Below are 57671 nucleotides of genomic sequence, written 5' to 3'. Positions count from 1 at the left end.
GCCCGGCTGGGAGGGCGCCGGAGTCAGCGGCGCCCACGTCGTCCTCGGGGTCTGCCTCATCGTGCTGATCCTGGCCCTCGGCTCGGTCATCTCCCGGCGCAACAGGAACAAGAAGATCGACACCGAGGGCTGGGGCCAAGGCTGACCCCATACAGCACTCGAGCGGGGGTTCGGGGAGTGCCGCCAGGGGTAGGCGCGGGCGTCCGAGTGAGGAACGAGCGAGGCGGGCGGGGGGACGGCACTCCCCGAACCCCCGCGACAAGCCGCGCTCGGTCAGAAGACCTCGACCGTCACCGGGGCGCGGTGCCAGCCGAACGCCGTCGCGACCCGAGCCACGGCCCCGGGAGTCCGCTCGGTGACCAGGCCGCCGGCCGCCAGCGTGGCCGCCGACACGCCACCCAGGTAGAGCGAGCCGAGCGCCCGGACGTCCAGCGCCAGGTCGGCCTCGGCGTCGGTGCGCGCGACGTCGGCCGACGAGGGGGAAACGGTCAGCCGCCAGCGGCCCGCGTTGCCGGCGAAGGAGCCGTCGGTGACCTCGAGCACGACGTCGACGGGGGCGGCGTAACGGCGGGCGGTCAGCGCGCCTGGGACGTCGAGGATGCGGACCCACAGCGCGCTGTCGGCCGACCCGATCAGGCCGTCGGGGTTGGTGACCAGGTGCGGCAGCGGGTCGTCGACCGGGCCGTGGTTGTACCTGACCGTGCGGACGAGGTCGATGGTCGTGAGGAACCGCCAGAGCGCGGCGTGCGCCTCGGGGGTCTCGGCCAGCAGCTCGGTGATGCGGATCTCGCCGTCGGGCCCGGTGTCGCCCCAGCCGGCCTTGGCGCGGTAGCGGGCGTAGCCGCGGACGCCGCCGTCGTCCTCGAACAGCACGGTGCGCTCCGCGGTCATGCCGCGGCGCCAGCCCTTGGGGTCGGCCGTGAGGTACTCCCACCACTTGCCGGGCCGGCTGGACAGACCCGGTCGCACGGCGCGGACGCGGTCGTAGAGGGGCGCGATGACGTCGAGCACGTCGCGGGTGACGGCGCGCCGCAGCTGGGCGCCGTCGGGCAGGGCGCCGACGACCGCGGTGTCGCGAACGGAGACCTCGTACGACACCCGCGACGACGCCAGCCCGTAGCCGTACCGGCCGTAGATGGCGCCCTCGCTGGCCCACAGCACCGCGAACGGCTCGGTGCCGCGGCCGTGCGCCTCGGTGAGCATGGCGTTCATCAGCGCCGTGAGCACGCCGCGCCGCCGGTGAGTGGTCGCCACCCCGACGCCGGTGACGTGCGCGGCCGGGACGACCGCCCCCGGGACGCTCATGTCGCGCGTGATGACCAGCCCGGAGCCGATGATGCTGCCCCCGTCGGTCATCAGCTGGGTCCGGTCGGGCTCGAACACCAGCCGGTTCAGGTCGGCGGTGTCCTCGTCGACGTCGTCGAGGAAGGCGCCGTGGATGTGCGCCTCGAGCTCGGTGTAGTCGTCGTCGGTGGCGGTCCGCAGGACCAGCTCGTCGTTCGTCACCGTCCTTGTCTAGCGCATGGTCCTGGGCCGGGCCAGAGGATTTCCGTGGCCATCGGGAATCGTGCGCTCAGCCGGCGGTGAGCCGCTCGCGCTGTCGCCGCTGCTCGCGCGACTCCTCCTCCGCCCGTGCATGGGCCCGCCGTTTCGCCGTCAGCTCGCCGTCGACCTTCGTGCAGGCGTCGGTGAGGGTGTCGGTGATCTCTTGCCAGTGCGCCGCCAGCGTGGTGCGCGCGGTGGCGAACGCGGAGTCGATGGCGGAGTCGAGGCGGCCGCGGATGGCGGCGTCGTCGGGGAGCGCCTCGGCGATCTTCGTGGCGAGCCGGCGCCGGAGGTGGCCGAGGTCGGCCTCGGTGTCGTCGCGGCCGCGGACCGCCTGCGCGATGGCGGCCCGCAGCGCCCCGAGCGACTTCTCGAGCGCCCGGACCTCGCCCTCGAGCTCCGGGGCGGCCCCGGCCGGCGGCAGGTACACCGTTACCGCCGGGCGACGTGGACGGCCTCGCGGCCGCGGTCGCGGATGGCCTTGGCCGCGGCCGGGATGACCTGCCCGAGCCGCTTCTTGACCTGCGCGAGGTTGGTGGTGACCTGGCCGGCGCCCTTGGTGATCTGCTCGCCGCTGTCGAGGATCTGGTCGGTGCTGCGGCCGATCTGCTGAGCGCCCTCGGCGACGCCGTCGACGGCGCGCTCGAGCTGGTCGGCGCTCTGCCGCAGGCTGTCGGTGAACTGGGTGACCTGTGCCGCGATGGGGCGGATCTGCGGCTCGAAGACGGCGGCGAGGTCGGCGTCGCCGCGCTGGAGGTCGTCGCAGGCGGACTGGAGCAGGCGGGCGCCGTCCTCGGTGAGCGCCGCGGCGCGCTCGAGCTCTTCGAACTTGGCCCGCGCCTTCTCGGCCCGGGCGCGCAGCCGTGCGGTGGCGGCCTTCGCCTCCTCGGCCGGCGCCCGGAGGTCGCGCAGCGCCTCGATGGCCGCATTGGCCTTCTGCTCCAGCTCGGTGAGCCCGCGCGAGGTCTCTTCGCCGCCGCGGGAGAGCCCCGCGGAGACGTCGATGAGGATCTCGCCGGATTCCTTGATGCTCGGCATCGGACGCCGCCCTTCTGGGTCTGTGGCCCGCAACCGCCGGGATCGGGCGGGCCGTCTACTTCTGTAGGTGGTTTCGGATCGGCGAATGTGACACCTTGCAGCAATTCAGAGGGCGCCGGCCCCGATGTTGGCCGCCGCGAGGGCGAGCAGGGCCAGGCCACCGACCTGCGCGGCGTACCGGGCCAGCCCCAGGGGATGCGGCCGGCGCGCGAGCCCGGCGCCCCGGCACACCCGCGGCGACCGGCGTGCGGCCGCCACCCCGACCCCGACCGCGACGACGGCCAGCGTGCAGAGCACCAGCAGCGCGAGCGACAGGGCGGCGGACAGGCGCGAGCCGGCGACGGCCATGACGGCGGAGCCGGCCAGCCCCGCGCCGACCGCGGCGCCCAGACAGATGCGCCGGGTCTGCTGGTCGCGCGCCGCCAGCCAGCCGGTGAACTCCTCTTCGGCCAGCCGCAGCGCGTCGCGGCGGCGCCCGAGCGAGGTCAGCGCTACGCCGAGATCGGCACCGCCCGCCGCACGGCGCAACCGGTCGAGCCCGCCATCGAGGGCGGTCCCCTCGGCTTCGGCGGCCGCCGTCGGGGAGTCGTCGTCGGTGCCCCAGGAGGAGGCGCGCAGGGGGAGGCCGTGCGCGGACCGGACGGAGGCGCCGTGGTCGAGGCCGTCGTCGGCGGCGTGGGCGGCACGCTCGATGCCGCGCAGCCGGGAGGTGGACGTCAGCTCGCGCTGCTCGGTGTCCTCGCGGGTGCCGGCGTCGTCGTTGCGCAGCAGTTGCTCGGTGCTCTGCACCGACGACGTGAAGCGGGCCAGGGCGGCGCAGTAGCCGCGCATCGCGGGACCGCGCATCGGCTGCTCCGCCCGCCCGGCCGCTCGGTCCGGAGCACCAACGGCACCGGGACCGCCCGTCGCCCGATCGCCCTGGCCCGGCCGCGGTGCCGTGCCGTGGTCGTCGGACGTGCCGAACTCGAGGTCGGCGGTCACTGGAGTGCTCCGAGCCCGGGTGCGACCGGCACGACCCGCGGCTCCGGCAGCACCGACCCGGCCTGCAGGGGATCGAGGAGGACGGGGTCGGCGTCGCCGGCGAGGTCGTGGAACCAGAGCCGGCCGCGGGTGGCGGGGAACGGCGGGCGGACGCCCAGGAAGGAGGTGGTGTCGATGAGGTCGCCACCGGCGTCGGCGCGCAGCTGCAGGCGATCGGCGTGCTGGCCGAGCTTGCGGCGCCGGTCGGGGGTGTCGAGCCAGACGATCGGGAACACCGACTGCGCCGGCCCGGTGCCGCACAGCCAGCCGAACGGGTGCGGCTCGTCGGTGTACATGGGCGCTTCGGCCTCGCTGTACTGCAGCCCGAGGACGGCGACGAACACCGGCCCGGAGCGGCCGCCCGCCACCGACGGGAGGTCGTCGAGCCGGTCCTCGCCCAGGACGACGGCGCGGTCGCCGAGCCAGTCGACCACGTGGTCGAGCGGGCGCCGTCCGGGAATCCGCCCGGGCAGGAGGTCGACGACGACGAAGCCGGCGTCGTCGCAGCCCGGCTGCAGCGCAAGCCCCGCCAGCACACCGCTGACCGCCGATACCGCGTGTGCCTCGTCGCGACCGGCGAGCAGCAGGCCGCGGCCGTCGCCGGGCCGGGCCGGCACGCCCACGAGCGGCGGCGACACCCCGACGGGGGCGCCCACGTACACCGTCGGCAGCGGGGCCGACGCCAGGACGGGCGCGACGTCGGCGACCTCGACGCCGCCGGTGCCGCGGCTGACCCGGATGCGGGGGTCGGTGCCGTACCGGGCGACCACGCCGTCGCGGATGCGCCGCCGGTCGTCGGCGTCGAGCAGGCCGCCCTGGAACAGCTGGTCGGCGTCTTTGTCGCCGCGGGCCTGGTTGAGCACGCCGGACCCGCGCCGGCCGGTGTCGAGGCGGTCGCGGACGGTGCGGTCGAACAGGATGCTCAGCTCGTCGGGCTTGCACCGCAGCCCGACCCGCAGCTCGAGCTGGTCGAACACCGACGCCTTCTGCGCGGCGCGGCCGGAGCCGACGGAGTTGAGGCTCTGGGTGGCCAGCAGCACGTGGATGCCCTGGCTGCGGCCCTGCTTGACCAGGACGTCGAGGGTGTCCCAGGCGGTGTCCTCGGTGGGGCCGGCGAGCATGAGCTGGAACTCGTCGGCGACGAACAGCACGCGCGGCAGCACCCGGCCGGTGACCTCGCGGTACTGCGCGATGTTCTTGATCTCGTGGCCGGTGTCGGCGGACGCCTGCTTGAACAGCTGCTTGCGCTCGGCGTCGACGTCGGCGAGGTGGCGCAGCACCCCGAGGGCGAACGTGGCGTCGGCCTCGATGCCGACGGCGCGCACGTGCGGCAGCGCGGGCCGGCCGGGCCGGGGCGCGTACTCGGCGAACTCGACGCCGGCCTTCATGTCGAGCAGGTACAGCTCGAGCTCCTCGGGCGGGTACCGGCGGACCAGCGCGTGGATGAACGCGTGCAGCAGGGTGGTCTTGCCGGAGCCGGACGGCCCGACCACGATGCCGCCGATGGCCACGCCTTCGTCGTCGCCGACGGTGAGTTCGATGGGGGAGCCGTCGGCCGCCTGTCCGACGACGGCGCCGACGCGCGTCATCGTCGACCCCGAGCCGGCGGGCTCGGCGGGGAGCAGTTCCGAGAGCACGACCGGACGGTTGACACCGCTGCGTACCGCCGGCCCCAGGATGGTGGTGAGGAACCGGTGCTGGGCGGAGCCGGGCGGGTTGGGACAGCGGACGCGGGCGTTGTGCAGCAGCACCGGAGGCGAGGACTCCCAGGTGGCGCCGCCCTCGTGGTCGACGTGGATGTGCTCGGCGGTCTCGAGGAGGTCGGCGATGGCCACACCCGGCGGCAGCTCGCGATCGGCGTCGATGACGGCGACCACCGCCACGCCGCAGCGGTTGCCCGTCCGCGCCAGCGACCAGAGCTGCTGGGCGTCGTCGGCGGTGAGGTGCGGGCCGAGCCCGGCGGCGAGCACCAGCGCGCACGGGATGCCCTGAGCGGTGCCCTGGTGCCAGCGGGTGACCAGGGAGTCGTCGTCGCCGAGCAGCACCTGGCTGTTGAGGCGGTGGACGTGCTCGCGCAGCGCCCGCAGCTCGGCGGAGACCTCTTCGTGCGTGGCCCGGACGCCGCCCGCGACCAGGGGCTCGGGCAGCCGGCTGAGGATGCCGAGGTTCTGCCCCAGGCCACCGGGGTCGAGCAGGTGCAGCCGCAGCGAGCCGGGCAGCGCCGACGCGAGCGCGCGGGTGGCGAACGCCTGGGCGAGGTTGTGCGCGGGCGCGCGCCCGCCCGGCGCGTGGGTGATGACGACGTTGCCGCCGAGCGCGGGCAGCACGAACGGCAGCTCGACGATGTTGCTGGGGGACGCGAGGCCGAGCGTGGCCGCCCGGACCACCTGCGCGACGTCGACGGGCTGGTCGTACGGCTCGGTCCAGAGCGGGGACTCCCAGCCCTCGTGGGCGTAGCCGGGGCCGCGACCGAGCAGCTCGGTGATGTCGAGGCGGACGCGGTCGGCGGCGGCGAGCAGCGAGGCGTGCGACCTGGCCTGCCGGCGGCGCGACTCGCGGGCGATGGACTGCTGGTCCTCGGCGAGCCGGTGCCTTTCGCGCTGGGCCGCGGTGTCGGCGAGCGCGCGCAGGTGCAGGGCGGCATCCTCGGTCGCCTGGACGGCGTTCGCCAGAGCGGCGGGGCCGTCGTCGTCGGGGTCCGGGCCGCGGAGGAGACCGGGACGGAGGGCGGTGAGGCGCATGCCTGCCCTTCCTGTCGAGGTGCCTGTCCCCTACGAAAGTGCGCGGGATGGCCGGTTTGTGACCGGGAAGGGCGGAGCTTCTGTGCCGGGCGGATCAACCGCGGGCGGCGACGGCGTCAGCGTGGCGTCGGCGACGGGGGGCGCGATGCGGGGCGGGGCGGGGCATGACGCGGCCGGCCGACTCCGGGGTGTCGGCCGGCAATGGTGCTCCGGGGTCAACCGAACGGGCGAGGTTCAGAAGAAATCGTTCTCACCGTCATCGGGAACTCGGACGAATCGTTCGAGCATTTCCGCTTCGGTTTCCCATTCGGGATACTTGACCAAGATCGAACTGGTTACCATTCCGATGGCAAGGCCAACTCCGAGCACCCAGAGGTCCGCCGAGAACCATCCGAGCAGAGCAATGGCTCCCGCACCCGTCAGTGCGCCCTGGCCGACCACCGTGGCCCACCCGGCGACGTAGTCGTTGTCGCGGCGGCGGGCGATGAAGTCGACGCCGCCACAGGCGAGGCCGACGACCGCCACGGGGATGAAGGCCGCGTGCAGGTCGGCGATGCCCGCCAGGTCGGCGAGCGTCGCCAGCGCGGCCAGGATGATCGCCACGATCGAGGCGATCATCGTGCCTATGCCGAGCAGCAACAGCTTGGTCTGCCGCACCGCCATCGAGGTGTAGGCCTCGACGGCGGCGTTCTCGGCGTTCACCAAATCGTCTCTGTATTCCATGTACACCTCTCGCCTGACGTCCCAGGAGCCCCGGTCACTGACACGGTAGGTGTCCTAGCAAGGACTTCCGTGACGAGATGATCCGGGAGAACTGAGGACTCGGCAAACGGAGCGGCTCGTTTCTGCGGATACGACATTCAATGTCGGTTTCGGTCCCCGAGGCAAGAGGTCCGGAGCAAGCTAGTACGCGCTACAACGTCTTTTTACGGCGATTGTGACGGTTATGTCCGAATGATTTTTCGTCCGGACGGATGAGTAGGTCCGCCGATCGGCCGATGCCGCTCGGAACGACCCCACAGACGACGACGCCCGCCGGGCGGACGAATCGTCCGCCGGCGGGCGCCGGTTGCGGCCGTTGCGCGTGCCGTCTGATGGCCCGAGGGCGTCAGCCCACGTAGTCGGCGAGGTCGTTGAGGAGAGCGGCCTTCGGCTTCGCGCCGACGATCTGCTTCACGACCTGACCGCCCGAGTAGACGTTGAGGGCCGGGATCGAGGTGATGCGATAACTGGCGGCGATCTCGGGGTTCTCGTCGACGTTCAGCTTGACGATCTCGAGCTTGTCCTGCGAGTTCGCGATCTCCTCGAGCACCGGGGCGATCATGCGGCACGGCCCGCACCACTCGGCCCAGAAGTCGACGAGGACGGGCTTGTCGCTCTGGAGTACCTTCTGGTCGAAGTCGGCGCTGGTGACGTGCTGGATGTTGCCCATGTGGGACTCCTTGATGGTGGGCGCTTCTCTGGTGACGGAGCTCGGGTCGTCAGGAGACGACGAGCTCGGGCTTGGTGGCGCGGGCGTCGTCGAGCTCGGCGAGGTACCGCTCGGCGTCGAGCGCGGCCTGGCAGCCGGTGCCGGCCGCCGTGACGGCCTGCCGGTAGGTGTGGTCGACGACGTCGCCGGCGGCGAACACACCGGCGATCTCGGTCCGGGTGGACGGGGCGTCGACGAGGACGTAGCCCTCTTCGTCGAGGCGGACCTGACCCTTGAACAGCTCGGAGCGAGGATCGTGGCCGATGGCGATGAACAGCCCGGTGACGGGGAGCTCACGCTCGGCGCCGGTGACGGTGTCGCGCAGCCGCAGCCCGCTGACCTTCTCGTCGCCCATGACGTCGAGGACCTCGGTGTTCCACAGGAACTCGATCTTCTCGTTCGCGAGCGCCCGCTCCTGCATGACCTTGGAGGCCCGGAGGGAGTCGCGGCGGTGGATGACGTAGACCTTGCGCGCGAACCGGGTCAGGAACGTGGCCTCCTCCATGGCGGAGTCGCCACCGCCGACCACGGCGATGTCCTGTTCGCGGAAGAAGAACCCGTCACAGGTGGCACACCACGACACACCGTGCCCGGAGAGCCGCTTCTCGTTCGTCAGGCCGAGCTCGCGGTAGCCGGAGCCGGTGGCGATGATGACGGCGCGGGCGCGGTGCACGGTGCCCTCGCTGTCGGTGACGGACTTCACATCACCGGTGAGGTCGACCTCGATGGCGTCGCGGGTGAGGATCTCGGCGCCGAACCGCTCGGCCTGGGCGCGCATCTCGTCCATGAGCGCCGGGCCGATGATGCCGTCGCGGAAGCCGGGGTAGTTCTCGACCTCGGTGGTGTTCATGAGAGCGCCGCCCCAGCTGACCTCGCCCTCGAGGAGCAGCGGCTCGAGCCGCGCCCGGGCAGCGTACACAGCGGCCGTGTACCCGGCCGGCCCGGAACCGATGATGATCAGGTCACGGATGTCTGTCACGCCTGTGCCTTCCTAGCGTCTCGTTGGTTCATCTGCCCCAACGGATCCTAGGCGGTCGGCATTCCCGGCGGGGTGGTTGCCGGGTGCTACTCCGGCTTCGGCACCAGAACGTGGTCGACGATCTCCTCCGTGGAGACCGAGTTGCACGTGGGCACGAGCCAGCCCTCGTACTCGTTGCCGGCGTCGAGGACCACGACCACACCGGCGAAATCGGTGGCCGAGCCGACCAGCGGAAGGCTCTGCTCGTCGGCGAGGTTCTGGCCGCAGCCCAGGCGGGCGGCCGACTGCTGCTGGACCACGGTCGCGACGGCGGCCGTCAGCTCGGCGGTGTCGACGTCGCTGTCCTCTTCCTGGGCCGCATCCGGGAGTGTGGTCGAGAAGCTGTCGCCCGACGCGGTGTAGGGCCGCACCGACGGCCCGGCCCGCTGCGAGTCGATGCTGCTGCTGTCGCTCGGCGCCGCCCCCGCGGCGACCTCGGCGCCGCCGTCACCGGCGCTGTCGTTCCCACCGCCGGTGCCGCCGCTGACGACGACGTATCCGGCCAAGCCGACGACGGCGACACTGGCGGCCGCCGCGAGGCCCTGGGGGAGCCGGCGCCGGAACCAGGCGACGGTGCCGCCCTCGGGCCCTGGTGCTCCCACGGCCGACGCGGCCGTCGTGGTGCCGCCGCCCGCCTGCTCAGCGGCCAGCGCGTGCGAGATGCGCGCGGCGACGAACTCGGGGATGGGAAGCTCGGCCGGCAGGGCGCCCAGCGAGACGGTGACCCGGGCCAGCTCGTCGATGGAGGCCTGGCAGTCGAGGCACTGGTCGACATGGGCGCGGACCTCGCGCGCCTGCGCGTCGTCGAGGACGCCTTCGGCCAGTTCGGCCAGCACATGGGTAGGCGGATGGGCCTCGGTACCGCTCACCGATGCTCACCTCCCTTTCCACGCGACGTCCCAAATGGGACGTCGCCACCGGGTCCTTGGTTCCCGGTGGCGTTGCCCGTGGTGCTCAGCCGACCGGGGGCCAGCAGCGGGACCAGCTTGGCCCTGGCCCGCGCGCAGCGGCTCTTGACCGTGCCGACCGGGAGCCCCAGCATCTCGGCCGCCTCGGCGACGGGGTAGCCCTCGACGTCGACGAGGACCAGCGGGAGCCGCTGTTCGGCGGGGAGCGAGGCGAGCGCCTGCTCGAGGTCGACGCGCAGGGCGGTCCGCTCGGCGGGATCGGCGGACGGCTCGGTGGCCGGCGCGACGCCCGGGATCTCGGTGCCGTCGAACGCGACGGGGTCGGCCGGGCGGGCCGCGGCGTGCCGGACGCGGTCGAGGCAGGCGTTGACGACGATGCGGTGCAGCCACGTGGTGACGGCGGACTCGGACCGGAACGACCCCGCCCGGCGGAACGCGTTGATCATGGCGTCCTGCAGCGCGTCGGCGGCGTCGTGGGGGTCGCCGAGCGTGCGCAGCGCGACCGCCCACATGCGGTCCTGGTGTCGTGTGACCAGCTCGCCGAAGGCGTCGGGATCGCCGTCGACGTGCCGGCGCAGGAGCTCCTCGTCAGGCACCCGGGGACCGGGCGAGGGCTGCGTCACCCCAGTACCTCCGCTTCGGCTATGCCGCTTCGGTAGTTGCCATCGTCCAACCGAGGCAACTGAGTGAACCACACGAGGAGATAGCGCGTGCTCACGGGCTCGTCGAGCGTGCGCGTGACATTCTGCTCGGCGTCCTCGACGGTGTCGATGGCGGTCCAGTCGTCGAGATCGCCGGGTGCCTGGGTGGCGTCCTCGGGGGCGGCCCGCAGCTCGACGTTCGCGCCGGCGTTGAGCAGTGTCAGCCGGACCTCGCGCACCGAGGCGACCTGCCCGAGGTCGAGGTAGATGCCGACGCCGTCCTTCTGGTCCTCGAGCGGGTCGTAGTAGTTGACGGTCTCCCAGGTGGTCTCGGGGTCGCCGTCGAAGACGTTCTCGACGTCGCTCGGGTTCTCCTCGCCGTTGCCGAGGGGGTCGAAGTCGTCGGCGCCGGCCAGCTGGACGGGCGTCGGGTCGGCCGCCGGTGTGTCCTCGGACGGCGTGGTGGCGCCGTCGGTGGCGCTGGTCGTGGGCACGGGGTCGTCGTCGCCGGCGTCGTCGATGGCGCCGAGCAGCAGCTGCAGGCCCACCAGCGTGGCGCCGACCAGCAGCAGCATGGCCGCCATGACGCCGAGCAGCCGGGCCGTGCGGCCGGACTTGCGCCGTTCCCGCAGTGCCTCGACGCGGCTGGCCGGCGGCGGGGTGCCCGGCTCCTCGAGCAGGGCCGGCGGCGCTGCGACCACGGCTTCGTCGGCCACCACGGCGCGGTGGTGGTTGCGCGAGCCGTTCGCCAGCTCGGTGGCCACGGCCAGCGGAGTGACCAGCGGTGTCGCGTGGTGACGCCGGGCGTGCCCGATGGAGCGGTCGGCGACGGCGTCGAGGAGTCGCGGCACGCCGGGGCGGACCTGCCGCGGCGACGCGAGCCGGCCGTCGATGAGCGGCGCGGGCGCCAGCCCGCCGGGCGTGCCGATGGGCCAGCGCGCCGTCAGCGCGGCGTAGAGGACGCAGCCGATGCCGATGGCGTCGAGCTCGGCCGGGCTCGGGTGGGACGGGTCGGTGGGGGCGCACGGCGTCTGGGCCGGCCCGCGCAGCGCGAACTCCGTCTCGAGCCCGGCGATCTTCACCGAGCCGTCGGCCGTGACGAACACCAGCGTGGGGTCGAGGTGCCGGTGCGCCAGCCCCTGGGCGTGCGCCGTGGACATCGCCTCGGCCACCTCGCGCCCGACGGCGGCCGCCTGCTCCGGGTGGAACGCACCGCCGGCCAGCAGCGCCGCCAGGCTCTGCCCGGGGGTCCACTCGCGCACGACGTAGGCGACCTCGTCGGTGCCGACGTCGAGGATGCGCAGGAACCGGGGATCGGAGACGGTGGACGAGACGCGCGCCGCGGTGGCGAAGCCGGGCGCCCGCAGGTCGTCGAGCGAGATGGCCTGGACGAACACGGCCCGCCGCAGGACGTCGTCGACCGCCTGCCAGGACTGCACGCCGTCGGCGTCCTCGAGCAGCCGCTCGAACCGGTAGCGCCCGGCGACCGTGCGTCGCACGCCCGGACCGGGCCCGCGGTGCGCGACGGCGGCCTCGGGCGGCGCCCCCGGCCGGGTGCCCGGCAGCGGCTGGACCACGCGCGCGCCGTCGCGGACCGCGTCGAGCCCGAGAGCGGCCGCACCGCCGACGCCGGCGCGGTCGCGGTAGCCGCCGGCGTGGGTGTCGAAGAAGCTCGGCACGCCGGGCAGGGTCTCGTCGAGGAAGAACTCCGACGTCATGTCGGGGTCGACCGGGCGGCGGAAGATGCTGAGCGTGCCGGTCTCGATCGGGATGTGGTACTCGGCGGTGTCCTCGAGGAGGTCGCCGGGGTCGACGGCGCCGGCCGGCCGTCCGCGGCCGCGTACGCGGGCCAGCACCATGGCGACGGCGCTGCGCACCTCGGCCACACGGAACGCGTAGGCGAGGCCGACGAACGTGACGACGCCCACCGTGCCGCCGAGGAACAGCTCGATCATGCGGGCCAGCAGCGAGGGCAGCGCGTCGCTGACGCCGAGTCCGGTCCAGCCGCGCCACACCAGCCAGGCCAGCGCGGCGGCGATGGCGGAGTGGATGAGCAGCCGGATGACGTGCTGGACCAGCTGGCCGCCACCGAGCGTGCCGATGCGCTGCTGCAGCCGTACGGCGCCGACGGTGGCGCCGACGATGTAGGCGAGGCTGTAGCCGCCGGCCAGCGCCATGGTGACGTACTGGGCGCCCGGCGCGGCGACGGCGACCCCGACGGCGCCGATCATGATCACCGCCGACACCCAGATCTGGGTGTAGAACGGCGTCTTGGTGTCCTGCATCGCGTAGAAGCCGCGCAGGACTAGGTAGTGGACCGTGAACCCGACCAGGCCCGGCATCAGCAGGACCAGCGTCAGCGCGAGCCGTCCGGTCTGCCCGCCGGCCGAGCCGTAGTCGAAGATCATCGCCGTCAGCGGGAACGCCAGCGCCGCCATGAGGGCACCCAGCGGGATGATGACCGCCAGGCACATGCGCAGCGCCGCGACCAGCTTCTCGCGGACCTCGTCGAGGTGGCCGTCGGAGGCGAGGTCGGACAGCCGCGGCAGCAGCGCCGTCGCCAGTGACACCGTGATGATGGAGTGCGGCACCATCATGATCAGCATGGCGTTGGCGTACACCGAGTAGCCGGCCCCGGCGTCGCCCGCGCTGACGCTGCTGGCGCCCGACGCGACCTTCACCACGACCAGGTAGGCCAGCTGGTTGACCACCACGAACGCGACGGTCCACAGCCCCAGCCGCACGGACTCGCCCAGCCCCTGGCCGCGCCAGTCGGTGCGGAAGCGGAGTGAGAACCCGGTCTTGCGAAGCACCGGGATCAGGATGACGGCCTGGGCCACGACGCCGAGCGTGGAGCCGACCCCCAGCAGGAGCGTCTGGGTGGTGGTGAACGGCTCGAACCCCTGGGTGCCGTAGACGACGAGGAAGACGCCGAACACGGCGATGGCGACGAGGTTGTTGAGGATCGGCGACCACATCATGGGGCCGAACCGGCCCTTGGCGTTGAGCATCTGGCCGATGAGCACGTACAGCCCGTAGAAGAAGATCTGCGGCAGGCAGAACCGGGCGAACATGACCATGTTGTCGAAGTACGGCCGCATGTCCGGCTGCAGGAAGCGGTCGTCGACGATCAGCTGCATCAGCCAGGGCGCGGCCAGCACCGCCAGCAGCGTGGCCAGCCCGAGCACCGTCACCGCCAGGCTGAACAGCCGTTGCGAGAACGCCTGGCCGCCGTCGGCGTCGTTCTTGATGGCACGGACCAGCACCGGGACCAGGACGGAGTTGAGCACGCCGCCGCCGACCAGGATGTAGATCATGTTCGGCAGCACGTTCGGCACGTTGAACACGTCGGCCGTGGCCGCCGTCAGGCCGATGGCCGCCGCGATGACCGCCGCGCGCGCGAAACCGGTGAGCCGCGAGACCACGGTCCCGGCGGCCATGATGGCGCTGGAGCCCAGCAGCCCGGAGCTGCGGGGCGGCTCTTGCGTCGCGGTCACCGCGCGGCCTCCTGGGTCGGCCTCGCCTCCGCGGGCAGGTCGGGGAGCGCGGCCTCGGCGGGGAGGCCCGGCGGCTCGTCGGGCGCGACGCCGCGGCGGCGGCCCCGGGGCTGCTGCCGCCGGCTGCGCAGCATGCGCCGGGCGATGGCGGCGGCGAACAGCGCGCCCGCGGCGCCCACGATGAGCCAGCCGATGGTGCCGTACTCGGTGGCGTTGACGACGGTGGGCACGGCGGGGCCGATGGGCCGGCCGTCGTCGGTGGTCAGCTGCACCTCGATGGGCACCCGGCCGTTGGCGGCGGCCTCGGCGGTGATCTCGACCAGGACCTGCTCGCCGGCCGCCATCTCCTGCCGGGGCACCTCGGTGATGCGCAGGCGGTCGGGGTTGTCGGACTGGACCTCGACGCGCACGTTGACGGGGTCGTCGAGCTCGTTGGTGAGGGTGAGCGGGAACGAGCCGGCCCTGCTGGACAGCGTGACCGACTCGGGGACGTTGACGCTGACCTGCTGCAGCCGCCCGGCGAGCTCCCTGGCGATGCCCCGCGCGTAGGAGACGCTGGTCTCCGGGTCGGAGCGCCAGCCGGTCGACGCCGAGCGCAGGGTGGCCAGGGTGAGCGCGGGGGTCACGTCCTCGGGGTCGGCCAGCAGCGTGCTGTACTGCGTGGCGTCGTCGCGCAGCTGGGCCGTGGCGGCGACACTGGCTTCGGGCAGCATGGTCGTGCCCTCGGTGGGCGACGGCGAAACCTCCGGCGCCGCCTCGGCCTCGACGGCGCCGCTGAGGCCGACCGGCTCGACCCACGGTGTGGAGGTCCAGGTGTCGAGGACGCTCTGCAGCACGCGCTCGTCGGGGCGCCAGCGCACCGGCGGGGCGGCGACCATCAACGGGGGAGCGGTGTCGTCGCGAGCCGCGGCCAGCGCGACCATGGCGGTCTCGGCGACCCAGCGCTGCCGCAGGTCGGCGGCGCCCGCGGCGGGGTCGTCGTCAGCGGCGGCGTCGGCCACGGCGCTGCTCAGCCCGGTGCCGGCGGCCACCGTCCGCAGGCCGTCCTCGCCCGCGGAGAGGTCGCCGAGCGCACCGGCGTCGCCGGGCTCGACGGCGTCACCCGGCACCACGACGGTCCGGGCGCCGGCCTCGGCGAGCGTGGTCAGCACGTTCTCGGTGACGGAGCCGCCGTCGAGCCAGGCCACGCCCGTAGTGGCCTGCGACAGCCCCTGACCCGCGGTGTCGGCGGCTGCCAGCGACTCCTGGGCCAGCTCGGCGGCCAGGGCGGGGTCGTGCTGCTCGAACGCCGCGAAGTCGGGCAGTGCGTACGGCAGCATCCAGACGTCGTGGTCGCGGGTGGTGAGGTCGAACAGCTCCAGCCAGTCGCCGGCGGCATCGACGCCGGCCTGCGGTCCGTCGACAGGCCCGGACGACGACGCGACCTGGTAGCCGTCGGACATCTGGCCGGCGGTGCGCAGCAGGTCGGGGTCGACGGCCCAGGTGACCGGCGCGTCGGCGGCGCCCACCAGCAGGTCCGACAGCGGACCGCCGGACGCCAGCTCTTCGGCCAGCGTGTCGTCGGTGAGCGTGCCGTCGGGGGTCAGGGTGGGCCGCGGGGCGGCGAGCGGCCACAGCACGCCCACCGGCACGGAGGGGAGGTCTTCGGGGCTGACGTACGGCACGACGGTCCGGGTGGTCGCGACGGTGACCCGGGGGCCGCCGTCGGGGCCGTCGACGCGGACGTCGACCCCGACCGCGTAGACGCCGGCCTGGTCGAAGGCGAGCAGCTCGGCCGGGATGTCGAGGTCGTACGTGCGGGTCTCGCCGGGCTCGAGCACGTCGGTGACCTCGGCGAACGCCTCGACGTAGCGCCGCCCGGGACGCACCTCGGGGTCGGCGGCCACCTGACGGACGTCGGTGCGCTGCTCCAGCGGCACGCGGCTGAACCGCGGCAGCACCTGGACGTCGACGAGCGGCACCTCGCCGGTGTTGCGGATGGTGCCGCTCAGGGTGAGGGTGTCGTCGGCGGGGGTCAGCACACTGGGGCTGACCCCGGTGAACGCGTTCTCGGCGGCCATGCCCTCGCTGGGGGCGGGCTTGGCCTCGGCCGTGACCCGCGCCGGAGCGGCGACCGCGGCGCCGGGTGCCAGCAGCGCCGCGGCGGCGACGGCGACGGGTGCGGTGATCGCGGCGAGTGGTCGGAGGCCGGGCAGCCTCATGGCACGTCCTTCGGAGCGCCGCGGCCTGGCTCGAGGACGGCGGCGGGCTCGTCGCCGGACGGGGGCACGGACGGCAGCAGCTCGCGCAGCCGCCGGGCCAGCCGGCGCTCGGACGCATAGCGCATGCGGCCGGCCAGTTCGTCCAGTGGCACCCACGCCACTTCGCTCACCTCCACGTCGTCGGTGCTCAGACTCCCACCGGTGGCCTCGAGGAGAAAGTGGTGCACCGTCTTGTGGATCCTCCGATTGTCCGCCACGAACCAGTAGTCGATGTCGCCGACCGCGGTGACGACCCTCGACTGCAGACCAGTTTCCTCCGATACCTCCCGCACCGCAGCTTCCTCGGGCGTTTCACCTGCTTCGACGTGTCCCTTGGGCAACACCCACTCGAGCCGCCCGCGCCGGTCGATGCGGCCGATGAGGGCGACGCTCGACGGGTGTTCGTAGTGGTCGACCACGAGCCCGCCCGCTGAGGTCTCTCGGACGGTGCGCAGCCTCGGCCGGCTCGCCTTGCGCCGTCGCCTCGTCCCCCGACGTCGCCGATGGTGCGGACCGTCGGCTGGCGAGGACGGCGAGCCGGGCATACGTCCAGAGTAGCCGGGATGCGGCCGCTGGCTGCGCAGCTGCGTCACGGTTGGGAATGGGAGCCCTCCGACCCTTAGGCTGGTCCGTCGTGATCGGAACGAAGGAAGCGGCGACCCACGTGCTCTCGAAGGCCCAGCGGCAGGCGGTGCGGCAGCTCCTGCGCATCGCTCCCGTGGCCGACGAGCTGGGGGCCCGGTTCCAGGCCGCCGGACACGAGCTGGCGCTCGTCGGGGGCTCGGTCCGCGACGCCCTGCTCGACCGGCTGGGCCAGGACCTCGACTTCACCACGTCGGCCCGTCCCGAAGAGACGAAGCGCCTGCTGGCGGGGTGGACCGACAACCTCTGGGACGTCGGGCAGAAGTTCGGCACCATCGGCGGCACCAAGGACGGCTTCCAGATCGAGGTCACCACGTACCGCGCCGACAGCTACGACCCGACCAGCCGCAAGCCGGCGGTCGCCTACGGCACGTCCATCACCGACGACCTCGTGCGCCGCGACTTCACCGTCAACGCCATGGCGGTGCTGCTGCCCGGCCGCGAGTTCGTCGACCCCCACGGCGGGCTGGCCGACCTCGGCAAGCGGCTCATCCGCACGCCCGGCACGCCGGAGCAGTCGTTCTCCGACGACCCCCTGCGCATGATGCGCGCGGCGCGGTTCGCCTCGCAGTTGGGCTTCGAGGTGGCCCCCGAGGTGGTCGCCGCCATGACCGACATGGCCGGGCGCATCGAGATCGTGTCGGCCGAACGGGTCCGCGACGAGCTGACGAAGCTGCTGCTCTCGCCGACGCCGCGCACCGGGCTGACGCTGCTGGTCGACACCGGCATCGCCGGCCACGTGCTGCCCGAGCTGCCGGCGCTGCGCCTCGAGATCGACGAGCACCACCGGCACAAGGACGTCTACGAGCACTCGCTGACGGTGCTCGAGCAGGCCATCGAGCTGGAGCGGCGGCTGCCCGGCGGCGGTCCCGACCTCGTCGCCCGCCTGGCCGCGCTGCTGCACGACATCGGCAAGCCGCGCACGCGCAAGTTCGAGCCCGGCGGCGGCGTGAGCTTCCACCACCACGACGTGGTCGGCGCGAAGCTGGTGCGCAAGCGGCTCACGGCGCTGCGCTACCCGTCCGCCGTCATCGACAGCGTGGCCGATCTCATCCAGCTGCACCTGCGCTTCCACGGCTACGGCGGCGGCGAGTGGACCGACTCCGCGGTGCGCCGTTACGTCCGCGACGCCGGCGACGAGCTCGAGCGCCTGCACGTGCTGACCCGCGCCGACTGCACGACGCGCAACCGGCGCAAGGCCCTGGCCCTGCAGCAGTCGTACGACAGCCTCGAGGAGCGCATCACGCGGCTGGCCGAGGAAGAGGAGCTGGCCGCCATCCGGCCCGACCTCGACGGCAACCAGATCATGCAGATCCTGGGCATCGCCCCGGGTCCGCTGGTCGGGCGGGCGTACCACCACATGCTCGAGGTCCGGCTCGACCACGGGGTCCTGCCCGAGGACGAGGCGCGCGCGGAACTGTTGCGCTGGTGGGGTGAGCAGCCGGAAGGTCGGGCCTGACTCGGGTTGGGGCGGGGGCGCCGGCGGTTCGCTGTGCCGGCTCTGCGACCAACCGAGGTGTCCATCCAGCGCGGCCACTTTTACGCCGGCTCCGCGAACCGCCGGCGCACCCGCGGTGTGGTTGCGTCCGCCCCGCGCCTCTGGTGAGGGAGGGTCATTGCGGGGTTGGGTGGATCAGATTCCTGGCGTTGCCAGGAGGTCGTCTTCGGCGGTGAAGTCGTCCATCGTGTCGCCGTAGTACTGGGCGAGCAGGGGGAAGGCCTCGCGCCACGGACGGTCGGCGAGCTGCTCCCGCAGCCAGGCCGACGTGGCGGCGACCGCGTCGGCGTAGCTCGCGACCGGCGCGTAGCCGAGCTCGGCCGCTGCGGCCGTCATGTCGACCAGGAAGGGCCGCGGGACCGACCACGGCGTGCGGCCGACCCGCGACTCCGGCGCGCCGTCCAGGAGCACCAGCTCCGGGTGGTGGCCGACGGCGGCGCAGACGGCACGGACGATCTCGGCGACCGACGGCGGCTCCGGGTCGCCGGCGTTGAGGACCCGACTGCCGGGGTCGGCGGCCGCGAGCCGGATCAGCTCGGCCAGGTTGGGCGCACTGGTGGTGTGGAACCGGCTCTCGCCGCGGTGGGCCAGCGGGACGCGCGGTCGGCCGGCCAGGGCGCGCAGCAGCGGCCACAGCTCGCGCGGGCTGCTGCTGCCCGGGCCGTGGACGGCGCATGGCCGCAGCACGGTGACCGGCAGCCGGCCGTCGTCGAGCAGCGCCGTCTCGAGGAGCATCTTCCTCGTGGAGTAGCCGGCCGGGCCCGGCGCGACCGTGGCCTGGGTCTCGGGCACCGGGCCGGCGAAACGCGGGAAGTCGTCCGGGCCGGTCGCCTCGTCGAGGGTGCGGCCGTCGTCGTCGGCGTACACCGAGGCGCTGGAGACGACGACCAGCGAGCCGAGGTCGGCGGCCAGCCCGAGCAGCTGCCGCGCGTCGCCGTCGTCGTAGGCGACGGTGTCGACCAGCACGTCGGCGCCGCCGGACTCCGCGACCACCTCGGCCAGACCGGTGCGGTCGGAGCGCCGCTCGCGCACGCCCCGCTCGGCCCAGCCGGCCGGGTGCGCCGTCGAGCCGCGATGCACGGAGGTGACGGTCCACCCGTCGGCGAGAAGGGACTCGACGGCGGCACGGCCGATCTGACCGGTGCCGCCGACGACGATCGCGTGACGACTCATGGCGCCCGACGCTAGCCAGCCGGCTGGGCGCCCGTCACGGCTCCTTCGCTGTGGGCAGAGGTCACTCGACGGGCGTGAGCTCGGCCGTCACCCTGACGACCCCCGGGCCGTACTGCTCGTCCATGCTCTCCTGCACGCCGTCGTCGATGAAGACCTGGAGTCGAGGACGTTCGCCGTCGTGTCGACTCCGGCTCCGACGAAGTTCTCCGTGGCGATGGTGCCGGTGAGCTCGTCCTGGATCGCCCGCAGGTCGTCCATGGTGTTCGGGGCCTCGCTGACGCAGAGGGCGCCGCCCCAGATCTCGCGCAGCGCCGCCTCGTGTCGTTCGAGGTCGCCGGTGAAGCGGTAGTTCAGGACCACCTTCGCGAAGATGACCATGCCGTACTCGGGCGACGACGGGTCCTCGGCCGAGCGGTCGAAGGGTTCGGACCAGGCGCCGACCCAGTCGGGCTGGCTCTCCGCGTAGGCGTGCGCCGATTCGGCGTCCTCGTTGGTCGCGGTGGCCGGATCGACGACCGCCCAGCCGCCGGCCGGCGGCTCGCACGGCGAGGTGAAGTCCGGGCTGGGGCCGGGCCCGGGTTCGGCCGCCGGTTCGGGGGTCTCGGTGAGGGTCAGCGCCGAGCCGTCCCAGGTGCCGGTGACGGTGTAGGTGCCGCTGACGACGCCGGCGTCAGACGTCTCGCCCTCGGCGTCGGACCAGCCATGGACGTCGGTCCGCTGCAGGCCGGCGCATCGCCGGAGCCGGGGGACCGGCTGGCTCCGACTGCCAGGGCCGCGACGGACCGGCACAGCCGCGGGCCGTGATCGGGACCGTCCTGCACCCTGAAGACGCCGGTGTAGGTCTGGGGCTCCGGCTCGGTCTCGGGGGTGCTCGACACCGCCTGCGACGTGCCGCACGCGCCCAGCGTGGCGGCAGCGGCGACGGCGATCCAGGGGCGGAGGCGGAAGGACGACATCGGCTCAGCCGACCGGCTGGAGGCTGGCGGTCACCTGGACGACCCCGGCGCCGTACTGCTGGTCGAGCTCTTCCTGCAGGCCGTCGTCGACGAACACCTCGAGCGACACCGTGTTGGTGAGGGTGTCGACCCCGACGCCCGCGAGGTTCGGGACCGAGTCGGTCAGCTCGGCCTGGACGGCCTCGAGGTCGGCCATGGCGTTCGCGGCCTCGCTGACGCACAGCGCGCCGCCCCAGAGCTGGCGCAGCTCGGCCTCGTGCCGTTCGAGATCGCCGGTGAACTGCGCGTTGAGGACGAGGTACTCGGGGTGGTTCATCCGCTCGGGCTCGTTCTCGGGCGTGACCTCGAACGGCGACTGGTCCATCCACGAGCCGGCGAAGTCGGGTTGAGCGGCCGCGTGCGCCATGGCTGCGTCGAAGGTCGCCTGTGTGGTCGTGGCGGCGTCGACGACGGCCCAGCCGCCGGCCGGCGCCTCGCACGGCGAGGTGAAGTCGGGTGCGACGCCGTCGGGCACCATGGGTGAGGTCGCGGCGCCGGCGAGTGGCGGCTCGGTGAGGGTGAGCGTGGTGCCGTCCCAGGTGCCCGTCACCGAGTAGAAGCCCCAGGTGACCCCGTTGGCGGTCTCGGCGTCCGGCGCCTCGTCCCAGTTCCAGCCGGCGACGTCGGGCCCACCGCACTGCGGCGGGTAGGAGTCCATCACCATGCTGCACAGCTGCGGCCCGTGCTCGGCGTCCTCGAGCACCGTGAACAGCCCGGTGTAGGTCTGGTCGGGGTCGGACGCCGGAACGGCGACCGGCGGGTCCGACGGCGAGGCGCTGACGGGCGCCTCTTCGGTGCCGCAAGCGGCGAGGAACAGCAGGGCCGCGACCGGCACGGCGACGATCCACCCGTGGTGACGCATGTCACTGGGACGTGCGTCGCCGCAGGCGCGTTCCGTCAGGTCTGCTGGATCAGCGACATCGCGTGCTCGACGAGGGTGACGAGCACGACCTTGACCGACTCGCGGTCGCGGGCGTCGGTGACGACGAACGGGACCTCGGTGCCGACCTGCAGGGCGTCGCGGACGTCCTCGACGTCGTGCTCCTGGATGCCGTTGAAGGCGTTGAGGGCGACCACGAACGGGATGCCCCGCTGCTCGACGTAGTCGATGGCCCCGAAGCAGTCGGCCAGCCGGCGGGTGTCGACGAGGACCACGGCGCCGATGGCACCGCGGGTGATGTCGTCCCACATGAACCAGAAGCGGTTCTGGCCCGGCGTGCCGAACAGGTAGAGGACGAGGTCCTCGGCCAGCGTGATGCGGCCGAAGTCCATGGCGACCGTCGTGGTGCGCTTCTCCGGCAGCATGGAGAGGTCGTCGACGCTCGTCGAGGCCTCGGTCATGAGTGCCTCGGTGCGCAGCGGCTCGATCTCGCTCACCGCGCCGACGAAGGTCGTCTTGCCCACGCCGAAGCCGCCGGCCACGACGATCTTGACCGACAGTGCATCTTGGTCGGCCTGTGTGCCGCCAGACACCTCAGAGTCGACGAAGGCCATCCCTCACCCTTTCCAGCACGCTCAAGTTCCGTGCCGGCTCCGCGGAGCCGGCAAACGCCGCGTGCGGGTCAGCGACCCGCACGAGTCCCTCGGTCTCGAGATCCGCGACGAGCACCCTGGCCACGCCGAGCGGCATCGAGACGATGGCGGCCACCTCTGCCACGGACCGCGGCGAGTGACACAACCGGAGGATTCGCTCCCGCTCCGGCTCGGGGTCGACGCCGTGGGTGCGGCCGTCCTTCGTGGTCGAGACGAGAGCCTCGATGGCGATGTCCTGTACCGGACGCGTGCGCCCACGCGTGGCAAGGTACGGCCGTACCCGCCGGCCGTCAGGTGCCGCCATCGTTACCTCCAGACCATCGTGGGACCTTGGATCGCGGTCGTGCTGACCCGATCCCTACCACATCCGGCGCCCGTGCACGTCGTTGTCACCCCACCCGGGTGGCCGGGTTGAGGACGGCGCCGACGCGCTCGACGAGCAGGGCCATCTCATAGCCCACCTGACCGAGGTCGGCGGTGGACGCCGCGAGCACCGCGAGGTGCGCGCCGTCACCGACGGCCATGACGAGCAGGAAGCCGTTGGACATCTCGACCAGGGTCTGCTGGACCTCGCCGGCACCCAGGATCAGCGAGGCGCCGACCGTGAGACTGGCCAGTCCGGACACCACCGCAGCGAGCTGCTCGCCGCGCTCGCGCGGCATGCCCGTGGAGCCGGCCAGGTGCAGACCGTCGGCGGACACCACGACCGCGTGCGCGGCACCCGTGGTGCGGTCGACGAAACGGTCGAGCAGCCAGCCGAGCTCGTCGCTGGAGGCGTTGGTCACGAATCGCTCCTCTCGGGGTCGCTGGGCCGCTTCGGGACCCAGCCACCGGTTTCCTCCCGGCCGCGCCCGACACCTCTCTGCAGGCTGGCCAGCGTCGAGGCCACGTTACTCGCGTCCTTCGCCGCGGCCGCGGGGCGCCGGGTGCGTTCGGTCTCGTTGAGTTCGCCGATGGATCCCGGCACCAGCGAGGCGCCGCGCCGCCGCAGCGGCAGGCCGGACGCGCTGAGCGCGGGCTCGGCCTCGGCGACCGGCTCGGGAACCGGCGCCGGCGCCGGTGCCGGCGTCTCGGGACGGCTGGCTGCCCAGCCGGACCCGATCTGCGGCGACGTGGCGATCGGCTCGGTGTCGCGCTGGCCCGCACGGGCGCTGGCGGCCTCTTCGGCCGACCGCAGTGCCTCGGCGGCGCGCCGCCAGCCCTCGTCGGCCGGGCTCGACCAGTCGGTGGAGGGGCTGCTCGACCGGCTGAACCAGGCCGAGGCGACGGAGTCGTAGATGGGGGAGTCGCTGTCGGGCAGCACCGGCTCCGGCGCCCGCAGCGAGGCCCGTGCGGCGGCCGGTGCCGGCGCGGGGGCCGGCGGGACGGCGGGAGCGGCCGGCTGGGGTGCCGGCGGGCGGACCTCGGGGCGCGGCTCGCGGGTCGGCAGTGCCGAGCCGTTGGTGCCGGCGCCGGTCAGCGGCGCACGCCAGGACTCGTCGGACCGGGTGCCGTGGTCGGTGGAGAACCGCCGCTCACCGGTGTCGCTCAGCGGGCTCTCGCCGGTGTCGCTCAGGCGGCGCTCCGCGGTGTCGCCGAGCCGGGCCTCGCCGGTGTCGGCCTGGAACCGGGTCTCGGCCGTGATGGGCGGGACGCGGGTCTCGCCGGTGTCGGCGCGCAGCCGCGACTCCTCGGGGCTCGGCCAGGTGGGCCGGCCGGCGTCCATGGCGGGCGCGGGGTCGGCCGGGAACGGCTCGTCGAGCCGGCCGTTGGCCTCGACCGGGAAGCGGGTCGGCTCGGGGCGCTCGTCGGAGCGGCGCGGCAGGCCGGTGGTCGACGGCAGCGGGAGCGACGGCGAGGAGTCGTCGCGGCGGAACGGCGACGAGTCGTTGTCGAGGCTCCAGGCGTCGAGGCCGGAGGACTTCGGTGCCTGCGTCTCCGGCGTCACCGCGCTGAGGACGCCCTCGCTGGTGTCCAGCGGCGACAGGATGAGGTGCGCGGGGAGGTCGACCTGCGCGGCCGTGCCGCCCTCGGGGACCCCTTCGAGGCGCACCTGGATGCCGTGCTTGGCGGCCAGGCGGGCGACCACGTAGAGGCCCAGGGTCCGCGACGCAGCGACGTCGATGTCGCCGACGTTGCGGAGGCGGTCGTTGAGCTCGTCGAGCTGCCCGGCCGGGATGCCGAGGCCGGAGTCGGTGACCTGCAGGCGCAGGCCGCCACCCAGCAGTGGCTGGCTGGTGACCCGGACCGGCGTGGCCGGCGCGGAGAACTCGGTGGCGTTGTCGATCAGCTCGGCCAGCAGGTGGGCGATGTCGTCGACGGCGCCGGCGGTGATGAGGTCGGTCGGCATGACGCCGAACTTCACGCGCGGGTACTGCTCGACCTCGCCGACCGCGGTGCGGACGACGTCGAGGACGCCAGCCGCGCTGGTGTGCTTGCGCATCTCGTCGACGCCCGCGAGGACCAGGAGGCTCTCGGCGTGCCGGCGGACGCGGGTGGCCATGTGGTCGATGCGGAACAGCGTGCTCAGCTGGTCGGGGTCGCGCTCGCGCTGCTCGAGGCCCTCGATCTCGCCGAGCTGGCGGTCGATGAGCGACTGCGTGCGGCGGGAGAGGTTGACGACGATGGTGTCGAGGTTCTGCCGCAGCATGGCCTGCTCGGCGGCGACCCGGACCGCGGTGGAGTGGACGTCGTTGAACGCGGTGGCGACCTGGCCGATCTCGTCGCGGCCCTCGGCCTCGACGGCGTCGGGCAGGTTGCGGGCGACCGCCGGGCCGTCCTTGTGCACGCGGTCGACCAGAGCCGGCAGCTGCGTCTGCGCGGTCTCGAGCGCGGAGGCCCGGAGCCGGCGCAGCGGGCCGATGATGGACCGCGCGACGACGATGGCGAGGTAGACCGTCAGGGCCAGGACCGCGAGGACGGCCAGGGCGCTGAGCAGCGCCGTCACCCGGGAGCTGTCGGTGCGGTCGGCCGCCACGGTCAGCACGGTGCCGGAGGTGTCGTTCTGGACCTCGCGCAGCGCGTCGATGCGGTCGGTGGAGGCCTGGTACCACTCTTCCTTGGTGGCCCGAGGCGCCGCGCCGTTGGTGATGTCGGAGCGGGTGTCGGCGACCAGGCGGTTGCCCTCGGTGATCTGGTTGGAGAACAGGCGGGCCTGGTCGGTGAAGCCGAGGCCGCGGAGGAACCGGCCCTGGAGCAGGAGGTCCTGCTCACCCTGGAGGATGACGACCTGGTCGCGCTGGGCGCTGGTCAGGGCTTCGGGGCCGATGAAGTAGGCCACCAGGCCGCGCTCCATGGACGCGGACTCGACCGCCTGGGCGATGTCGGCCAGGGCCGAGATCTGGCGCGCCAGCACGGGGTCGTCGTTGCCCGTGCCCGACGCGGTGGCCAGCTGCTGCAGCGTCTGGGCGATGCGCTGGTAGCCGTCGGTGCCGCTCTCGAACGGCGGGTCGTTGGCGTCGCGCTGACCGCGGTAGCCGGCCAGGCGCGGCAGCTGGCGGTCGAACGCCGCGACCGCGCTCTCGAAGCCGGAGCCGAGGTCGTCGCCGCGGCGCTGGTCGATCTCGTCGGAGAGCGACGCGAGGGCCGCGTCGGTGGCGGCGCGCGCGTCGTCGACCGCGCCGTCGCCCGTGGCCGCGGGGGCGCCGCCGGGGCCGACCTCGGCGAGGCCGGTGACGTCGCGCTCGTCCTGGAGGGTCTCGAGGGCCTGCAGGGACACCATGCCCAGCTCGGCCAGGCTCTCGGTGCGCGAGGCGGAGGACGCCTCGTCGAGGGCGCTCTTGAAGAACAACGTGCCGAGCACGAGAGTGCCCAGCAGCGGGAGGAGGACCAGCGCGGCGACGCGGGAGCGCACACTGCGGTCGTGCAGGAACGTGTGCCAGAACGACTGCGACCGCTCGCCGTCGGCTCCGCCCTCCTTCGCACGGCCGGACTTCACGGATGGGCGCAGGTCGGCTGGGCGCAGGTTCGCGCGCGCCCGCTTCGTGGCGCCGTCGTTGCTACGGCGTCCTCGGGCGGTCCGCGTCATCGATGATCCTTCCTCTGTCGTCCCCCATGGTCGCTCGCCGGCGAGCGACACAAGGCTCCTCGTGGCCGCCGTCGTGCTCCGGGACGCACACGCGCCGCTAGACGACGCTTGCTGCCCGGCAGCGTTCTGTCAATAGGCGACCGGTGGGTGAAACACCTCAATGTGGCACACGATCCCACCGGAGCATGACGGAAATGGTAGACGAGCCACGTCAAAGTGCCGCACCGGCGACGGGATTCTCATACCCGACCAGCGAAAGGAGCCGGCACCCGAGGGTACCGGCTCCCGTCGTGACCGCTGGTGCGTCAGCGCTCGATCTCGCCGCGGATGAACTGCTCGACCTTCTCGCGGCAGACGTCGTCGGAGTACTGCTCCGGCGGCGACTTCATGAAGTAGGACGACGCCGACAGGATCGGCCCGCCGATGCCGCGGTCCATGGCGATCTTCGCGGCGCGCAGCGCGTCGATGACGATGCCGGCCGAGTTCGGGGAGTCCCAGACCTCGAGCTTGTACTCCAGGTTCAGCGGGACGTCGCCGAAGTTGCGCCCCTCGAGCCGGATGAACGCCCACTTGCGGTCGTCGAGCCAGGCCACGTAGTCGGACGGGCCGATGTGCACGTTGCGCGGCTCGAGGCCGTCGACCAGCTGCGAGGTGACCGACTGCGTCTTGGAGATCTTCTTGGACTCCAGGCGGTCGCGCTCCAGCATGTTCTTGAAGTCCATGTTGCCGCCGACGTTGAGCTGGTACGTCCGGTCGACGGTGACGCCGCGGTCCTCGAACAGCTTGGCCAGCACACGGTGCGTGATGGTGGCGCCGATCTGCGACTTGATGTCGTCGCCGACGATCGGGACGCCCGCGGCGGTGAACTTGTCGGCCCACTCGGGGGTGCCGGCGATGAAGACCGGGAGGCAGTTGACGAAGCCCACACCGGCGTCGATGGCGGCCTGCGCGTAGAACTTGGCGGCCTCCTCGGAGCCCACCGGCAGGTAGCAGACGAGGACGTCGACCTTGGCGGCCTTGAGCGCGGCGACGACGTCGACCGGCTCGCTCTCGTCCTCGACGATGGTCTCGCGGTAGTACTTGCCCAGGCCGTCGAGCGTGTGACCACGCTGCACGACGACACCCGTGGGCGGCACGTCGCAGATCTTGATGGTGTTGTTCTCGCTGGCGCCGATGGCGTCCGCGAGGTCCTGCCCGACCTTCTTGGCGTCGACGTCGAACGCGGCGACGAACTCGACGTCACGGACGTGGTAGTCGCCGAACTGGACGTGCATCAGGCCCGGGACCTTCGTCGCCGGGTCGGCGTCGCGGTAGTAGTGGACGCCTTGCACGAGCGAGGCGGCGCAGTTGCCCACGCCGACGATGCCAACACGTACCGAGCTCATCGGCCGTTCTCTCCTTCGTTTCCGGTGATGGGTGCCGGTGGCTCACCGGCCCCTGGGGTGGGCGTGGCGCCCGGTGACATGGCGATCGAGCGCTGCTCCGCGCTGATCAGGCCGTCGAGCCACTTGACCTCGCGCTCGACCGATTCCAGGCCGTGTCGCTGGAGCTCCAGCGTGTAGGCGTCGAGCCGCTCACGGGTGCGCGACAGCGACGAGCGGAACTGGTCGAGCTTCTCCTGCAGCCGGCTGCGCCGGCCGAGGAGGATCCGCATGCGGGTATCGGCGTCGGCCCGCCCGAAGAACGCGAAGTGCACGCCGAAGTGCTCGTCGTCCCAGGCCGACGGTCCGGTCTGGGTGAGCAGCTCGGCGAAGCGCTCCTTGCCCTCGGGGGTGAGCCGGTAGGCGATGCGGCCACGGCGGCCGCTGCGGTGGGGACCCGGCGTCACCAGGGTGTCGACCGGCTCGTCCTCCGCCAGATAGTTGTGCCGCACCATCGCCTTGAGAGTCGGATACAAGGTGCCGTACGAGAACGCTCGCCCCCACCCCAGCAGCGAGTTCACCCTCTTGCGCAGCTCGTAGCCGTGCAGCGGCGCATCGTGCAGCAGGCCCAGGATGGCCAGCTCCAGCGCCTCCGCGCGTTTGCCCACGAGGTACGCTCCCTTGCATCATTGACGAATCGATGTATCGAACCGATACATCATGTCGATATTTCAGGACGATAGAACGTCCCGGCCTCGAACTGCAAGTGACCCGTGCGCATCGACGCGACGGGTGAGAGCCGTGAGCTGTCACGGGCAGGTTTGAAACAGCCGGGTCGAGAGCAGGATTGGCGTGATCAACCGTGGAGCGTCGTAGGCTCTGCTTTGATCCGGGGCACCTCATCGCGCGCTCCGGACGGCCGATGTCCCCCAACCGACCGAGAACTCTGTGACGAACCAAGGGCGACGCCGCGCGGGTGGCCGCGCGCGCACAGCCGCGTCCAGCAACGCGGCGTCGAGGACTGCCGCGTCCGCGGGCGCGGTCCCTTCGGCGACCCCCGGGGGCGGCGGGAACGGTGGCGGTCGTCGCTACGCCGCCGGCCGCAACGGGAAGAAGGACGCCAAGGGCAAGCGCAAGGGCTGGCGCCGGTTCGTCTCCTGGAAGGCGTTCGGTCTCTACGCGCTCGGCATGATGCTCCTCGGCGTGGCCGGGGTCAGCATCGCCTACGCCATGACGGACATCCCCGAGGCCAACGCGTTCGCGCGGTCCGAGGCGACCATCGTCTACTGGGCCGACGGCAAGACCGAGCTCGGCCGGTTCAGCGCCGAGAACCGCGAGACGGTCGACATCTCCGAGATCCCGCAGGCCTGCCAGGACGCCGTCGTCGCCGCCGAGGACCGCTCGTTCTACGAGAACAACGGCTTCGACCCGGTCGGCATCATGCGCGCCGGCATCGGCTACATCCAGAACAACGGGTCGACGGCGGCCGGTGGCGGCTCGACCATCACGCAGCAGTACGTCAAGAACTACTACCTGACGCAGGACCAGTCCCTGACCCGCAAGGTGCAGGAGCTGTTCATCGCGGTCAAGATCGACCAGCAGCTCGACAAGGACGACATCCTGGCGTCCTACCTCAACACCATCTGGTTCGGCCGCGGCGGCCTCTACGGCATCCAGACCGCCTCGCGCTCCTACTTCGGCAAGCCCGTGTCCGAGCTCGACGTCACCCAGTGCGCTGCGCTGGCCGCCATTCTGCGCTCGCCGCCGCGGTACGACCCCACGTCAGGTCCCGAGAACACCGAGCGGTTCGAGCGCCGGTTCCAGTACGTCGTCGACGGCATGGTCGACATCGGCAAGCTCGACGCCGCCACGGCCGAGACCCTGGTGCCGCCCGCGGTCGTGCCGGAGCAGAACACCAACCTCTACGGCGGTCCCAACGGCTACCTGCTGCGGCAGGTTCGCGACGAGCTGATCGACAACGGCTTCACAGAGGAGCAGATCGACACCGGCGGCCTGCGCGTCGTCAGCACGTTCGACGCCAAGGCGCAGACGGCCGCCATCAGGGCCGTCGACGCCGAGCGGCCCAAGGAGCACGCCGACGGCGTCCGGGTCGGGCTCGCGGCGGTCGTCCCGGGCGACGGCGCCGTCGTGGCCATGTACGGCGGGGCCGACTACGTCACCCAGCCGTTCAACGACGCCATCGACGCCTCCATCCAGGGCGGGTCGACGGTGAAGCCGTTCACCCTGGCCGCGGCGCTGGGCCAGGGCATCTCGCTCGAGAGCCGCTACTCCGGCAACACCCTCACCGACCCCATCCTCGGCCCGCCGGTGCACAACCAGGGCGACGAGGAGTACGGCGAGGCCATCGACCTGGTCACGGCCACCGAGAACTCCATGAACACGGCGTACGTCGACCTCGCCATGGACATCGGCCCGGACACCATCGTCGACACCCAGCTGGCCAGCGGCCTGTCCTACGCGGCCGACGAGGAGTCGGAGCTGCGCGACGACCCGCGCGTCACCATCGGCATCGGCCACGTCCGGCCCATCGACATGGCCGAGTCGTACGCCACGCTCGCCGCGGGCGGCCGGCACGCCGACTGGTACACCGTCCGCTCGGTCACCGAGCCCGGCGGCAACGTCCCCTACCGGGTCGAGCCCGCGCCCGAGACCGTCCTCGACTCCGGCGTCGTGGCCGACACCACCTTCGCGCTCAACCAGGTGGTCGAGAACGGCAGCGGCCGCGAGGCGCAGAACCTCGAGCGCCCGGCCGCAGGCAAGACCGGGACGCACGAGGACCTGACCGCCTGGTTCTCCGGCTACGTGCCGCAGCTGGCGGCCAGCGTCGCGATCTTCCGCGGCGACGGCGAGACCGCCGGCACCGTGTCCCTCGACGGCGTCGACGGCATGGACACCTTCACCGGTGGCGCGTTCCCGGCCCGCATCTGGACCGCGTTCATGTCCGGCGCCCTCGAGGGCGTCGAGGTGCAGGAGTTCCCCGAGCCGGCCGAGGTCGGCGAGGCGGTCAACCCGTCGCCCACTCCGACGCCCACTCCCACCGACGACCCCGGTGACGAGGACGACAACGGCGACAACGGGAACGGCAACGACGGCGGCGACGACAACGGCAACAACGGCGGCGGCAACGGTGGCGACGACTCCGGCTCGGACGAGTCCGGCGACGGCGGCACCGACTCCGGCGACGGCGGCGACGGCGACGCGTCGGGCAACGAGTGGGCCGGCACCGAGGGCGGGACCGACGGTGGCACCGATGGCGGGGCCGACGGCGGCACGGACCCACCGACCGACGAACCCACCGACGAGCCGACGGGCGACCCCAACGGCAACAACGGAGGCGGCAACGGCGGCGCCTGGGGCGACGCCGGGGGCGCGGACCGCTGACGTCACGCGCTCCCTCTAGGCTGTCCATTCGTGTCCGTCACGCCGCAGCGCCGCGAGGGATCCGCCGCGCCGAGTCGTGAGGACCCCCTCGTCGCCGCGATGAGCGAGGTGGTCGGCGGCCCGTTCGGGCGCCGGGCCGCGGCGCCGCGCCGCTGGTGGGGTCCGCTGCGCATCGCCCTGGCGGTCGCCGTCGTCGTCCTGGCGCTGGGGCTGCTCGCCGACCAGCCGTGTCGTGCCGGCGGCTGGGCCGACCGCGCGGACCGGTCGATGTGGACGTCGCTCTGCTACAGCGACGTCGCGTTCCTCTACCGCGAGCGCGGATTCGCCGAGGGCCTGCTGGCCTACCGCGACAGCCTGCTGGAGTATCCGGTGCTGACCGGCGCCGTCATGCAGGCGACGGCGCCACTGGCGGCCCTGCTGACCGACTGGTTCGGCGCGGTCCGGGTCACGCCCGGCCTCGCGCCCGACGTCGCCGAGAGCGTGACGTTCTTCGACCTCACCGCGACGCTCATGGCGGTGTGCGCGCTGGGCGTCGTCGCGGCCACCGCGCGCACGGAGAGACGGCGGCCCTGGGACGGGCTGCTCGTGGCCGCGTCGCCGGTCCTTCTGCTCAGCGCCAACGTCAACTGGGACCTGCTGGCCGTGCTGCTGACCTCGCTGGCGCTGCTGGCGTGGAGCCGCGACCGGCCCGTGCTCACCGGCGTGCTGATCGGCCTCGGGACGGCGGCGAAGCTCTACCCGGTGCTGCTGCTGGGCGTAATGGTCCTGGTGGCGCTGCGGTCGCCGGAGCGGCGGGCCGCCCTGCGCGACACCGGCCTGGCCGTCGCGGGCGCCGTCGTCGCCTGGTGTGCGGTGAACCTGCCGGTGGCCTGGTGGGCGCCCACCGGCTGGCGCGAGTTCTTCACCTTCAACGTCGACCGCGCGGCCGACTTCGGCTCCACCTGGTACGCGCTCGGCCTGCTGGCGCCGGACCTGCTGCCCGAGCAGGTGGACGACCTCGTGGTGGTGTCCGCGGCCGTGCTGCTGGTGCTCATCGCCGCGCTCGCCCTGACGGCGCCCGTCCCACCCCGCGTCGCGCCACTGGCCTTCCTCGCCGTCGCCGCCTTCCTGCTGGTGAACAAGGTGTGGTCGCCGCAGTACTCGCTCTGGCTGCTGCCACTGGCCGTGCTGGCCCGGCCGCGGGTGCGCGACCTGGCGCTCTGGCAGGCCGCCGAGGTCGTGTACTTCGTGTGCGTCTGGCGCTACCTGGGCACCCTGTACGACCCGTCCGCGCCATTGATCAGCAACGACCAGTACGCTCTGGCGATCGTGCTGCGGATCGCGGGGCTGCTCTGGCTCGTTGTCATGGTCGTGCGCGACATCCGCCATCCCGAAGAGGACCCCGTCCGGCGGTACGTCACGCCGTCACCGTCGCCGGCCGGCCCGCCCGTCGCCGCCGCGCGGCACCGGCGCGGGGGAACGGAGCCGGCATGACGGCGCGCAGCCTCCTCGACCGTGCCCGCCCGGTCGACGCCGACTCGCTGGCCATCTGGCTGGCGAGCCGGGTCTCGATGTGGGTCATCGCCGGTGCCACCGGCTGGATGTTCGTCGCGCAGGGACAGGACGTCGTCCCCGCGCTCGACCGGTGGCAGCAGTGGGACTACTGGCACTACGCCGGCATCGCCATCCACGGCTACGGCGGCGAGCCCACCGGCGTCCCCAACGAGGCGTTCTTCCCCGGCTTCCCCGGACTGCTGTGGCTCGGCGGCGAGGCCGGCCTGCAGCACGTGTTCACCGGGCTGCTCGTGTCGCTGCTCGCCGGCGCCGTCGCGGCCCTCGCGCTCGGCCGCATCGGCGAGCTCGAGGGCGGCCAGAGCATCGGCCGGCTCACCGTGCTGGTCTGGGTCACCGCGCCGTCCGCGGTGTTCCTCGCCGCCCCGTACACCGAGTCGCTCTTCCTGGCCTGCGCGCTGCCCGCCTGGCTCGCGGCCCGGCGGCAGCACTGGCCCGCGGCCGGCGTCCTGACGGCGCTCTCGTGCACCATCCGCGTGAGCGGCCTGTTCCTCGCCGCCGCCATCGCCGTCCAGTGGCTGACCACCCGGCGCGAGGCCATGGCCCAGACCGGGCGGCCCTGGTGGTCCGGCCTCGGCTGGCTGTTCCTGCCCGCATTGCCGCTGATCGCGTGGTCGGCCTTCCTCGAGTCCGAGACCGGCGACTGGCTGGCCTGGCTGCACGCCCAGGCCGAGGGCTGGGACCGCCACTTCACCTGGCCCTGGACGGCATTCGACACCACCTGGCAGGCCGCGTTCGGCGGCACCCAGTCGCCCGGCTTCGCGTGGATGTTCCGCGCCGAGATCGTCGCCATGCTCGTCGGCGTCGTGCTCACCGGGGCGCTGCTCTGGTGGCGCCGCTGGGGCGAGGCCACCTGGGTCGGCCTCCAGGTCATCGCGTTCGGCACGTCGACCTGGTTCTTCTCGGTGCCGCGGGCGACGCTCCTCTGGTGGCCCCTGTGGGTGACCATCGCCGTCCTGGCCGTTCGGCGGCGCTGGGTCCTCTGGGCGTATCTGGTGGTGTCGGTGCCGCTGATGTCGGTCTGGGCGGCTGCCTACTTGACCGGTCGGTGGGCGGGTTAGCCGGGGTTGCGTCCGGCTGAGCGGCGGGGGATGCCCGTCCCTATCCCCAGGCGAGGGTGTCGAAGGTGGTGGTGGTGAAGCGGACTTCGACGTCGATCTGGTCGCCGACAGCGGGTGGGGTGGCGTCGGCGGGAAGCCAGATCATCGAGCACTGCATGTGCGGAGGCTCGGCGAACCAGCGCTGCCTGCCGGCCACGCGGAACGGCGACAGGGCGCGGCCGCCGGCCTCGAGGCCACCGCGGGCGAGGGCGGTCGCGCGCTGGCGCAGCGTCGTCGCGGCGCTCGGGGCCTGCATCGCGATGCCGTGCGCCGTGCCGCCCGCGACCACCAGGAGCGTGCCGTCGCGGCGGGCCCGGCGCTGGCGATAGCCGAACGTCTCGCCGCGGCGCACCCGGTGCACGTCGAGAACGGTCGCCTTCGCCGTCAGGCCCGTGCGGTCGCCCAGCCACAGCGCCGTCGCGACCCGAAGCCGCACCTCGGCGCCGGTGTCGCGGGCGACGGCGGCCGCCTTGGCGGGCGTGAGGTGGCTGACCCAGACGGTTCGCGGGGCCGCCGGCGCCGCCTCGAACGCCTGCCGGGCCAGCGCCGTCGCCTCGGCGGTGTGGTCGCCGGTCAGCGGCAGGTGCAGCGCGAACCCCTCGAACCGCACGCCGTCGATCAGCTTCGCCACCTCGGCGAGGTCGCCGGCAGCGACGCCGTGGCGGCGCATGCTCGTGAGGACCTCGACGACCACCCGCGGCCGCGCGTCGCCCGTCGCGAGCGCCCGCAGGTCCTCGAGCCGCGACACCGTGTGCACGACGCGCTCGTCGCCGAACCCGCCGTCGAGCCAGGGCCGCCACGGCGTCAGCACCAGGACGTCGCCGCCGAACGCCTGCGCGACGGCCGGGACCTCCTCGTACGTGCCGGCGGCGACCGTGGTGACGCCGAGCGCCGCCGACTCCGCCGCCAGGACGGCGTTGCCGAAGCCGTAGCCGTTGCCCTTGGCGACGGGGACGACGGTGACACCCGCGGCGGCCGCGTCGTCGACGTAGCGGCGGACGCGGTCCCGCCACGGGCCGGCCGCGATGTGCAAGGTGACGGACACGGTCAGCTCCGGCGCTTCATGTAGAGGTCGAATGCGGAGTAGAGGACGCGCGAGAGCGGGAGGTCCCACTCGCCCAGGTACTCGACGGCGTGCCCGCCGGTGCCCAGCTTGAACCGGATGAGCCCGGCGTGGGAGTCGTCCTCGGACAGCGTGTCGGTGATGCCGCGCAGGTCGTAGACGGCGCACCCCTCGGCCAGGGCGTCCTGCATCATCCGCCACTGGATCGCGTTGGAGCCGCGGACGTCGCGCTTGGCCGTCGTCGAGGCGCCGTAGGAGTACCAGGCGTGCGTGCCCACGCGGGTCATGGTGGTGGCGGCGACGAGGTCGCCCTCGTGGTGTGCGAGGTAGAGCCGCAGCCGCTCCGGCGCCTCGTCCGTCATGGCGGCCCACATGCCCTCGAAGTAGGCGAGCGGGCGCGGCGTGAAGCCGTCGCGCTGGGCGGTCTCGGCGTAGATCCGGTGGAACGCGGGGAGGTCGGCGGCGCTGCCCTGGGTGACGACGACCCCGGACTTGTCGGCCTTCTTGATGTTGCGCCGCCACAGCTGGTTGAAGCCCTTGAGGACCTCGTCGGCCGACCGGCCCTCGAGCGGCAGCTGGAACACGTGCCGCGGCTGGCCGGCGGAGAACCCGTCGACGTCGGCGGGCGCACGCCAGCCCAGCGCCGTCAGCTGCTCGGCCAGCGCGGTGCCGGTGGCGGTGGTCTCGTCGGCGGGCAGGTCGCGCAGCCGGGTGACGCCGGGGTCGGCCAGCGCCTCCTTGAGCGTCGCGTTGGACCAGCGGCGCGTGACCACCATGGGTCCCATGCGCAGGCCGAACGCGCCCTGGGCCTTCACGTGCTCGGCCAGCGGGGCCAGCCAGCGCAGCAGGTCGCCGCCGGTGGCCGCGGCCTCCCAGTCGATGCTCGGACCTTCGGGGACGTAGGCGAGGTAGCGGCGGACGCGCGGCGCCTTGCGGTACAGCACCAACGCCACGCCGACCAGCTTGTCGCCGTCGAACCAGCCGACGGAGCGGGACCGCCAGTCGCGCTTGACCACGCCCCATGCCGGAGTCTGCAGGAAGCTGACCGAGGGCAGCTCGGCGATCGCGGCGAGGTGCTGGTCGCTTGTGATCTCTCGGACGGCGAGGGCGGGGCTGCGTGTCACGGGGCGAGGGTACCCGCTCCGGCTGCGGACCCGAGAACGATCACGATCGTCCGGGAGTGTCCGGTTGCGCAGGCCGGGTGAACTCGGCGTCGATCTCCAGCACCACCTTCCGGCCGATGAGCACACCACCGGTCTCGAGCGCCCGGTTCCAGGTGAGACCCCACCGTTCCCGGTCGATCTCGGTGCGCGCGGACAGGCCCACGACCTGCGCCCCCCACGGGTCGAAGCCGACGCCGTCGAAACTGGCCCGGAAGTCGACCGGCCGGGTGGTGCCGCGGATGGTGAGGTCGCCGGCCAGCACGAACTCGTTGCCCTCGACGTGCGCGATGCGCGTGGACCGGAACGTCAGCTCCGGGTGGTGCACCACGTCGAAGAAGTCCGCGGAGCGCAGCCGCTCGTCACGGTCGTCCTCGCCGGTGGCCAGGCTCGCCGTCCCCACGACCACCTCGACGTGCGACGCGGTGGGGTCCTCGCCGACGGTCAGCGTCGCCCGGACGTCGCCGAACCGGCCCTTGATCTGCGTGACCATGAGGTACCGCACCGCGAACGTGACGTCGGCGTGCGCGGGGTCGAGCGTGAAGACGCCGGCCGCCGGCACGGTGAGCCCGTTCCACGGGTGCAGGTTGCCGGTGGCGTGAGCCTCGGCCATCGCGTGCCCCTTCTCTGGTCGAATCTCTGCTCGATCTGCTTCAACATTCAATATTTTGCGCCGTCAACCATTGTTAGCATCAGCATCTATGGCGACGACGCGAATCATCGACGACGACCGGCTCACCGCCGTCGGGCTGCTCGTCGAGGTGCACCGGGGGCTGACCAACAAGTTCGCCGCCCGCCTGGCCGAGCACGGCCTGTCCGAGAACGAGCTCGAGATCCTGCTGCGACTCGGGCGCACACCCAACTGCCAGCTGCGCATGAGCGACCTCGCCGCGCAGACCAGCCTGACCACCAGCGGGGTCACCCGGGTGGTCGACCGCCTCGAACGCGCCGGCCTGGTGGCCCGGGCCAGCTGCGACACCGACCGCCGCGGCACCTGGGCCGTCCTCACCGACGCCGGGCTCGAGCGCGTGACGGCGGCCGTGGCCGACCACATGGAGGACGTCGACCGCTGGTACACCGGCCTGCTGACGCCCGAGCAGCTCACCGCGCTGACCGACGCGCTGCGGATCGTGCGTGACACCGTCCGGCCCGAAGCGGTCGCAGGAGTCGCCGAAGCCGCTCGGGCGCGGACGCACGTCGGGGTGTAGGTCCCGGCTGATCGCCGTCTGTGGTCCGGCCGGTGGGCGGGGATGCCGTCCCCGCCCGCCTCGCTCGTTCCTCGCTCGGACGCCCGCGCCTACCCCTGACGGCATCCCCGCCCACCGGCCTGGTGGGTGAGCCGGCTCGAGCCGGGCTCGGTCACCTGCCGATGCGTGGGCGCGCCGGTGGGGTTTCGGCACGTCAGGCTGCTTTGATGTTGTCCAGGAGGTAGGCGACGTCGTCGTCCTGGCCTTCGAAGGGCGTCTCGACGATGGCGTCGGTGCCGGCGGCCTGGATGACGGCGACGATGGCCTCGCCGCCGATGCTGCCCGTGCCGATGGTGGCGTGCCGGTCGGCCCCGGAGTCGAACGGGTCGCGGCTGTCGTTGGCGTGCACGAGGTCGATGCGCCCCGTGATGGCGCGCGTCTTGTCGACCATGTCCTCGGGCGCGATGCCGGCCGAGAACGCATGGCAGGTGTCGAGGCAGAAGCCGAACCCGAACTCGCCGACGGCGTCCCAGAGCATGGCCAGCCGGTCCAGCTTGCGGGCCATGGCGTAGTCGCCGCCCGCGGTGTTCTCGATGAACACCGGCACCTTGGCGTCGAGCTGCTCGGCCGCCTTGCGCCAGTTGTCGACGCCGGCGTGGGGGTCGTCGCCCTTGAGCACGTGCCCGCCGTGCACCACGAGGCCCGCCGCGCCCACCTGGGCCGCGACGTCGACGTGCTGCTGCAGGATCTTGCGGCTGGGGATGCGGATGCGGTTGTTCGTGGTCGCGACGTTGACCACGTACGGCGCGTGCACGTACACCGTCAGGCCGGCCGCCTCGGCGTCGGCCTTCAGCGCCTCGGCCCCGCCCGGGTAGGCCAGCTTGGGGGCCTTCCAGTCCTGCGGGTCGCCCAGGAAGATCTGCACCGCCCCGGCGCCGTTCGCCTTGGACGTCGCTATGGGGTCGCCCTGCTTCACGTGGGCACCGATGCGCTGCACAGCCATGGCCCAGACGCTACCGCGCCGGTCCGACATCGCGACCGGTCCCCGTAGGCTCCTCATCGATGACCGGAGAAGCCAGCTGGCGCGAGCAGCGACGCGAGGCCGTCCAGGCCCACGCCGACGCGCTCGCGCGCAAGCAGGCCGCCGAGACCGAGCGGGCGCGGGCACTCGTCGCCGAGTTCGTCGCGGCCATGAGGTCGGCCGGCATCGAGCCCGGGCCGTTGCGGGCGCGGGCCGGCGACGGCGCCGTCACCTACCGCACCGGGCTGCGCGGCTGGTACGTGCGCCGGAACCGGGCCATGGCGGTCGGTGAGGACGGCTCCTTCTACCTCCTGGACGTGCCGCGCTCGGCCGCGGCCCGCCTCACCGGGGCGAACGTGACGCCGTCGGACCCGCCACTGCAGGCAGGCGTCGGCGCGCGCGACGGCGAGTCCATGCCGCTGGAGCAGCTGCTGCGCCAGCGGCTCGAGGCCGGGTCCGATTTCTGACGGTTTCCCGCAGCCGGCAGAAGCGCAGGTCAAGGCCTGTGGACAACCGAATCGGCGTTTCGGCGCATCGCTGGTAACCTTGCCTGCGGCCTGGTCATGCGCGGACGTGTGTGCATCCGACCGGGCCATCGACGTTCAGCCCTCCTGCCACGGAGAGACCGTGGCCGCGAAGACCACAGGAGGTGATCCGGCATGCGTCGTTATGAAGTCATGGTGATCCTGGACCCCGAGTCCGAGGAGCGCACCGTGCAACCCAGCCTCGAGCAGTATCTCGGGGTCGTGCGTGAGTCCGGTGGCTCGGTCGAGAAGGTCGACATCTGGGGCCGCCGCAAGCTCTCGTACGAGATCGGCAAGAAGAGCGAGGGCATCTACGCGGTGCTCGACGTCACGTGCGAGGCCGACACTGTGGCTGAGCTCGACCGCCAGCTCGGGCTTTCCGAGACGGTGCTCCGTACCAAGGTCGTTCGGCCAGAAGCCCACTGAGAGGGATTCGTTCATGGCAGGCGAGACCGTCATCACGGTCGTCGGTAACCTCACCGACGACCCTGAGCTGCGATTCACGCCCAACGGCGCCGCGGTGGCGAACTTCACCATCGCGTCCACGCCGCGGACGTTCAACCGGCAGACCAGCACCTGGGAGGACGGCGACGCGCTGTTCCTGAGGTGCTCGGTGTGGCGGCAGGCGGCCGAGAGCGTCGCCGAATCGCTGCAGCGCGGCATGCGCGTCATCGCGCAGGGCCGGCTCCGCCAGCGCTCGTTCGAGACGCGCGAGGGCGAGAAGCGCACGGTCATCGAGATGGAGGTCGACGAGATCGGCCCCAGCCTCCGGTTCGCCACGGCCAAGGTCACCCGGACCCAGCGGTCCGGTGGCGGCGGCGGTGGTGGCTACGGTGGCGGCGCGCCTGCCGGCAACGACCCGTGGGCCACCCCGTCCGGCGGCGGCGGTGCGCCGCAGCAGGGCGGCGGCAACGACCCGTGGGGCGCTCCGTCCGGCCCGCCGGCCGACGAGCCCCCGTTCTGATCACCACGTAATCCCGCGTTCCCGGGCGACTCTGGAGGTCGCCCAGCACGGGAGCGCGCCCGTCCACCCATCCCGGTCAGCCGCCCAGCGAGGCGACCGGGCTCCCCGAAGGAGGAGCACCACGATGGCAAAGCCTCCGCTGCGCAAGCCGAAGAAGAAGGTTTGCGCCTTCTGCAAGGACAAGGTCGACTACGTCGACTACAAGGACACCTCGCTGCTGCGGAAGTACATCTCCGACCGCGGCAAGATCCGTGCCCGTCGCGTCACCGGCAACTGCACCCGCCACCAGCGCGACGTCGCCACGGCCATCAAGAACGCGCGTGAGATGGCGCTGCTGCCGTACACGTCGACGGCTCGCTGAGAAGGGGAGAGGACGCCATGAAGCTGATTCTCACCCAGGAGGTGCCGGGTCTCGGTGCCGCCGGCGACGTCGTCGAGGTCAAGGACGGCTACGGCCGCAACTACCTCGTGCCGCGTGGCTTCGCGCTCGCGTGGACCAAGGGCGGGCAGAAGGAGATCGACTCCATCCGCCGCGCCCGGCAGGCCCGCGACTTCGCCGACCTCGACTCCGCTCGTGAGGTCAAGGCGAAGCTCGAGAACACGCCGGTCAAGCTGGTCGCCAAGGCCGGCGACACCGGCCGGCTGTTCGGCGCCGTCACGTCCGCCGACATCGCGACCGCGGTCTCCGAGTCCGGTGGCCCGGCCATCGACAAGCGGCGCATCGAGGTGGGCAGCCCGATCAAGACGGTCGGCTCGCATCGCATTACCGTCCGGCTCCACCCCGAGGTCGCGGCCAACGTGACCCTCGAGGTCGTCTCCGCCTGACGTTCTCATCACCACGGGCCCGCAGCCAGCCGGCTGCGGGCCCGTCGTGGTGGTGGAACCGATCCGGATTCCGGGTACGGTCTGAGACAAGCCACCACCGCGTCGACGGAGCCCGCCCCCATGCAGGACACAGAGCTCGGCAGCACCAGAGCACGCATCCAGCGCGTGGCGCTGGAGCTGTTCGCCGAGCAGGGCTACGACAAGACGTCCCTGCGCGAGCTGGCCGAGCGGCTGGGCATGACGAAGGCGTCGCTCTACTACTACTTCAAGAGCAAGGACGACATCGTCCGGAGCCTGGTCGGCGACCTGCTGGCCGCCGTCGACGAGGTCGTCGACTGGTCCCGCGAGCGCGAGCCGACGCCGCAGCACCGGCGCGAGCTCATCGAGCGCTACGGCAAGGCGGTTCGCGGTCAGGGCACGCTGCTGCGGTTCCTCACCGAGAACCAGCCGGCGCTGCGGGGACTCGAGGCCGGCGACGCCCTGCGGCAGCGCATGCGCACGCTCATCGGCTTCGTCGTCGATCCCGCCGACCCGCTGCCGGCACAGCTCTGCGGCCGCCTGGCGTTCTACGCGCTGCACGGCGGGCCCGCCATCCTGAGCGACGTCGACGCGACGTCGGAGGAGATCTTCGACGCCGCCTGTGTCGTGGCGCTCTCCATGGTGCCTGACGGCGACGGCCGTCAGGCCTGAGCGGACCTGCCACAATCGTCGGCGTGGGAGCGCTCGGGACGATCGTCGCGCCGCTGACCGGGCGCCGTCTCGTCCGCCGCGGCGTGCATCTGCTGCTCGGCGGCGTCGTCCTCATCCCGTACGTCCTGCTGATCATCGGGTTCGTCCAGTTGTTCACCGAGCCGGGGACGCCGGTCGTGCCGTCGGCGGTGCTGGCGGCGGTGACGTTCGTCATCGGGACGGTGCCGCCGTTCCTGCCGGCGCTGCGCGCGCTCGAGATCACCGCGACGCGGCACTTCCTCGACGTCGACCTGCCCGACCCGGTGGCCGACCCGCCGTGGGAGACGCGGTTGTTCGGCGCCGGCTGGTACGTGCTGCACCTGCTCAGCGGCGGCGTGGCCATGGTGGCGATCCTGTTCACGGCGCCGACGGCGGTGGTGCTGGTGGCCCGCGGGCTCGGGTTCGACGACGGCGGCGGAGTCGGCGGGCTGGCGATGCTCGACGGCGTCACCGGCGGGTGGGCGGTCCTGCTGGGTCTGGGCCTGGTCGTGGCGACGGCGTACCTGGTGGCCGGGCTCGGTGCCCTGCTGGCCTGGTTCGCGCCGCTGCTGCTGGGCCCGTCGCCGGCCGAGCTGCGGCTGGCCATGGAGACCCAGGCGCAGGAGTTCGCCGAGCGCAACCGGCTGGCCCGCGAGCTGCACGACTCCGTCGGCCACGCCCTGACGGTCACGACGCTGCAGGCGGCGGCCGCGCGCCGGGTCCTCGACACGGACCCGGAGTTCGCCCGCCGCGCGCTGCTCGCGGTCGAGGAGGCCGGCCGGACGGCCATGGAGGATCTCGACCACGTGCTCGGCGTGCTGCGCGCGGGCACCGACGCCGAGCTGTCGCCGCAGCGCACGCTGGCCGACCTCGACCGGCTCGTCGACGACGCCCGGACCACCGGCATGGACCTTGAGGCCACCGTCGACGGCGACCTCGCCGCCGTCCCGCCGGTGCTGTCGCGCGAGGCGTACCGGATCGTGCAGGAGGGCCTGACGAACGCGGCCCGGCACGCCGCGCAGGTGCCGGTGCGGCTGCGCGTCGCGGCGACGGCGACCGGCCTCGACATCGACGTGTCCAACCCGCTGCCCGACGGCGTGACGGTTCGGCGGCCGCGGGCGAACGGCGGCCGCGGCCTGCGCGGCATGCGGGAACGGGTGCGGCTGCTGCGTGGCGAGCTGTCCGCGCAGGCCGCCGACGGCGTGTGGCGGGTGCGCGTGCACCTGCCGGCGCGGACGGGAGACGGACGTTGAGCGCAGAGATCACCGTGCTGCTGGTCGACGACGAGCCGCTGGTCAGGGCAGGGCTGCGGGCCATCATCGACGCCGAGCCGGACCTGCGCGTCGTCGGCGAGGCCGCCGACGGCGCCGAGGTCGGGCCGCTCGTGACGCGGTCGCGGCCGGACGTCGTCCTGATGGACGTGCGGATGCCCGCCGTCGACGGCATCCAGGCGACTCGGCTGCTCAGCCGGCGCGACGACCCCCCGCGCATCCTCGTCGTCACCACGTTCGAGAACGACGACTACGTGTACGAGGCACTGGTGGCGGGTGCGCACGGCTTCCTGCTCAAGCGGGCCCGGCCCGAGGAGATCGTGCAGGCGGTCCGGCTGGTCGCCCGCGGCGACTCGCTGCTGTTCCCGGCGGCCATCCGCAGGCTGGCGGCGTCGCACGGCGGAAACGGCGGCGACGCGCTGGCCGCCGCCGGGCTGAGCGAGCGCGAGGCCGAGGTGCTGCGGCTCGTGGCGGCCGGCCTGTCCAACGCCGAGATCGCCGCGGAGCTGGTCGTCGGCACCGAGACGGTCAAGACCCACGTCGGCAACGTCCTCACGAAGCTCGGCGTCCGCGACCGCACGCAGGCCGTCATCGCCGCCTACGAGTCCGGCTTCATCAGCCCGCGCTGACGGCATTCCCTCCCATGGGGGAGGTGGATCACCGGGCGGCGGGAGGCAGTGGCACTGGCCCACGCGCGATCGTCGGGGTATGAACGAGACGACGATGGTGACGACGGCGCCCGCGGCGGCCGAGCGCGGTCCGGCACGGGGCGGCTTCTGGCGGCGCTGGCCGCAGTGGGCGCCCTGGGCCGCGACGCTGTGGGCGTTGGGCTACGGGCTGACGGCGCTGGGCTGGACGCTGACGGGGTCGGGCTTCCCGCCGGCCGCCGACCCGGAGCCGGAGCTGTCGCTCGTCGGCGACGTCCCGGCCGACGCCGGAGCGCCGCTGTTCGCCGCGGTCGCGCTGGCCGCCGCCGGCACGGGCGCCGTCATGGCCCGGCACCGGGCGGGCGCGGAGGTGCCCCGCTGGTGGCGCCGGTTCGCCGTCGGCCTCGGCGGACTGCTGGCCGTGGTGCTGCTGGTGGTCGTGCCGGACATGCGGATCCTGGCCGTGCTCGGCTACGTGCCGATGATCGTCGCCCTCGCGCCGTTCGACGCGGGACTGCGCGCCGACCTCGGCAACGCGTTCGGGCCGGAGCACGTGCACCAGGTGCTGGCGCTGGCCGGCGGCTTCCTCTGGGCTGCGGCGACCGTCGTCTACGCGCGGCGTACCGCGGGCTCCTGCGTGCGGTGCGGCCGGCCGGACCGGGCGGCGCGGGTCGCGACGGTGCTGCGCTGGGGCCGGGCGGCCACGTACGTCGCGGCCGTGATCCCGGCGCTCTACGCCGCGACGCGCTGGCTCTGGGTGGCCGGGGTGCCGATGGGCATGAGCCGGGAGCAGCTGGACGCGGCCGCCGCCGACGGCGGCATGGTCGCGGCCGCGTTCCTGGGGTCGTTCGCGCTGGTGGGGACGGTGCTGACGCTCGGACTGGTGCAGCGGTGGGGCGAGGTGTTCCCGCGCTGGATCCCGGTGCTGCGTGGCCGCTCCGTGCCGGTGGGGCTCGCCGTCGTCCCCGCGACGGTGGTGGCGATGCTCGCCACGGCCGGCGGACTGAGCCTGACCAAGACCGGGCTCCTCGACGCCAGGTTCACCGCGAGCGACTGGGCCGCCGTCGGGCCGGCGATGCTGTGGCCGCTGTGGGGTGTCGCGCTGGCCTGGGCGGCGCTGGCCTACTGGCTGCGCCGTCGCGGCGGCTGCGCGACCTGCGGCGCCGAGGGCTGACGGCGTCGCCGACCTACGATGGAGCCATGCTCGTAGCCTTCTCCGTCGCCCCGTCCGGCACCGGCGACTCCGTGGCCGAGGCGGTGGCCGACGCCGTCGCCGTCGTCCGCGAGTCCGGCCTCCCCAACAGCACCGACTCCATGTTCACCACCATCGAGGGTGACTGGGACGAGTGCTTCGACGTCGTCAAGCGCGCCACCGAGGCGGTCGGCCGGCACGGCCATCGCGTCAGCCTGGTGCTCAAGGCCGACATCCGGCCCGGGCGCACCGGCGAGATGACGGGCAAGGTCGAGCGGCTCGAGGCGGCGCTCGAGCGGCGCGGCGACGCCTGACCTAGTAGCCGGTCCCGGTCTTCACCCGGCGGCGGTCCCGTTCGTGCAGGCCTCCCTTGGCGTCCAGCGTCGTGCAGGCCTCCGCGAGGTCGTCGGCCAGCGTCTCCGCCAGCGACCGGCCCAGCGTCTGCTTCACCAGCGCCCGCATGATCGTCACGTGCTGGGCGTTGGGCGGCAGCGTGTACGCGGGCAGCATCCAGCCGCGCTCGGCGGCGAGCTGGCCGGACACGTCGAACTCGTCGTAGTCGTGCTCGCCGGCGAGCCTGAACGCGACCAGCGGCAGCTGCTCGGCGTCCTTGTCGCCGACCAGCTCGAAGTCGCCCGCCCCGACGATCCGCTCGGCCAGCGCCTGGGCGTTGGCCTGCATGGTCTCCATGATGAAGCGGTAGCCGTCGAACCCGTAGCGGACGAAGTTGTAGTACTGCGCGAGCACCATGCTGGCGTTGGTCGAGAAGTTCAGCGTGAACGTCGCGTCCTTCTTGCCGAGGTAGTTCTCGTAGAACACCAGGTCCTCGGCCAGGTCGTCGGTGGTCCGGAAGATCAGCCAGCCGATGCCCGGGTAGACCAGCCCGTACTTGTGCCCCGACACGTTGATCGAGCGGACCTGCTCCAGCCGGAAGTCCCACTCGGTGTGGGGGTACAGGAACGGCCAGACGAAGCCGCCGCTCGCGCCGTCGACGTGCAGCGGGACGTCGATGCCCTTCTCCTCGCGAAGCTGGACCAGCAGGTCGTTGATGCCGGAGATGTCGTCGGCGTGGCCCGTGAACGTCGTGCCCAGGACCGCGGCGACCCCGATCGTGTTCTCGTCGACGTGCGGCTCGACGTCCTCCGGGCCGATCGTGTACCGGTCCGGGCGCAGCGGGATGATCCGCGGCTCGACGTCGAAGTAGCGGCAGAACTTCTCCCACACCACGTGCACGTCGCCGCCGAACACCAGGTTCGGCCGGTCCGTGCTCTTCCCGGCCGCCTCGCGCCGCTGCCGCCACTTCCACTTCAGCGACAGCGCGCCGAGCATGATCGCCTCCGACGACCCCTGCGTGCGGGTGCCGGTGGTCTCGCCAGGAGCGTGGAACAGCCGCGCCAGCATCCGGATGCAGCGCTGCTCGATGAGCGCGGTCTGCGGATACTCGGCGTGGTCGATGTAGTTGCGGTGCAGGTTCTCGGCGATGACCCGCTGCGCCTCCGGCTCCATCCACGTCGTCACGAACGTCGCGAGATTGCGCATCGGGATGCCGTCGAGGACCAACTCCTCACCGAGCAGCCGCATCGCGTCCGTGGCCGACATGCCCAGCTGGGGCAGCCGGTCGTCCGGCGCCGCCCGCAGCAGGAAGGCGTTGCCGTAGCGGTCGTCGTAGGTGTCGACGTGCATGGCCATTCCCCGACGCTAGGGACAGCGCGCCGTCGCGGGCTCACCCGGAGCGGATGAGAGCGGCGCCTCCGTCGGGGTCGGGTTGGGCCGCGGAGCGTGCGGAAGATGCTGCGCCGGCTCCGCTTCGCGGCGGTGAAGCATGCCGCGCGCGCTCTTGACGCCGGCTCCACATCTTCCGCACGCTCCACGGCGCTGTGGCCCGGTGCCGTCGCCCCCGCTCTCGTCCGCTGCGGGTGCGTGGCCGGCGCGGGGTTTCTAGCCGCGACGGAAGATCTGCGCCAGTACTCGGAGGGCGAGGATGGCGCTGATGACGAGCATGTTGTAGCCGATCAGGGCGTACAGGCCGACCTCGTCGGTGAGCTGCGGGCCGCCGTCGGTGCCGATGAGCAGCACCGCCATGATGCCGGTGGTCGCGGCCAGGAACGTCAGCAGCACCTCGTGCAGCATCGTGGTCAGCACGGCGCGGTCGCGCTCGTCGGCCAGCAGCCGGATGTTGAGGCCCAGCCGGCCGTGCTCGGCGGCGCTGGCGATGCGCTCGACCCGGCGCGGCAGCCGGCGCAGGATCGGCAGCAGCGCCGCCAGCTCCTCGGTGGCGGCCTGCTTGAGCCGGTCCGGGCCGTACTGCTCCTCGACGTAGCCGCTGGCCAGGGTCCGGGCGCCGCCGATGAGGTCGAACCGCGGCGTCAGCCGGGTCAGCGTGCCCTCGGCCGTCGCCAGCGCGCGGAACACCGCGGCGATCTCGGGCGGGATGGCGAGGCCGTGGTCGGCGACCACGCGGAACAGGTCGCCGAACATCCGCACGCCGCTGCTGACTGGGCCGGACGTGTGCCGCGCCATGAACCGGCCGATGTCGCGCTCGAGCCGCTGCTGGTCGATCTCGTCGGGACGGGGCACCAACTCGAGCAGGGCGTCGCTGACGGCGAGCGGGTCGCCGCGGTCCACGCCGACGAGCAGCCGCTGCAGGGCGTCGCGCAGGGCGCCGTCGAGGCGGCCGACGGAGCCGAAGTCGAGCAGCCCGAGCCGGCCGTCGTCGAGCAGGAAGATGTTCCCGCCGTGGGGGTCGGCGTGGAAGATGCCGTCGATGACGATCTGGCGCAGGAGGCAGTCCAGCAGCGTCGTCGCCAGCGCGTCGCGGTCGAACCCCTTCTTGCGGATGACGGCGTCGGCACGGTTCAGTGGCGTGCCGTGCAGCCGGTCCATCACCAGGACCCGCTCGGTGCACAGGGCCGGATGCGGTTCCGGCAGCACCACGTCGGGCTGCCGGCTGGGCGCCGTCGCGACCGCGGTGATGTTCTCGGCCTCGATGCGGTAGTCGAGCTCCTCGAGGATCGCCTCGGCGAGCCCCGCCGCCAGCGCGCGCACGCCCATGCGCCGGCCCCAGCGGGTGCCGGTCTCGAGCCGTCCGGCCAGCCGCGCCGCGATGTCGAGGTCGCGCTCGACGACCGGCCGGATGCCGGGGCGCTGCACCTTGACGACGACCTCGGCGCCGCTGTGCAGCCGCGCGACGTGCACCTGGCCGACGGACGCGGCCGCCAGCGGCTCGCGGTCGAACTCGGCGAAGAGGTCCTCGACCGGCGCGTTCAGCTCACTGACCAGCACCTTCTCGACGTCGGGCCAGGGCACCGGGGCGGCGTCGTCCTGCAGCCGGGCCAGCTCGTCGGCGACCTCGGCGGGCAGGACGTCGCGGCGGGTCGCGAGGATCTGTCCGAGCTTCACGAACGTCACGCCGCCGGCGTTGAGCGTGGTCGTCAGCGCCCGGCCCAGCTGCGCCCGGCCCGACGGCGCGTCCAGCGCGCGGTCGCCGCGGGTGCCGCGCAGGTAGGAGCCGAGGCCGTGCCGCATGGCGATGCCGACGATCTGCCAGTACCGCCGCGCCCGGCGCACCCGGCCGAGCAGACCCCGTCCCCACACCAGCGCCGGCGGCAGCGAGCCCATCGGCACGAACGCCTCGATGACCACGAGGAGCACCATCGACGCGAGGATCGTCAGCACGCTGCCCAGCAGCACGAACCAGAACGCGACCGGGCCCTCGCTCTGGTCGGTCAGGCCGTGCGGCGACAGCGTGAACTGGTCGAGCAGCGCGAACATGATCAGCGGGCCGACGAACAGCGCGAACCCGCCGGTCAGCAGCAGCCGGAACAGCCCCAGCCGCAGGCCGAGCAGGCGCTGCGCGATCAGCCCGAAGATCAGCGCCGTGACGACGGAGAACGCCGCGACGATCGGGAACGTCAGTACATCCACGGCCGCCAGTGTTCCAGGCGCGCCCTGAGCCGGCGCTCAGGCGACGCCGTAGAGCCGCTGGATCCACTGGGTGACGCCCACGCCGTTGGCGTCGGTGAGCTCGACCTTGACCGATACGTGGCCGCCGGCGGCCGGGCGGTTGTCGACGGTCGCAACGACGGTGTCGCCGGTCAGGTCCGCGGGGACGGGCGTCCAGCTGCCGCCGTCGTCGTAGGACACCCATGCCGCGGCGTCGGCCAGCGCGCCGGCCTCGTACGACGGGGTCGCCTCGACGCCGATCCCGATCCGGTACCCGTCGACGGCGGCCGCCTGGTTCCGCGGGTCGACGTCGACGTCGTAGGTCGGGAACAGCAGCGGCAGCGTGTCGTCGCCGGCCGACGAGGTGAACCGCCAGCGGGTCTGCGCCGACAGCGGCGCCGACCAGGTCGAGAAGCCGCGGTCGTAGCGGACGAGGTCGTAGACCAGCTCGAGGTCGGTCGCCGCGGCCGGCACGTCCCACTCGCCCTGGCCGTACCAGCCCCACCGGCCGAGCGACTCGCCGTTCGCGAACAGCTCCATGCCGCCGAGGTCGTTCAGGCCGTTCCAGGCGTAGTGCCCGTCCTGGCTGTCGGCCCAGGCCGGGAAGTTGGTCCAGATGAGGTTGCCGACCCGGCCGGCGGAGTCGAACCGGCCCTGGGCGTTGGCCGCGATCGCGGGGCGCAGTCCGGCGCCGAACCACGTCTCCGCGGTGCGGCTGCCCGCCGCGAGCGGCCGGGTGGCCGACGACATCGGGGTGCCCCAGAACCACTGCGTGCCGTCGGGGTGGACCACGGTCTGGCGCACGGGCACCTCGGGCGTCACGTAGATCGTCCGGTCGCCCGGCGCGGCGAACTGGACGACGTCGCCGAGGCCGACGTACGCCTCCCGCAGCTCGCTGTAGGCGTCGACGTACTGTGTGTACTCGTCCGGCGCGCCGGGCGTGTGGAAGGTCGAGTCGATGCGGGCCAGCCGGTCCTGCTCGACCCGGTGGTTGACGTCGCGCGTCGTGATCGTCCCGGTGTGCGGGTAGACGAGGTGGTAGTCGACCGGCTCCGCGGCGCCGTCGGGTGAGGTGTAGAGCCAGGCCTCCGTCACGTCGAACGCGCCGCGCGTCACGTCGCCCATGCGGCCGAGGTACAGCGTCTCCAGGTCGGCGCGGAAGTAGCGCGTGTTCGACAGGATCCAGTTGTCGACCACTCGCGCGTAGGACACACCGCCGCTGTGCAGCCGCATCGGCTCGTCGGTGCGGATGCGGACCGGCAGGGCGCGGCGGGCGTCCAGCGTGATGGTCCGGTCCTCGGTGAGCAGGAGCTCCGGCTCGGCCAGCAACGCCGCCTCGGTGATCTGGAAGGTCTCGGGGTCCGCCTCCGTGACGGTCGCGGCGATCGAGTACGTCCCGGTGCGCAGCCGCAGCGTGGGGTCCTGGCCCTCGAGGTCGACGCGCTGGGCGGCGATGCTGTCCAGGTCGAGCACGTCGAGCGAGCTGAAGCCGTCGGCCGGCTCGCCGTCGCGGCCGATGACCCGGAACGTGACGTCGACCTGCTGCGGCTCCGCGTAGGCCCCGATGGGGGTGACGACGGTGTCCGCGCCGGCCCGCGCGACCAGCCGGAGGCTGACGGCGCCGTAGTGGCCGTAGTCGAGGACGGACGGGTCGAAGGTGACGGGGAGCGCCGCGGTGCCGCCGGCCGGGACGGTCAGCGTCGTGCTGCCGAGCGCGGTGGCCTCGGGCGGCAGGACGGAGCCGTTCTCGCCGCGGGCGTCGAGCTCGAAGGTCAGGGTCGCGTCGGCGGCGCCGGTGTTCGTGTAGACGACGTCGGTGGTGACGGCCTCGGCCGGGTCGTGCGGCCAGGCCAGCGTGCCGAGGTCGACGGTGGCGGGCCCGGCGAGCGTGCCGGTCGCGGCCGTGGCGACGTCGAGGATGCCGGCGCCCTGCTCGTAGATGTCGGTGTCGTTGCCCGGGCGCACCGTGCTCTGCAGGGCGGCCTTGACCTCTTCGCCGGTCCAGTCCGGGTGCGCCTGCCGGACGACGGCGGCGGCCCCGGCGACGTGCGGGGTGGCCATGGACGTGCCGCTCAGGTCGGTGTACGCGGCGTCGCCGCGGCCGCCGGCCCGGGCCGCGGTGATGCCGACCCCGGGCGCGGCGATGTCCGGCTTGACGGCGTGCGTCACCGGCACCGGGCCGCGGCCGGAGAAGTCCGCCGTCGTGTCGGAGAGGTCGACGGCGGCGACGGTGAGCGCGCTGGCGGCGCAGCCGGGGCTGGTCACCGTCTCGGACGGGCCGCCGAGGTTGCCCGCCGCGATGACGAACAGGGTGTCCGATGCCGCCGACAGCGCCTCGACGGCCTGCACCATGGGGTCGTCGCAGGCGCCGAGCTCGGTGTTGCCCAGGCTCATGTTGACGACGTCGGCGCCCTGGGCGACCGCCCACTCCATGCCGGAGATGATCCAGTCCAGCTCGCCGAAGCCGTCGTCGCCGAGCACCTTCCCCACCAGCAGGCCCGCGCCCGGGGCGACGCCGCGGTTGCTGCCGCCCGAGGCCGCGCCGGAACCGAGCACCGTCGACGCGACATGCGTGCCGTGACCGTCGCGGTCGACGACGTCGGGGCTGGTGGTGAAGTTCTCGGCGTCGACGACGGCGCCGGCGAGATCGGGGTGCTCGGCGTCGATGCCGGTGTCGAGGACGGCGACCGTGCTGCCGGTGCCGTCGAACCCGGCCGCCCACGCCTCCGGCGCGCCGACGTACGGGACGCTCTCGTCGAGGACCGGGGCGACGCGGGCGTTCAGCCAGATCTTCTCGACCTGGCGGCCCAGCGTCGTGGTCCGCGGCGCGACGGCGTCCCAGACGGCGTCCGCGGCGGCCTTGTCGGCCTCGACGACGTCGGCGCCGATGGACGGCAGGTCGTTGGTGCGCCGGGCGCCGGCGGGGAGCGCGGCTGTGGCGGATGGGGCGGCGCCGCGGGAGGAGGCGGCGCCGCCGGCATAGGTGACGATGAGCGGCAGCGTGTCGCTCGAGGCGTCGTCGAGGTCCTGCTCCACCAGTGCCGTCACGTTGAACAACTGCCGGTCCACGCGGTTCGCGGCCAGCGCCTCCTCGGCCGCCGCCGGGATGACGTAGACGTCGTCGCCCTCGCGGCGCACCTCGTAGCCGCCCGGGTCGTCGGACTCGACCCGCACCGTCGGCGCCTCGCCCCGGCCGTAGGTCAGCACCGCGACGTCGCCGGTGATCAGCGTGACCGTGCGGACGCCGCCGGCCTCGACACCGTCCGGCAGTTGCGGCAACGGCGTCGCCGGCAGGTCGGTGGCGGAGCCGGTCAGAGGGACTGCGGCGAACGTGAGGCCGGCCAGGACGGCGACGGCGCGACGGAGAGCAGGCACAGCGAGCCCCGCTTTCTGGAGGAGACGGGCCATTCGTAAATCTGCCACGATCCAGGACAATGCAACCTGACGTGAATGCGCCATGACCGGTATCCGCCAGCGACGACACACGGGAAGGGAGGCATCGTGTTCGATGTGCTCGGACTCGGTGAGACGGAGGAGTCGGCGTACCGTGCGCTGGTCGAGGTGCCCTCGGCCGACGTGAGTGCGCTGGCCGCGCGGCTGGGCATCCGCCCCGGCGAGGCGGCGACGGCGCTGGCAACGCTCGAGCGCCGGGGACTGGCCGCCCGCTCCAGCGCCAGCCCGGAGCACTACGTCGCGTCACCGCCCTCGGTCGCCCTCGCCGCCCTCGTCGTCGACCGGCAGGAGGAGTTGCGCCGCGCCGAGGTCGAGATCGCCGCGCTGACCGAGGCGTACCGGCGCACCGAGTCCGACCGCAGCGTGGGCGATGTCGTCGACGTCGTCTACGGCGCCCAGGCCGTCGGCCAGCGGTTCATGCAGCTGCAGGCGTCCGCGCGCTCCGAGGTGCTCGGCCTGACGAAGGCCGAGGTCATCGCGATCTCCGGCGAGGAGAACACCGCCGAGGAGGCCGCCGTCGAGCGCGGTGTCCGGTTCCGGGTCGTCCTCGAGCGGGCCGCGTTCGACCGGCCCGGCTTCGCGGCCGCCGCCGAGCTCGCCCTCACCGACGGCGAAGAGGTGCGGGTCGCGCCCGAGGTGCCGATCCGCCTGCTGGTCGTCGACCGGCAGATCGCCCTGGTCCCGCTGGTCTCCGGCGAGTCCCGCGCCGTCGGGGCGCTGCTGGTGCACCAGAGCGGTCTGCTCGACGCCCTGATGGCACTGTTCGAGAAGGTCTGGAACGAGTCGGTCCCGCTGGTCCTCGGCTCGGGCGGCGCACTGGCCGAGCGACCGCCGCCGGGCCTCACCCCGCTGGACGCGCGCATCTTCGGGCTGCTGCTCGCGGGGATGACCGACCAGGCGATCGCGAACATGCTCGAACTCTCGCTGCGGACGGTGCAGCGACGGGTGCGGGCGCTCATGGACGCCGCCGGCGCCGAGACCCGGCTGCAGCTCGGCTTCCAGGCGTCCCAGCGCGGCTGGGCCTGAGCCCCGAGCCGCCTACTGGGCCATGTCGACGAAGCGGCTGTAGTGGCCCTGGAAGGCGACCGTGATGGTCGCGGTGGGGCCGTTACGGTGCTTGGCAACGATGAAGTCGGCTTCGCCCGCTCGGGGCGACTCCTTCTCGTACGCGTCCTCGCGGTGCAGCAGGATCACCATGTCAGCGTCCTGCTCGATGCTGTTGTGGGTGGCGACGCCGTCGGCGATGAAGTTGTGGGTGCCCATGACGGTGGCGTCGTAGACGTCCTGTTCGCCAAGGGGCTCGATGGCGACGACCTCGTCCCACAGCAGGTCGTTGGTGGCGTACATCTCCAGCTCGGCGCTGCCCAGGACCGTCGCTACCCGGCTCAGTCGCTCGCGGCTCGGTGCCTGCTTCCACATGGCGCTGCCGCCGAACTGGGTGTTCATGGCCGCCGCGAACTGGCGGTGCGTCATGCCCTGTTCGGCCAGGATGGACCGGACGTCCTGCCAGACCTCGCGGGGGACGGTGTCGACGTTGGCGTTCGAGGTGCCGGCCTCGAGGACGGCCAGCAGGCGCGCGCACCCCGCGGACCGGGCGCCGTGGCAGCCGATCTCGCGCAGGAAGCGCAGCTGCTCGTCCCGCCCGGACACGTCGAGGGTGTACTGCGGCCGGTAGCCGGCCTTCGGCGTCGCGACCCGCAGCCGGGTGGAGATGCCGTAGCGCAGCAGCAGCCGGGACACGCCGTCGAGGAGGCGCCGGCTGGTGGACGCGTAGTAGATGCGCCCGGACCGGCCGTTGCGGTGCACCGTCACCGAGCCGTCGGTGGCCCACAGGTGCCGCAGGAACATGGTGATCTGCTTCTTCGGCAGGCCGAAGACGGCGTCCGGGACGAACTTCTCGTGTGAGCGCAGCCCGAACAGCCCGAGCCCGTCGAGCCAGGCGGCGATCGGGTTCCGGCGCCCGTGCGCCAGCCGGTATGGCGCCGGCAGCCGCAGCGTCGTCACCCGCGCGGCCGCGTAGTCGTCGCGAATGGCGGTGATGCCGAAGTTCCGCGCGGCCTCGTTGACCGCCGCCAGGTTCTCCTCGTCGACCGATGCGTACCGGACGGGCTGGCGTCGCACGAAGGAGCCGTCGCCAATGAGATGCGCGAGCATGACCACCTCGGCGTCGTCCCACTGCTGGGTCAGCAGCGGTGCCGGCACATGCCGCGGGACGGCCAGCCGGCTTCCGACGGAGACCTCGCCCAGCGGCCGCCAGCCCTCGTACGTGAGGAACGGGTGGTTCGCCGTCGCGTCGATCTGCTTGCCCGAGGCCAGCCTGAGCCGGAACGTCTCCTTGCGGCCGCTGGGGAACGCGTGGGTCATAGTGCGGGGGACGTAGCGCAGGCTGTCGTCGAGGCTCCAGACCGGGATGTCGCGCACGCCGGATGCCATGAGCTCGCCGATGGTGATCTCGGCCCCGGTGTCCGCTCGCATGATCCGGGTCGAGGCCGGGAGGCAGCCGGATTCGCGAAGGTCAGAAAGCATCGGCTTCTTGTCCTGCCGTTGTTCCGGACCACGGTTGAGCTGGCTCATGGCGATGACCGGGACCTCGAGCTCCTTGGCCAGCAGCTTGAGCGCACGGGAGAACTCCGCGACCTCCTGCTGCCGGCTCTCGACCCGCTTGCCGCTGCTCATGAGCTGCAGGTAGTCGATGATGACGAGGCGGAGGTCGTTGCGCTGCTTGAGCCGCCGGCACTTGGCCCGGATCTCCATCATGGTCATGTTCGGGGAGTCGTCGATGTAGAGCGGCGCGCTGGACACCTCGCCGGTGCTGCGGGCGATGCGGTTCCAGTCGTCGTCGGTCATCTGGCCGGAGCGCATGTGGTGCAGCGGCACCTTCGCCTCGGCGGAAAGCAGCCGCATGGTGATCTCGTTGCGGCCCATCTCGAGCGAGTACACGACCGACGTCAGGCCGTGCTTGATGGACGCCGCCCGAGCCAGATCCAGCCCTAGCGTCGAGTTGTGCGTCGGGATGCAGGAACGACCGGCCAGGTACAGATGGTCGGCGGCGTCGACCTCGACGCAGCGGACCGGTACGGACGGCACCCGGCGGACGTCGACGACCATGCGGGCGGTCGGCAACGTGAGTGTGATGCAGTACGAGGTCGAGCCGGCCTCGGCGCGCCCGTTGACCCGCTTCGTGGTCATGCGGGTTCTGTAGCCCAGCGAGTGCGCCAGATCAAGGGCGTCCTCGGCGAGCCGGCGGTTGGTCACGAAGACCTGCACGACGCCGCTCGCGTTGATGAGGCCGCCGGTGTCGAGCAGGCCGGCGAGCAGGGCGCGCCGCTGCCGGATCGACGCCCTGAGGTACTCGCTCGGGATGCCGACGTCGAGCAGACCCAGCGTCCGCAGGGTGGCAGAGGCGTTCTCGCCGCCATGACCACTGAGCCAGAGACCCAAGACGTACGGCGGGAGCGGCAGGTCGCGATCGGGCAGGTCGAATGGCGCGGCGAGGCGAACGGCGTGATTGAGCCGGCCATCGTGACAGCGCAGCGTTTTCGCGATTCCCTCCGTCGTCACGGTGCCGTTGAGCCCAGAATGGTTGAGGGATTGGTGTCGCCCTGGCGACACGGATGCCTCAACCATCCGGCCCGCCCGGGTGGTGGTGACCCACTGGTGCTGGGCATCGGCCACGATGACGGTGCCGTCGGAGAACTCGACCTCGTAACAGGGCCGGTCGGTCATGACCTCGGTGGCGGCTACCACTCGGGTGGGGCGGCCGTCGGCGCCGATCAGCAGGTCGCCGGGCCGGACCTCGCCCATGGTCGTCCAGCCGGTCGGCGTGGGCAGCGGGGTGTCGAGTGCCAGTGCCTTGCCGACCGCAGGTCGGGCGGCCAGGATGATGAGCTGACCAGGGTGGAGACCGTTCGTCAGCGCGTCGAGGTCGGTGAAGCCGGTGGGGACGCCGACCATCTGGCCGCCGCGGGAGCCGATGGCCTCGATCTCGTCGAGGGTGCCCTCCATGATTTCCGACAGCGGGTGGTAGTCCTCGGACGCCCGCTTCTCGGTGATGGCGTAGATCTCGGCCTGGGCGCGGTCGACGATGGTGTCGGCGTCGCCGTCGTCGCTGTAGCCCATCTGGGTGATGCGGGTGCCGGCCTCGACGAGGCGGCGCAGCATGGCGCGCTCGCGGACGATCTCGGCGTAGAAGCCGGCGTTGGCGGCCGACGGCACCGAGGAGACCAGGGTGTGCAGGTACGGCGCGCCGCCGACGCGGCCCAGCTCGCCCCGCTTCTGCAGCAGGGCGGCGACGGTGACGGCGTCGGCGGGCTCGCCACGACCGTAGAGGTCGATGACCGCTTCGTAGACGGCCTCGTGCGCCGGGCGGTAGAAGTCGGTGCCGCGGATGATCTCGACGACGTCGGCGATGGCGTCCTTGGACAGCAGCATGCCGCCGAGCACGGACTGCTCGGCCGCGACGTCCTGTGGCGGCGTGCGGCCGTAGTCGACCGGGGCCTCGTCCCGGCGATCGGGCAGCTCAGCGACGCTCACACAACCCCCTTCGCATCGGTTTGCCAAACACCTGTTCTAATAATACGCGCGAACAGGCCACCTCTGCGATTCCACCATCAAGTCTGGCACTCCCGACCGCTGCATCCGTGAACCTACGGCCGACACCGGCGCGTCGCCAAGCCCGCGGTCCACAGGCGCTGTGGACCGGTTGTGGACGCACCGCGTAAACGATCATCCCCAACTGTGGACAACCCTGGGGACAGCCGTCCGGCGGGTTGTTGATGATCCGGGCGTCGTCGCTGATCACGCGTGACATTGGTCGTCCACCGGGTGTGGACGGAGATCCACAGGGCAAGATCTCAGATGGCGAGACAGCCGTCACGCGATGTCATGCGTCACCCCTACCGTCGGTCCTGCCATGATTCGACACCCGTTCCGGCGGCACAGCGCCGACGGCGAGATCCTGCGGCTGGCGCTGCCCGCTCTGGGGGCGCTGGTCGCCGAGCCGCTGTTCCTGCTGACCGACTCCGCCATCATCGGACACCTGGGCACGCCGGAGCTGGCCGGCCTGGGCATCGCCTCGACGGTGCTCGGCACGCTGGTGAACGTCTCGATCTTCCTCGCCTACGGGACGACGGCGGCGGTCGCCCGGCGGCTCGGGGCGGGCGACACGGCGGGCGCGCTGCGCTCCGGCATCGACGGCTGCTGGCTGGCCGTCCTGATCGGCGTCGCGACGGTCGCCGTGGGCTGGCCGCTGGCGCCGTGGGTGGTGTCGCTGTTCGGTCCCGGCGACGACGTGGCCGAACACGCCGAGATCTACCTGCGCATCAGCTTCCTCGGCATTCCGTCGATGCTGCTCGTCCTCGCGGCCACCGGCGTGCTGCGCGGCCTGCAGGACACGAGGACACCGCTCTACGTCGCCGTCACGGGAGCGGTCGCGAACGTCGTCCTCAACATCGTCCTGGTGTACGGGCTCGACCTCGGCATCGGCGGGTCCGCAATGGGCACCGTCCTCGCCCAGACGGGGATGGCCGCGGTGTTCATCCGGGTCGTGGTGCGCGGCGCCCGCCGCGAGGGCGTCGCGATCCGGCCCGACGGCCGCGGTGTCGCGCAGGCGTTCGGCGCCGGCGTGCCGCTCATCGTCCGCACCGTGGCGATGCGGGTCGCGCTCATCGTCATCACCGTCGTCGCGGCCGGGCTGGGGACGGCGGCGCTCGCGGCGCACCAGGTCGCGTTCACGACGTGGATGCTGCTCGCTCTGATCCTCGACGCCGTCGCGATCGCCGCCCAGGCGCTGGTCGGCCGGGCCCTCGGCGCAGGCGACGTCGACGGCGCGCGGTCGATCACGCGCCGCATGGTCCAGTGGGGCGTGCTGTCCGGCGTCGCCCTGGCGGTGCTGCTCCTGGTCATCGGCAACGGCTACGCGCGCCTGTTCACCCCCGACGCGGAGGTGCGCGACCTGCTGTTCGCCGCGCTGGTCGTCGCCGCCGCGATGCAGCCGGTCGCGGGGTGGGTGTTCGTGCTCGACGGCGTGCTCATCGGCGCCGGCGACGGTCGCTACCTCGCCTGGGCCTCGGTCGTCTCGGTGGTGGCGTTCCTGCCGGCCGCCTGGCTGGTCGCGGAGGCGGACCTGTCGGGGAAGACCGGCCTGATGTGGCTCTGGGGCGCGATCGGGATCTGGATGCTGGTGCGGCTGATCACGCTGGCCCTGCGCGAGCGCAGCGACACCTGGATGGTCACCGGCGCGGTCCGCTGACCATCCAGGTGTGTCCGCAGCCGATGCAGATCAGACGACCGCTCCGCCCGGGAATAACCTACCCGCCGGCCGCCGCTGGCCCCG

48 protein-coding genes (1 of these 48 cut by a window edge) are annotated in these 57671 nt (G+C 72.7%); 18 read left to right on the top strand and 30 right to left on the bottom strand.

The window, feature by feature from the left end; translation table 11 throughout:
- Nucleotides 1–145: the final stretch of a hypothetical protein gene (locus HD601_RS08730; RefSeq protein WP_184821072.1), read on the top strand. Its footprint begins 164 nt before the window's first position; 145 of the gene's 309 nt are visible here — the last part of the coding sequence; its start codon lies beyond the left edge, outside the window; it ends in the stop codon at nt 143–145.
- Nucleotides 146–273: 128 nt separating this feature from the next.
- On the opposite strand, the gene HD601_RS08725 is transcribed toward HD601_RS08730, so the two are convergent.
- From HD601_RS08725 to HD601_RS08665, 13 genes are all read right to left on the bottom strand, one after another.
- Nucleotides 274–1506, bottom strand: coding sequence for a GNAT family N-acetyltransferase (locus HD601_RS08725; protein WP_184821070.1), 1233 nt, complete (start codon nt 1504–1506; stop codon nt 274–276).
- A 67-nt stretch (nt 1507–1573) separates the two neighbouring features.
- A complete protein-coding gene (locus tag HD601_RS08720) occupies nt 1574–1975 on the bottom strand; it encodes a hypothetical protein (protein WP_184821068.1) in 402 nt (133 codons plus the stop codon).
- 2 nt (nt 1976–1977) lie between these two features.
- Complete coding sequence (locus HD601_RS08715; RefSeq protein ID WP_184821066.1) at nt 1978–2583, bottom strand: Mce/MlaD family protein; 606 nt, start codon at nt 2581–2583, stop codon at nt 1978–1980.
- 105 nt (nt 2584–2688) lie between these two features.
- Entirely contained in the window at nt 2689–3564 is an 876-nt protein-coding gene (locus HD601_RS08710; RefSeq protein ID WP_184821064.1) for a hypothetical protein, read from the bottom strand.
- Nucleotides 3561–6344 carry an FtsK/SpoIIIE domain-containing protein gene (locus HD601_RS08705; RefSeq protein WP_184821063.1) on the bottom strand — a complete coding sequence of 928 codons (2784 nt, stop codon included), beginning with the start codon at nt 6342–6344 and terminating at the stop codon, nt 3561–3563. Before HD601_RS08705 ends, HD601_RS08710 begins: the two co-directional genes overlap by 4 nt.
- A gap of 234 nt (nt 6345–6578) precedes the next feature.
- The gene (locus tag HD601_RS08700) at nt 6579–7067 is read right to left on the bottom strand and encodes a hypothetical protein (protein WP_184821062.1); all 489 of its coding nucleotides are present in this window, start codon (nt 7065–7067) and stop codon (nt 6579–6581) included.
- A 385-nt stretch (nt 7068–7452) separates the two neighbouring features.
- Complete coding sequence (gene trxA / locus HD601_RS08695) at nt 7453–7776, bottom strand: thioredoxin (RefSeq protein ID WP_184821061.1); 324 nt, start codon at nt 7774–7776, stop codon at nt 7453–7455.
- A gap of 49 nt (nt 7777–7825) precedes the next feature.
- Nucleotides 7826–8794, bottom strand: a complete 969-nt coding sequence (gene trxB / locus HD601_RS08690) for a thioredoxin-disulfide reductase (protein WP_184821060.1) — start codon at nt 8792–8794, stop codon at nt 7826–7828.
- Nucleotides 8795–8880: 86 nt separating this feature from the next.
- Nucleotides 8881–9702 (bottom strand): anti-sigma factor family protein, encoded by an 822-nt coding sequence (locus HD601_RS08685; protein ID WP_184821059.1) that lies wholly within the window; start codon nt 9700–9702, stop codon nt 8881–8883.
- Complete coding sequence (sigM, locus tag HD601_RS08680; RefSeq protein WP_221440715.1) at nt 9699–10337, bottom strand: RNA polymerase sigma factor SigM; 639 nt, start codon at nt 10335–10337, stop codon at nt 9699–9701. The genes HD601_RS08685 and sigM overlap by 4 nt, the downstream gene beginning before the upstream one ends.
- Before the next feature lie 23 nt (nt 10338–10360).
- Nucleotides 10361–13879, bottom strand: a complete 3519-nt coding sequence (gene murJ, locus HD601_RS35550) for a murein biosynthesis integral membrane protein MurJ (RefSeq protein ID WP_184821057.1) — start codon at nt 13877–13879, stop codon at nt 10361–10363.
- Nucleotides 13876–16080, bottom strand: coding sequence for a DUF6049 family protein (locus tag HD601_RS08670; protein ID WP_184821055.1), 2205 nt, complete (start codon nt 16078–16080; stop codon nt 13876–13878). Before HD601_RS08670 ends, murJ begins: the two co-directional genes overlap by 4 nt.
- Complete coding sequence (locus tag HD601_RS08665) at nt 16077–16538, bottom strand: NUDIX hydrolase (RefSeq protein WP_425503381.1); 462 nt, start codon at nt 16536–16538, stop codon at nt 16077–16079. The genes HD601_RS08670 and HD601_RS08665 overlap by 4 nt, the downstream gene beginning before the upstream one ends.
- Nucleotides 16539–16720: 182 nt before the next feature.
- On the opposite strand from HD601_RS08665, the gene HD601_RS08660 reads away from it, so the two are divergent.
- Complete coding sequence (locus tag HD601_RS08660) at nt 16721–18220, top strand: CCA tRNA nucleotidyltransferase (RefSeq protein WP_184821053.1); 1500 nt, start codon at nt 16721–16723, stop codon at nt 18218–18220.
- Nucleotides 18221–18394: 174 nt separating this feature from the next.
- Here HD601_RS08660 and HD601_RS08655 read toward each other — a convergent pair whose 3' ends face one another.
- The 9 genes from HD601_RS08655 to HD601_RS08615 form a co-directional block, all read right to left on the bottom strand.
- The gene (locus HD601_RS08655) at nt 18395–19432 is read right to left on the bottom strand and encodes an NAD-dependent epimerase/dehydratase family protein (RefSeq protein WP_184821051.1); all 1038 of its coding nucleotides are present in this window, start codon (nt 19430–19432) and stop codon (nt 18395–18397) included.
- An 87-nt stretch (nt 19433–19519) separates the two neighbouring features.
- Entirely contained in the window at nt 19520–20221 is a 702-nt protein-coding gene (locus HD601_RS08650; RefSeq protein ID WP_184821049.1) for a hypothetical protein, read from the bottom strand.
- Nucleotides 20222–20392: 171 nt separating this feature from the next.
- A complete protein-coding gene (locus HD601_RS08645) occupies nt 20393–21289 on the bottom strand; it encodes a hypothetical protein (RefSeq protein WP_184821047.1) in 897 nt (298 codons plus the stop codon).
- Nucleotides 21290–21324: 35 nt separating this feature from the next.
- The gene (locus HD601_RS08640; RefSeq protein WP_184821045.1) at nt 21325–21921 is read right to left on the bottom strand and encodes a GTP-binding protein; all 597 of its coding nucleotides are present in this window, start codon (nt 21919–21921) and stop codon (nt 21325–21327) included.
- Entirely contained in the window at nt 21902–22264 is a 363-nt protein-coding gene (locus HD601_RS08635; protein WP_184821043.1) for a DUF742 domain-containing protein, read from the bottom strand. Before HD601_RS08635 ends, HD601_RS08640 begins: the two co-directional genes overlap by 20 nt.
- Nucleotides 22265–22349: 85 nt before the next feature.
- On the bottom strand, nt 22350–22745 hold the full coding sequence (locus HD601_RS08630) for a roadblock/LC7 domain-containing protein (RefSeq protein WP_046767008.1): 396 nt from the start codon (nt 22743–22745) through the stop codon (nt 22350–22352).
- The gene (locus HD601_RS08625) at nt 22742–25966 is read right to left on the bottom strand and encodes a sensor histidine kinase (protein ID WP_184821041.1); all 3225 of its coding nucleotides are present in this window, start codon (nt 25964–25966) and stop codon (nt 22742–22744) included. The genes HD601_RS08630 and HD601_RS08625 overlap by 4 nt, the downstream gene beginning before the upstream one ends.
- Before the next feature lie 305 nt (nt 25967–26271).
- Nucleotides 26272–27351: an inositol-3-phosphate synthase gene (locus tag HD601_RS08620; protein ID WP_184821039.1), complete on the bottom strand. Its 1080-nt coding sequence runs from the start codon at nt 27349–27351 to the stop codon at nt 26272–26274.
- Nucleotides 27348–27995: a helix-turn-helix transcriptional regulator gene (locus HD601_RS08615; RefSeq protein WP_184821038.1), complete on the bottom strand. Its 648-nt coding sequence runs from the start codon at nt 27993–27995 to the stop codon at nt 27348–27350. The genes HD601_RS08620 and HD601_RS08615 overlap by 4 nt, the downstream gene beginning before the upstream one ends.
- A 280-nt stretch (nt 27996–28275) precedes the next feature.
- On the opposite strand from HD601_RS08615, the gene HD601_RS08610 reads away from it, so the two are divergent.
- From HD601_RS08610 to HD601_RS08600, 3 genes are read left to right on the top strand one after another with little or no spacing between them, the layout of a single operon-like run.
- Nucleotides 28276–30729, top strand: a complete 2454-nt coding sequence (locus HD601_RS08610) for a transglycosylase domain-containing protein (RefSeq protein ID WP_184821036.1) — start codon at nt 28276–28278, stop codon at nt 30727–30729.
- Nucleotides 30730–30759: 30 nt separating this feature from the next.
- The gene (locus HD601_RS08605) at nt 30760–32202 is read left to right on the top strand and encodes a glycosyltransferase 87 family protein (protein ID WP_184821034.1); all 1443 of its coding nucleotides are present in this window, start codon (nt 30760–30762) and stop codon (nt 32200–32202) included.
- Nucleotides 32199–33341: a hypothetical protein gene (locus HD601_RS08600; RefSeq protein WP_184821032.1), complete on the top strand. Its 1143-nt coding sequence runs from the start codon at nt 32199–32201 to the stop codon at nt 33339–33341. The genes HD601_RS08605 and HD601_RS08600 overlap by 4 nt, the downstream gene beginning before the upstream one ends.
- Nucleotides 33342–33381: 40 nt before the next feature.
- On the opposite strand, the gene HD601_RS08595 is transcribed toward HD601_RS08600, so the two are convergent.
- From HD601_RS08595 to HD601_RS08585, 3 genes are read right to left on the bottom strand one after another with little or no spacing between them, the layout of a single operon-like run.
- Nucleotides 33382–34425: an alanine racemase gene (locus tag HD601_RS08595; RefSeq protein WP_184821030.1), complete on the bottom strand. Its 1044-nt coding sequence runs from the start codon at nt 34423–34425 to the stop codon at nt 33382–33384.
- A 2-nt stretch (nt 34426–34427) separates the two neighbouring features.
- The gene (locus HD601_RS08590) at nt 34428–35567 is read right to left on the bottom strand and encodes a peptidoglycan bridge formation glycyltransferase FemA/FemB family protein (protein ID WP_184821027.1); all 1140 of its coding nucleotides are present in this window, start codon (nt 35565–35567) and stop codon (nt 34428–34430) included.
- Nucleotides 35568–35607: 40 nt separating this feature from the next.
- Nucleotides 35608–36216 carry a YceI family protein gene (locus HD601_RS08585; protein ID WP_184821025.1) on the bottom strand — a complete coding sequence of 203 codons (609 nt, stop codon included), beginning with the start codon at nt 36214–36216 and terminating at the stop codon, nt 35608–35610.
- Nucleotides 36217–36304: 88 nt separating this feature from the next.
- Between HD601_RS08585 and HD601_RS08580 the strand changes: the two genes are divergently transcribed.
- Nucleotides 36305–36811 carry a MarR family winged helix-turn-helix transcriptional regulator gene (locus HD601_RS08580; protein WP_184821023.1) on the top strand — a complete coding sequence of 169 codons (507 nt, stop codon included), beginning with the start codon at nt 36305–36307 and terminating at the stop codon, nt 36809–36811.
- A gap of 193 nt (nt 36812–37004) precedes the next feature.
- Here HD601_RS08580 and HD601_RS08575 read toward each other — a convergent pair whose 3' ends face one another.
- On the bottom strand, nt 37005–37793 hold the full coding sequence (locus HD601_RS08575; protein WP_184821021.1) for a deoxyribonuclease IV: 789 nt from the start codon (nt 37791–37793) through the stop codon (nt 37005–37007).
- Nucleotides 37794–37852: 59 nt separating this feature from the next.
- On the opposite strand from HD601_RS08575, the gene HD601_RS08570 reads away from it, so the two are divergent.
- The 10 genes from HD601_RS08570 (at nt 37853) to HD601_RS08525 (ending at nt 44256) form a co-directional block, all read left to right on the top strand.
- A complete protein-coding gene (locus tag HD601_RS08570) occupies nt 37853–38278 on the top strand; it encodes a hypothetical protein (protein ID WP_184821019.1) in 426 nt (141 codons plus the stop codon).
- A gap of 192 nt (nt 38279–38470) precedes the next feature.
- Nucleotides 38471–38761, top strand: coding sequence for a 30S ribosomal protein S6 (rpsF, locus tag HD601_RS08565; RefSeq protein WP_184821017.1), 291 nt, complete (start codon nt 38471–38473; stop codon nt 38759–38761).
- A 13-nt stretch (nt 38762–38774) separates the two neighbouring features.
- The gene (locus HD601_RS08560) at nt 38775–39299 is read left to right on the top strand and encodes a single-stranded DNA-binding protein (protein WP_184821015.1); all 525 of its coding nucleotides are present in this window, start codon (nt 38775–38777) and stop codon (nt 39297–39299) included.
- Nucleotides 39300–39423: 124 nt separating this feature from the next.
- A complete protein-coding gene (gene rpsR, locus HD601_RS08555; protein WP_026877935.1) occupies nt 39424–39660 on the top strand; it encodes a 30S ribosomal protein S18 in 237 nt (78 codons plus the stop codon).
- A gap of 17 nt (nt 39661–39677) precedes the next feature.
- Complete coding sequence (rplI, locus tag HD601_RS08550; protein WP_184821013.1) at nt 39678–40124, top strand: 50S ribosomal protein L9; 447 nt, start codon at nt 39678–39680, stop codon at nt 40122–40124.
- A gap of 120 nt (nt 40125–40244) precedes the next feature.
- Nucleotides 40245–40814, top strand: a complete 570-nt coding sequence (locus tag HD601_RS08545) for a TetR/AcrR family transcriptional regulator (protein ID WP_184821011.1) — start codon at nt 40245–40247, stop codon at nt 40812–40814.
- Nucleotides 40815–40837: 23 nt separating this feature from the next.
- A complete protein-coding gene (locus tag HD601_RS35545) occupies nt 40838–42085 on the top strand; it encodes a histidine kinase (protein ID WP_221440714.1) in 1248 nt (415 codons plus the stop codon).
- Nucleotides 42082–42732 carry a response regulator gene (locus tag HD601_RS08535; protein ID WP_221440713.1) on the top strand — a complete coding sequence of 217 codons (651 nt, stop codon included), beginning with the start codon at nt 42082–42084 and terminating at the stop codon, nt 42730–42732. Before HD601_RS35545 ends, HD601_RS08535 begins: the two co-directional genes overlap by 4 nt.
- Nucleotides 42733–42811: 79 nt before the next feature.
- The gene (locus HD601_RS08530; protein ID WP_221440712.1) at nt 42812–43924 is read left to right on the top strand and encodes a hypothetical protein; all 1113 of its coding nucleotides are present in this window, start codon (nt 42812–42814) and stop codon (nt 43922–43924) included.
- Between the two features lie 26 nt (nt 43925–43950).
- A complete protein-coding gene (locus tag HD601_RS08525) occupies nt 43951–44256 on the top strand; it encodes a thiamine-binding protein (protein ID WP_184821009.1) in 306 nt (101 codons plus the stop codon).
- A gap of 1 nt (nt 44257) precedes the next feature.
- On the opposite strand, the gene gad is transcribed toward HD601_RS08525, so the two are convergent.
- The 3 genes from gad to HD601_RS08510 form a co-directional block, all read right to left on the bottom strand.
- Entirely contained in the window at nt 44258–45631 is a 1374-nt protein-coding gene (gad, locus tag HD601_RS08520) for a glutamate decarboxylase (RefSeq protein ID WP_221440711.1), read from the bottom strand.
- Nucleotides 45632–45880: 249 nt separating this feature from the next.
- Nucleotides 45881–47866: an AarF/UbiB family protein gene (locus HD601_RS08515; RefSeq protein ID WP_184821007.1), complete on the bottom strand. Its 1986-nt coding sequence runs from the start codon at nt 47864–47866 to the stop codon at nt 45881–45883.
- 36 nt (nt 47867–47902) lie between these two features.
- Nucleotides 47903–51259, bottom strand: coding sequence for a S8 family serine peptidase (locus HD601_RS08510; protein ID WP_184821005.1), 3357 nt, complete (start codon nt 51257–51259; stop codon nt 47903–47905).
- Between the two features lie 126 nt (nt 51260–51385).
- Here HD601_RS08510 and HD601_RS08505 point away from each other — a divergent pair, with 126 nt between their 5' ends.
- On the top strand, nt 51386–52363 hold the full coding sequence (locus HD601_RS08505) for a helix-turn-helix domain-containing protein (protein WP_184821003.1): 978 nt from the start codon (nt 51386–51388) through the stop codon (nt 52361–52363).
- A gap of 12 nt (nt 52364–52375) precedes the next feature.
- On the opposite strand, the gene HD601_RS08500 is transcribed toward HD601_RS08505, so the two are convergent.
- Nucleotides 52376–55870: a replicative DNA helicase gene (locus tag HD601_RS08500; protein WP_184821001.1), complete on the bottom strand. Its 3495-nt coding sequence runs from the start codon at nt 55868–55870 to the stop codon at nt 52376–52378.
- 379 nt (nt 55871–56249) lie between these two features.
- On the opposite strand from HD601_RS08500, the gene HD601_RS08495 reads away from it, so the two are divergent.
- Nucleotides 56250–57587 (top strand): MATE family efflux transporter, encoded by a 1338-nt coding sequence (locus tag HD601_RS08495; protein WP_184820999.1) that lies wholly within the window; start codon nt 56250–56252, stop codon nt 57585–57587.
- Nucleotides 57588–57671: the final 84 nt, after the last annotated feature.

Source organism: Jiangella mangrovi, assembly GCF_014204975.1.
GTDB classification, from domain to species: domain Bacteria; phylum Actinomycetota; class Actinomycetes; order Jiangellales; family Jiangellaceae; genus Jiangella; species Jiangella mangrovi.
Note: the sequence above shows the minus strand (reverse complement) of the source record. Positions and strands in the feature narration are given on the sequence as shown.

Bases quoted from the DNA above. Each gene is read 5' to 3' on its own strand.
- HD601_RS08715 (WP_184821066.1), bottom strand. From the start codon at position 2,583: ATGCCGAGCATCAAGGAATCCGGCGAGATCCTCATCGACGTCTCCGCG.
- HD601_RS08705 (WP_184821063.1), bottom strand. From the start codon at position 6,344: ATGCGCCTCACCGCCCTCCGTCCCGGTCTCCTCCGCGGCCCGGACCCC.
- HD601_RS08700 (WP_184821062.1), bottom strand. From the start codon at position 7,067: ATGGAATACAGAGACGATTTGGTGAACGCCGAGAACGCCGCCGTCGAG.
- trxA (WP_184821061.1), bottom strand. From the start codon at position 7,776: ATGGGCAACATCCAGCACGTCACCAGCGCCGACTTCGACCAGAAGGTA.
- HD601_RS08670 (WP_184821055.1), bottom strand. From the start codon at position 16,080: ATGAGGCTGCCCGGCCTCCGACCACTCGCCGCGATCACCGCACCCGTC.
- HD601_RS08660 (WP_184821053.1), top strand. From the start codon at position 16,721: ATGGGAGCCCTCCGACCCTTAGGCTGGTCCGTCGTGATCGGAACGAAG.
- HD601_RS08655 (WP_184821051.1), bottom strand. From the start codon at position 19,432: ATGAGTCGTCACGCGATCGTCGTCGGCGGCACCGGTCAGATCGGCCGT.
- HD601_RS08645 (WP_184821047.1), bottom strand. From the start codon at position 21,289: ATGCGTCACCACGGGTGGATCGTCGCCGTGCCGGTCGCGGCCCTGCTG.
- HD601_RS08640 (WP_184821045.1), bottom strand. From the start codon at position 21,921: ATGGCCTTCGTCGACTCTGAGGTGTCTGGCGGCACACAGGCCGACCAA.
- HD601_RS08635 (WP_184821043.1), bottom strand. From the start codon at position 22,264: ATGGCGGCACCTGACGGCCGGCGGGTACGGCCGTACCTTGCCACGCGT.
- HD601_RS08625 (WP_184821041.1), bottom strand. From the start codon at position 25,966: ATGACGCGGACCGCCCGAGGACGCCGTAGCAACGACGGCGCCACGAAG.
- HD601_RS08620 (WP_184821039.1), bottom strand. From the start codon at position 27,351: ATGAGCTCGGTACGTGTTGGCATCGTCGGCGTGGGCAACTGCGCCGCC.
- HD601_RS08600 (WP_184821032.1), top strand. From the start codon at position 32,199: ATGACGGCGCGCAGCCTCCTCGACCGTGCCCGCCCGGTCGACGCCGAC.
- HD601_RS08585 (WP_184821025.1), bottom strand. From the start codon at position 36,216: ATGGCCGAGGCTCACGCCACCGGCAACCTGCACCCGTGGAACGGGCTC.
- HD601_RS08580 (WP_184821023.1), top strand. From the start codon at position 36,305: ATGGCGACGACGCGAATCATCGACGACGACCGGCTCACCGCCGTCGGG.
- HD601_RS08575 (WP_184821021.1), bottom strand. From the start codon at position 37,793: ATGGCTGTGCAGCGCATCGGTGCCCACGTGAAGCAGGGCGACCCCATA.
- HD601_RS08570 (WP_184821019.1), top strand. From the start codon at position 37,853: ATGACCGGAGAAGCCAGCTGGCGCGAGCAGCGACGCGAGGCCGTCCAG.
- rpsF (WP_184821017.1), top strand. From the start codon at position 38,471: ATGCGTCGTTATGAAGTCATGGTGATCCTGGACCCCGAGTCCGAGGAG.
- HD601_RS08560 (WP_184821015.1), top strand. From the start codon at position 38,775: ATGGCAGGCGAGACCGTCATCACGGTCGTCGGTAACCTCACCGACGAC.
- rpsR (WP_026877935.1), top strand. From the start codon at position 39,424: ATGGCAAAGCCTCCGCTGCGCAAGCCGAAGAAGAAGGTTTGCGCCTTC.
- rplI (WP_184821013.1), top strand. From the start codon at position 39,678: ATGAAGCTGATTCTCACCCAGGAGGTGCCGGGTCTCGGTGCCGCCGGC.
- HD601_RS08545 (WP_184821011.1), top strand. From the start codon at position 40,245: ATGCAGGACACAGAGCTCGGCAGCACCAGAGCACGCATCCAGCGCGTG.
- HD601_RS08530 (WP_221440712.1), top strand. From the start codon at position 42,812: ATGAACGAGACGACGATGGTGACGACGGCGCCCGCGGCGGCCGAGCGC.
- HD601_RS08525 (WP_184821009.1), top strand. From the start codon at position 43,951: ATGCTCGTAGCCTTCTCCGTCGCCCCGTCCGGCACCGGCGACTCCGTG.
- gad (WP_221440711.1), bottom strand. From the start codon at position 45,631: ATGGCCATGCACGTCGACACCTACGACGACCGCTACGGCAACGCCTTC.
- HD601_RS08495 (WP_184820999.1), top strand. From the start codon at position 56,250: ATGATTCGACACCCGTTCCGGCGGCACAGCGCCGACGGCGAGATCCTG.